The sequence below is a fragment of the Aequorivita aurantiaca genome (assembly GCF_030410135.1).
Taxonomy (GTDB): Bacteria; Bacteroidota; Bacteroidia; order Flavobacteriales; family Flavobacteriaceae; genus Aequorivita; species Aequorivita aurantiaca.
This window is the reverse complement of sequence record NZ_JAUGQQ010000007.1, coordinates 57,672-110,088: the sequence shown is the minus strand read 5'-3', so window position 1 is coordinate 110,088 and position 52,417 is coordinate 57,672. Positions and strand designations below refer to the sequence as shown.

Annotated in this window: 45 protein-coding genes and 2 pseudogenes; 21 read left to right on the top strand and 26 right to left on the bottom strand. The window is 39.3% G+C overall.

Translation table 11 applies throughout. The features are described from left to right. Window positions 1-226 precede the first annotated feature (226 nt). Together uvrB and QRD02_RS11410 are read left to right on the top strand one after the other, a co-directional pair. Complete coding sequence (uvrB, locus tag QRD02_RS11415; RefSeq protein ID WP_290255085.1) at window positions 227-2,224, top strand: excinuclease ABC subunit UvrB; 1,998 nt, start codon at window positions 227-229, stop codon at window positions 2,222-2,224. 163 nt (window positions 2,225-2,387) lie between these two features. Continuing rightward, the gene (locus QRD02_RS11410) at window positions 2,388-2,990 is read left to right on the top strand and encodes a hypothetical protein (protein WP_290255084.1); all 603 of its coding nucleotides are present in this window, start codon (window positions 2,388-2,390) and stop codon (window positions 2,988-2,990) included. A 128-nt stretch (window positions 2,991-3,118) separates the two neighbouring features. On the opposite strand, the gene QRD02_RS11405 is transcribed toward QRD02_RS11410, so the two are convergent. Next, entirely contained in the window at window positions 3,119-4,648 is a 1,530-nt protein-coding gene (locus QRD02_RS11405) for a GH3 family acyl-acid amido synthetase (RefSeq protein WP_290255083.1), read from the bottom strand. Window positions 4,649-4,764: 116 nt separating this feature from the next. Between QRD02_RS11405 and rluF the strand changes: the two genes are divergently transcribed. Then, window positions 4,765-5,619 (top strand): 23S rRNA pseudouridine(2604) synthase RluF, encoded by an 855-nt coding sequence (gene rluF / locus QRD02_RS11400; RefSeq protein WP_290255082.1) that lies wholly within the window; start codon window positions 4,765-4,767, stop codon window positions 5,617-5,619. A 73-nt stretch (window positions 5,620-5,692) separates the two neighbouring features. On the opposite strand, the gene QRD02_RS11395 is transcribed toward rluF, so the two are convergent. Beyond that, on the bottom strand, window positions 5,693-6,124 hold the full coding sequence (locus tag QRD02_RS11395) for an Hsp20/alpha crystallin family protein (RefSeq protein ID WP_290255081.1): 432 nt from the start codon (window positions 6,122-6,124) through the stop codon (window positions 5,693-5,695). 174 nt (window positions 6,125-6,298) lie between these two features. On the opposite strand from QRD02_RS11395, the gene QRD02_RS11390 reads away from it, so the two are divergent. Continuing rightward, window positions 6,299-7,588: a DUF2254 domain-containing protein gene (locus QRD02_RS11390; RefSeq protein WP_290255080.1), complete on the top strand. Its 1,290-nt coding sequence runs from the start codon at window positions 6,299-6,301 to the stop codon at window positions 7,586-7,588. Here QRD02_RS11390 and QRD02_RS11385 read toward each other — a convergent pair. Continuing rightward, entirely contained in the window at window positions 7,585-7,980 is a 396-nt protein-coding gene (locus tag QRD02_RS11385) for a hypothetical protein (protein WP_290255079.1), read from the bottom strand. The two genes, QRD02_RS11390 and QRD02_RS11385, sit on opposite strands and share 4 nt — an antisense overlap. A gap of 65 nt (window positions 7,981-8,045) precedes the next feature. Next, complete coding sequence (gene sucC, locus QRD02_RS11380; RefSeq protein ID WP_290255078.1) at window positions 8,046-9,236, bottom strand: ADP-forming succinate--CoA ligase subunit beta; 1,191 nt, start codon at window positions 9,234-9,236, stop codon at window positions 8,046-8,048. Between the two features lie 217 nt (window positions 9,237-9,453). On the opposite strand from sucC, the gene lysA reads away from it, so the two are divergent. The 5 genes and pseudogenes from lysA (at window position 9,454) to QRD02_RS14485 (ending at window position 16,309) form a co-directional block, all read left to right on the top strand. Beyond that, complete coding sequence (gene lysA, locus QRD02_RS11375) at window positions 9,454-10,659, top strand: diaminopimelate decarboxylase (RefSeq protein WP_290255077.1); 1,206 nt, start codon at window positions 9,454-9,456, stop codon at window positions 10,657-10,659. Window positions 10,660-10,818: 159 nt separating this feature from the next. Then, window positions 10,819-11,010: a cold-shock protein gene (locus QRD02_RS11370; RefSeq protein ID WP_014780844.1), complete on the top strand. Its 192-nt coding sequence runs from the start codon at window positions 10,819-10,821 to the stop codon at window positions 11,008-11,010. 154 nt (window positions 11,011-11,164) lie between these two features. Continuing rightward, window positions 11,165-11,461, top strand: a pseudogene (locus QRD02_RS14495) (hypothetical protein); the annotation flags it as partial. Between the two features lie 528 nt (window positions 11,462-11,989). After that, window positions 11,990-13,090: pseudogene (locus QRD02_RS14490) on the top strand (M36 family metallopeptidase); the annotation flags it as partial. Between the two features lie 270 nt (window positions 13,091-13,360). Further along, entirely contained in the window at window positions 13,361-16,309 is a 2,949-nt protein-coding gene (locus QRD02_RS14485; RefSeq protein WP_435373038.1) for an HYR domain-containing protein, read from the top strand. A 76-nt stretch (window positions 16,310-16,385) separates the two neighbouring features. Here QRD02_RS14485 and QRD02_RS11360 read toward each other — a convergent pair whose 3' ends face one another. From QRD02_RS11360 to bshC, 13 genes are all read right to left on the bottom strand, one after another. Next, on the bottom strand, window positions 16,386-17,327 hold the full coding sequence (locus tag QRD02_RS11360) for an NAD(P)H-dependent flavin oxidoreductase (RefSeq protein WP_290255075.1): 942 nt from the start codon (window positions 17,325-17,327) through the stop codon (window positions 16,386-16,388). Continuing rightward, window positions 17,327-18,949, bottom strand: coding sequence for a S8 family peptidase (locus QRD02_RS11355; RefSeq protein ID WP_290255074.1), 1,623 nt, complete (start codon window positions 18,947-18,949; stop codon window positions 17,327-17,329). The genes QRD02_RS11360 and QRD02_RS11355 overlap by 1 nt, the downstream gene beginning before the upstream one ends. 98 nt (window positions 18,950-19,047) lie before the next feature. Further along, window positions 19,048-20,238, bottom strand: coding sequence for a tRNA 2-thiouridine(34) synthase MnmA (gene mnmA / locus QRD02_RS11350; protein ID WP_290255073.1), 1,191 nt, complete (start codon window positions 20,236-20,238; stop codon window positions 19,048-19,050). A 124-nt stretch (window positions 20,239-20,362) separates the two neighbouring features. Further along, window positions 20,363-21,055 (bottom strand): toxin-antitoxin system YwqK family antitoxin, encoded by a 693-nt coding sequence (locus QRD02_RS11345; RefSeq protein WP_290255072.1) that lies wholly within the window; start codon window positions 21,053-21,055, stop codon window positions 20,363-20,365. 76 nt (window positions 21,056-21,131) lie between these two features. Beyond that, a complete protein-coding gene (yidC, locus tag QRD02_RS11340; RefSeq protein WP_290255071.1) occupies window positions 21,132-23,018 on the bottom strand; it encodes a membrane protein insertase YidC in 1,887 nt (628 codons plus the stop codon). 125 nt (window positions 23,019-23,143) lie between these two features. Continuing rightward, window positions 23,144-24,760, bottom strand: a complete 1,617-nt coding sequence (pyrG, locus tag QRD02_RS11335; RefSeq protein ID WP_290255070.1) for a CTP synthase — start codon at window positions 24,758-24,760, stop codon at window positions 23,144-23,146. Window positions 24,761-24,870: 110 nt separating this feature from the next. Beyond that, window positions 24,871-25,518 (bottom strand): spermidine synthase, encoded by a 648-nt coding sequence (locus QRD02_RS11330; protein ID WP_290255069.1) that lies wholly within the window; start codon window positions 25,516-25,518, stop codon window positions 24,871-24,873. Window positions 25,519-25,575: 57 nt separating this feature from the next. Continuing rightward, on the bottom strand, window positions 25,576-25,806 hold the full coding sequence (locus QRD02_RS11325; protein WP_290255068.1) for a DUF3820 family protein: 231 nt from the start codon (window positions 25,804-25,806) through the stop codon (window positions 25,576-25,578). Then, on the bottom strand, window positions 25,790-26,320 hold the full coding sequence (locus QRD02_RS11320) for a DUF922 domain-containing protein (RefSeq protein WP_290255067.1): 531 nt from the start codon (window positions 26,318-26,320) through the stop codon (window positions 25,790-25,792). The genes QRD02_RS11325 and QRD02_RS11320 overlap by 17 nt, the downstream gene beginning before the upstream one ends. A gap of 75 nt (window positions 26,321-26,395) precedes the next feature. Further along, window positions 26,396-26,800 carry an OsmC family protein gene (locus QRD02_RS11315; RefSeq protein WP_290255066.1) on the bottom strand — a complete coding sequence of 135 codons (405 nt, stop codon included), beginning with the start codon at window positions 26,798-26,800 and terminating at the stop codon, window positions 26,396-26,398. Then, the gene (locus QRD02_RS11310; RefSeq protein WP_290255065.1) at window positions 26,797-28,686 is read right to left on the bottom strand and encodes a LysM peptidoglycan-binding domain-containing protein; all 1,890 of its coding nucleotides are present in this window, start codon (window positions 28,684-28,686) and stop codon (window positions 26,797-26,799) included. Before QRD02_RS11310 ends, QRD02_RS11315 begins: the two co-directional genes overlap by 4 nt. A gap of 45 nt (window positions 28,687-28,731) precedes the next feature. Next, window positions 28,732-30,261 carry a glutamine-hydrolyzing GMP synthase gene (gene guaA / locus QRD02_RS11305; RefSeq protein WP_290255064.1) on the bottom strand — a complete coding sequence of 510 codons (1,530 nt, stop codon included), beginning with the start codon at window positions 30,259-30,261 and terminating at the stop codon, window positions 28,732-28,734. A 75-nt stretch (window positions 30,262-30,336) separates the two neighbouring features. Continuing rightward, entirely contained in the window at window positions 30,337-31,932 is a 1,596-nt protein-coding gene (gene bshC, locus QRD02_RS11300; protein WP_290255086.1) for a bacillithiol biosynthesis cysteine-adding enzyme BshC, read from the bottom strand. Window positions 31,933-32,113: 181 nt separating this feature from the next. Between bshC and QRD02_RS11295 the strand changes: the two genes are divergently transcribed. Then, complete coding sequence (locus QRD02_RS11295; protein WP_290255063.1) at window positions 32,114-34,588, top strand: M14 family metallopeptidase; 2,475 nt, start codon at window positions 32,114-32,116, stop codon at window positions 34,586-34,588. A 15-nt stretch (window positions 34,589-34,603) separates the two neighbouring features. On the opposite strand, the gene QRD02_RS11290 is transcribed toward QRD02_RS11295, so the two are convergent. Next, window positions 34,604-35,353, bottom strand: a complete 750-nt coding sequence (locus QRD02_RS11290) for a DUF6503 family protein (protein WP_290255062.1) — start codon at window positions 35,351-35,353, stop codon at window positions 34,604-34,606. A 344-nt stretch (window positions 35,354-35,697) separates the two neighbouring features. Then, entirely contained in the window at window positions 35,698-36,216 is a 519-nt protein-coding gene (locus tag QRD02_RS11285; protein ID WP_290255061.1) for a sigma-70 family RNA polymerase sigma factor, read from the bottom strand. 510 nt (window positions 36,217-36,726) lie between these two features. Here QRD02_RS11285 and QRD02_RS11280 point away from each other — a divergent pair. The 10 genes from QRD02_RS11280 to QRD02_RS11240 all read left to right on the top strand — a co-directional run bounded on the left by QRD02_RS11280 (window position 36,727) and on the right by QRD02_RS11240 (window position 45,199). Beyond that, window positions 36,727-38,565 carry an ABC transporter ATP-binding protein gene (locus QRD02_RS11280; RefSeq protein ID WP_290255060.1) on the top strand — a complete coding sequence of 613 codons (1,839 nt, stop codon included), beginning with the start codon at window positions 36,727-36,729 and terminating at the stop codon, window positions 38,563-38,565. A gap of 247 nt (window positions 38,566-38,812) precedes the next feature. After that, window positions 38,813-40,195, top strand: a complete 1,383-nt coding sequence (locus QRD02_RS11275) for a hypothetical protein (RefSeq protein ID WP_290255059.1) — start codon at window positions 38,813-38,815, stop codon at window positions 40,193-40,195. Continuing rightward, the gene (locus QRD02_RS11270; protein WP_290255058.1) at window positions 40,192-40,521 is read left to right on the top strand and encodes an STAS-like domain-containing protein; all 330 of its coding nucleotides are present in this window, start codon (window positions 40,192-40,194) and stop codon (window positions 40,519-40,521) included. Before QRD02_RS11275 ends, QRD02_RS11270 begins: the two co-directional genes overlap by 4 nt. 4 nt (window positions 40,522-40,525) lie before the next feature. After that, window positions 40,526-41,053 (top strand): hypothetical protein, encoded by a 528-nt coding sequence (locus tag QRD02_RS11265; protein WP_290255057.1) that lies wholly within the window; start codon window positions 40,526-40,528, stop codon window positions 41,051-41,053. Between the two features lie 463 nt (window positions 41,054-41,516). Then, entirely contained in the window at window positions 41,517-41,867 is a 351-nt protein-coding gene (locus QRD02_RS11260) for a hypothetical protein (RefSeq protein WP_290255056.1), read from the top strand. A 272-nt stretch (window positions 41,868-42,139) separates the two neighbouring features. Beyond that, a complete protein-coding gene (locus QRD02_RS11255; protein ID WP_290255055.1) occupies window positions 42,140-42,574 on the top strand; it encodes a hypothetical protein in 435 nt (144 codons plus the stop codon). Window positions 42,575-42,613: 39 nt separating this feature from the next. Next, window positions 42,614-42,805: a DUF2200 family protein gene (locus tag QRD02_RS14425; protein ID WP_353959578.1), complete on the top strand. Its 192-nt coding sequence runs from the start codon at window positions 42,614-42,616 to the stop codon at window positions 42,803-42,805. 74 nt (window positions 42,806-42,879) lie between these two features. Next, the gene (locus QRD02_RS11250) at window positions 42,880-43,260 is read left to right on the top strand and encodes a hypothetical protein (protein WP_290255054.1); all 381 of its coding nucleotides are present in this window, start codon (window positions 42,880-42,882) and stop codon (window positions 43,258-43,260) included. A 152-nt stretch (window positions 43,261-43,412) separates the two neighbouring features. Next, window positions 43,413-44,678 (top strand): cation:proton antiporter, encoded by a 1,266-nt coding sequence (locus QRD02_RS11245; protein ID WP_290255053.1) that lies wholly within the window; start codon window positions 43,413-43,415, stop codon window positions 44,676-44,678. Window positions 44,679-44,875: 197 nt separating this feature from the next. Beyond that, complete coding sequence (locus QRD02_RS11240) at window positions 44,876-45,199, top strand: hypothetical protein (protein WP_290255052.1); 324 nt, start codon at window positions 44,876-44,878, stop codon at window positions 45,197-45,199. Between the two features lie 152 nt (window positions 45,200-45,351). Here QRD02_RS11240 and QRD02_RS11235 read toward each other — a convergent pair whose 3' ends face one another. The 3 genes from QRD02_RS11235 to QRD02_RS11225 all read right to left on the bottom strand — a co-directional run bounded on the left by QRD02_RS11235 (window position 45,352) and on the right by QRD02_RS11225 (window position 48,083). Next, the gene (locus tag QRD02_RS11235) at window positions 45,352-46,224 is read right to left on the bottom strand and encodes a DUF6929 family protein (RefSeq protein ID WP_290255051.1); all 873 of its coding nucleotides are present in this window, start codon (window positions 46,222-46,224) and stop codon (window positions 45,352-45,354) included. Between the two features lie 211 nt (window positions 46,225-46,435). Beyond that, complete coding sequence (locus QRD02_RS11230) at window positions 46,436-47,197, bottom strand: DUF72 domain-containing protein (RefSeq protein ID WP_290255050.1); 762 nt, start codon at window positions 47,195-47,197, stop codon at window positions 46,436-46,438. 181 nt (window positions 47,198-47,378) lie between these two features. Next, entirely contained in the window at window positions 47,379-48,083 is a 705-nt protein-coding gene (locus QRD02_RS11225; protein WP_290255049.1) for a hypothetical protein, read from the bottom strand. A 136-nt stretch (window positions 48,084-48,219) separates the two neighbouring features. Between QRD02_RS11225 and QRD02_RS11220 the strand changes: the two genes are divergently transcribed. Continuing rightward, on the top strand, window positions 48,220-48,549 hold the full coding sequence (locus QRD02_RS11220) for a hypothetical protein (RefSeq protein WP_290255048.1): 330 nt from the start codon (window positions 48,220-48,222) through the stop codon (window positions 48,547-48,549). Window positions 48,550-48,678: 129 nt separating this feature from the next. On the opposite strand, the gene QRD02_RS11215 is transcribed toward QRD02_RS11220, so the two are convergent. The 4 genes from QRD02_RS11215 to QRD02_RS11200 all read right to left on the bottom strand — a co-directional run bounded on the left by QRD02_RS11215 (window position 48,679) and on the right by QRD02_RS11200 (window position 52,395). After that, a complete protein-coding gene (locus QRD02_RS11215; protein WP_290255047.1) occupies window positions 48,679-50,409 on the bottom strand; it encodes a hypothetical protein in 1,731 nt (576 codons plus the stop codon). Further along, entirely contained in the window at window positions 50,406-51,494 is a 1,089-nt protein-coding gene (locus QRD02_RS11210; RefSeq protein ID WP_290255046.1) for a hypothetical protein, read from the bottom strand. The genes QRD02_RS11215 and QRD02_RS11210 overlap by 4 nt, the downstream gene beginning before the upstream one ends. 138 nt (window positions 51,495-51,632) lie before the next feature. After that, window positions 51,633-52,058: a type II toxin-antitoxin system VapC family toxin gene (locus QRD02_RS11205; protein WP_290255045.1), complete on the bottom strand. Its 426-nt coding sequence runs from the start codon at window positions 52,056-52,058 to the stop codon at window positions 51,633-51,635. After that, entirely contained in the window at window positions 52,051-52,395 is a 345-nt protein-coding gene (locus tag QRD02_RS11200; RefSeq protein WP_290255044.1) for a hypothetical protein, read from the bottom strand. Before QRD02_RS11200 ends, QRD02_RS11205 begins: the two co-directional genes overlap by 8 nt. Between the last annotated feature and the right edge of the window lie 22 nt (window positions 52,396-52,417).

Here is a 52,417-nt window from a genome sequence, read left to right as displayed (position 1 = left end):
CGAAATTTAAAAAGTTTAACCTGGAACGAAAGAAAAAAACTGTAGGTAACACCGGCTATAGTTCATTGCGGCGGAATTTTCTGCCGAAAATTCTCCCCCCGCTACCGCGAGCGTCCCGCTCGTGCAATCACTAAAATAAAAACCTCTCCCCACTCAATACCAACTACTCATTACCAAATACCCATTTCTATTTTCGTTACCTTTGTAGGGCATTGAAAAAGAACCCATGAATTTTAAATTAGCTACAGAATACACCCCCTCCGGCGACCAGCCCGAGGCGATAAAAGCCTTGGTAAACGGCCTAAACGAGGATGAAAAATACCAGACCCTGTTGGGCGTTACCGGTTCCGGAAAAACCTTTACCGTGGCAAATGTGGTGCAACAAGTGCAAAAGCCCACGCTGGTGCTGGCGCACAACAAAACCCTCGCCGCCCAGCTGTACACGGAGTTTAAAAACCTTTTCCCCGAAAACGCGGTGGAGTATTTCGTTTCCTATTACGATTATTACCAGCCCGAGGCCTTTATACCCAGCAGCGGCACCTATATTGAAAAGGACCTTTCCATAAACGAGGAGATAGAAAAAATGCGGCTTAGCACCACCTCGTCCCTACTTTCGGGCAGGCGGGATGTGCTGGTGGTTTCCTCCGTTTCCTGCCTGTACGGTATCGGGAACCCCGCGGAATTCCAGAAAAACGTAATCACTTTGGAAAAAGGGCAGACCATCTCCCGCACAAAATTGCTGCACCGTTTGGTGCAAAGCCTCTACAGCCGCACCGAGGCGGAATTCAACCACGGTCGGTTCCGCATAAAGGGCGATACGGTGGATGTTTTTCCCGGCTATGCGGATGATGCTTTTAGAATCCATTTTTTCGGCGATGAAATTGAGGAGATTGAAGTCTTCGACCCGCTGAACAACAACATAAAGGCGAAGTACGAACGCCTGAATATCTATCCTGCGAATATGTTTGTAACCTCGCCCGATGTCTTGCAGGGTGCCATTCGGCAAATTCAGGATGATTTGGTGAAGCAGGTGGAATATTTCGGCGAAATAGGAAAACACATAGAAGCAAAGCGTCTGGACGAGCGCACCAATTTTGATTTGGAAATGATTCGCGAACTGGGCTATTGCAGTGGGATAGAAAACTATTCCCGCTATTTGGACCAGCGACTGCCCGGCACCCGGCCGTTCTGTCTGCTCGATTATTTTCCGAAGGATTATTTAATGGTGGTAGATGAAAGCCACGTAACCATTCCCCAAGTGGGCGCCATGTACGGCGGCGACCGCTCCCGAAAGGAAAACTTGGTGGAATACGGGTTTAGACTGCCCGCCGCGATGGACAACCGTCCGCTAAAGTTTGAGGAATTTGAGGCACTTCAAAACCAGGTCATTTACGTAAGCGCCACCCCCGCCGATTATGAATTGGAAAAAAGCGGCGGCGTGTATGTGGAACAGATCATCCGCCCAACAGGATTGCTGGACCCACCGATAGAGGTACGCCCAAGCCTAAACCAGATTGATGATTTGCTGGAGGAAATTCAACTTCGGGTGGAAAAAGACGAACGTGTTTTGGTAACCACCTTAACCAAAAGAATGGCGGAGGAATTGACAAAATATTTAACCCGGGTACAAATCAGGACCCGCTACATACACAGTGATGTGGATACGCTGGAGCGGGTGGAGATTATGCAGGATTTGCGATTGGGCCTGTTTGATGTGTTGGTAGGAGTGAACCTATTGCGAGAGGGGCTGGATTTGCCGGAAGTTTCCTTGGTAGCAATTCTGGATGCCGATAAGGAAGGATTTTTAAGGAGCAACCGTTCGCTAACACAAACCGTAGGCCGCGCGGCACGAAACTTGAACGGAAAAGCAATCATGTATGCGGATAAAATAACCAACAGCATGCAGGCCACCATAGACGGCACCGAATACAGACGCCAAAAACAGATTGCGTATAACGAGGAGCACGGCATAACGCCAACGCAAATCAAAAAATCATTTGAGAATTCCTTGACAAAATCAAAGCAAGCTGCCTACACCTTTGAAAATGCCGAAACCCTAGCCGCAGAAGCCGAAACCGAATATTTGACAAAACCACAAATAGAAAAGAAAATAAGAGACACACGCAAAGCCATGGAAAAAGCCGCAAAGGATTTGGACTTTATGATGGCGGCCAAGTTACGGGATAAGATTAAAACATTTCAGAAACAGCTGGAGGAGGTTTAATTTTAATTGACAATTAGCAATTAACTCCTAACTCCTAACTCCTAACTCCTAACTCCTAACTCATAACTCCTAACTCATAACTCATAACTCATAACTGTCCACCCATAACTTTACAATGCCTTTAACGCACCTTACATTCCCTATTTTGTATTTTGCCTGTTCTATGCTAACAGCGCAAACAATCAATTTAGACAATAAGGTTATCCCCCAAAGCATTAAAAAGGAAGTGATTGAAGCACTTACCTTTTTCCCGGAATTGTATGATACCGCTATTGACTTCAAATTTAAGAACAACATTAAAAAATCCACAATGCAGGCGCAGCCTCGGTTTACCAGCTTTTTTAAGGCGAAGGAAAATCGGGAATATGTTATTTTAATAAGCCGAAAAATTCAGATTGAAGGGGAGGAATTCACGATGGATGATATTCCTTCGGACGTAAAAGTGGGGTGGATTGGCCACGAACTCGGCCACATTATGGACTACCGCAACCGAACCAATATGGGGATGCTTATTTTCGGATTAAAATATTTGTTTTCGCCCCTCCATATTAAGGAAGTGGAACGCGCGGCAGACGCTTATGCCATACAACACGGAATGGGCGATTATATTCTGATGACGAAAAACTTTATTCTGGAAAATGCCAATCTTTCAGAGAAATACAAAGAGCGCATCCGCAGATTATACATTTCCCCGGAAGAAGTTATGGAACTCATCAATGAGAATAAAGTAGAGGAGGAGCCGGAAATTGTTGAACAAGAGGATTGAGGCATCGGCATTAGGCATTAGGTATTTTTTATTATGGAATGAACCCTGCGTTTTCACTCAAGGTGTCCAGTTTTGATAATAATTTGGCCCCTCGACAGTCCCAGAAAGACAGGATTTAAAATTTGATATTACTGGCCAACCTGTTTTTTCACAAAATCCTCCCATTCCGCAAATTTTTCCTCATTCATTACCTTTTCCATTTTAACCTGCCCACCTTTCTTTTTGTTATGGGCACTCCACTCATGAAAAACATTGGGATTTACGGTTGTTACTTTTACGCCCTTTAGCAATTTGGAGCGGGTGCGGTCATAATTTCGGTTTGCACCTTTAAGGGCTTCGTCCAATGCTGTTGCTATTTCCTCGGGATTGATATTGGTTTCCGTTCCCAAATACCAATGGTGAAAATATTCGCCATTAATCTGTATTGCAGCAATAGTAAATTCAGGAATTTTAATATCGAATTTCTCTTCCATTTCCCGCAAAGCGACTTCCATTTTATTTACGGAAAGCTGGGAACCTACTACGTTTAAAAAGAATTTGGTGCGTCCAGTAATTTTTATTTCGGCTTTTTCAATATCGGTGAAGGCAATGGTATCGCCAATTAAATAACGCCACGCGCCCGAAACGGTGCTGATTAATAAAACATAATCTGTGTCTTTTTCCACCTCTGCAAGTGTGACGGCAGGCGCATCCTGCGAGAGTGACCCATCCTCGTTAATATATTCAGGCTTAAAGGGAACGAATTCAAAATAGATTCCATTATCGGTAACTAATTTCATCGATGTGGTATCAGGCCGTTGCTGATAAGCCAGAAAACCTTCCGAAGCCAAATAAGTGTCAATTACTGTAATGGGGCGGGCGAGCAATTGGTTAAAACTTTTCTCATACGGCTGAAAAGCCACGCCACCTGTGGTATACACTTGAAGGTTGGGCCAAATTTCATGTATGTTTTTCGCATGGTGATATTCAATCACTTTTTTCAGCATTAATTCCACCCACGACGGAATTCCGCTTAGTGCGCCGATGTCCCACTCCCTTGCGCGCTTTGCGATGGTTTCCACTTTTTCGTCCCAATCTTCCATCAGCGCAATCTCCTCGCCCGGTTTGTAAAACCCTCGAAACCAAAAAGGAATATTGCTGGCGCTGATACCGCTTATTTCACCTTCCAAAAATTCATCGTGTTTCTCCAGATTTGTGCTGCTGCCAAGCATCATTATTTCCTTGTCATAAAAATCGGAGGGAATGTCAAAATTAGTAAGTGCCCCAATTTGCTTGATGCCGGTGGCGCGGATTGCCTCAATCATTTCATCGGTCACAGGAATTCTTTTTGAAGTTTTTCCCGTGGTGCCGCTGCTTCGGGCAAAATAGGTCGGCTTGCCCGGCCAGCAAATATCATCCAACCCTTCCTGTGTTTTGCCCCACCATTCGGCTTCCATTTCGTGATAGTCGAAATAAGGGATCTTTTCTGAAAAAGCTTTTTCAATATCATCAGCTTCAAGGATTTTCGCAAAGCCGTAATACTTTCCGAAAGCTGTATTTTTTGCCTTTTCCAATAAATTTTTTAATACTTCCTGTTGCGCTTCAACGGGCGATTTTTCTGAAACTAATGCGCCGCGAAGATCGATTGCCGTTTTGATGATTGAACCTAAAAGTGCCATTATTTTTTTGTTTGGTTGAAACTACAATTTTTGGATTTCACCCGAGGAATGTTTAAATCAATTTTAACCTTTTTGAATTCGTAATCGTAACTGTATCTTTACAAAAAAAATCAAAAATGCACCATCCAGATTCCGTACGATTGAACAAAGCCATCAGTGACAGCGGTTACTGTTCGCGCCGCGAGGCGGACACTTTAATTGAAAAAGGTTGTGTAACGATTAATGGCGAAAAAAGCGGGCTGGGCGATAGGGTGATGCCGGGGGATGAGGTGCGCGTGGATGGGAAGCTAATTTCTGAAAATACAAACGAAGTCTTCATAATGCTGAACAAACCCGTGGGCATCACCTGTACTACCGATACCCGTTTTGATGACAACGTAATTGATTTTATAAACCACCCCGAGCGCATTTTTCCCGTGGGAAGATTGGATAAACCGAGTGAGGGTTTGCTATTGTTGACGAACGAGGGCGATATTGTAAATAAAATTCTACGTGCGGGCAATAAGCACGAAAAGGAATACATTGTAAAAGTGGACCGGCACGTTACGGATGAATTTATAAAAAGAATGGGCTCGGGAATCCCTATTTTGGATACGGTAACCAAGCGTTGTAAGGTTGAGAGGATTAGCAGATTTGAATTTAGAATAATTTTAGTGCAGGGATTAAATAGGCAAATTCGGCGAATGTGCGAATATTTGGGTTATGAAGTGGTGGCCTTGCAACGAATACGCTTAATGAATTTGAAATTGGGGGATTTGCCAGTGGGCGAATGGCGCGATCTTACTGCGATTGAATTGAAAACGCTACGGGATTCGGTAAAGGACAGTGACGGGCTGCCTCAGGTTTATCAAAAAGATGGCCGACAAAAAGCTGTGGAACCAATAAAGCCCGAAAAGAAGAGGCAAGAGGAGCGAAATGCAAAGCGGGAGCAAAATAAAACTGCCGGAAGACGAAGGAGAGGGCCGGGTTAACCCCATGAAAAAACCGCGTACCGATTGAGTAGCACGCGGTCATTTTCAACTAACTAACCAAATTAAATTTCAATTATGAAATCTCAACCATTTTCTTCAATGCTTTCTTTTCTTCCATTTTCGGAAGGGTAACCCGTAGGACTCCATTTTCGTAATTGGCCTGAATATCTTCAGCTTTAATGTTTTCCGGAAGTTTAAAAGAGCGTTCGAAAGTTGCGTAATTGAATTCCCTTCTTCTGATTCGGGAATCGTTATTTTCCTCTTTCTTTTCTTCCACCTTTTTTGAAGAGATCTTTAAAGTATCTTCCTCAACTTCAATGGCAAAGTCTTCTTTCTTTAGTCCCGGAACTGCCAACTCGACTACAAAATTCGGCAAATTTTCAAAGATATTTACCGCTGGAATGCTAAATGTTTCATAATTCTTAAGCCCATCCAATCTGCTGTCCAAAAAGAGATTGTCCAATAGTGACGGCAACCAAATGTTGTTTCTATTAACTGTTTTCATATCTAAATATTGTTATATTTTTCTATTATTTTCCTACTTAATGGCAACAACAATTCCAAAGCAAATTTCACGACAGAATGACCTTTTTAATTCCTTTTTCTCGGACATTTTGTCGTAACAACATCAGTTCTCAATGGATTGTGTACTTTTAAATTAAACATTGAACGGTTTCTTATGTCCAAAATATTCAATCGAATTATCGACTTCTTCCATAGCATTGAAAGTAAAATTGCATTCTACCCGACGCTACTCGCTTTGTCGGGATTTCTGTTTTCACTTTTAATGATTTATTTGGAACAACAGGGCATCTCCCGAAATATAATGGACGTATTCCCAATACTGATGGTGGAAGATGGCGACACGGCCCTTACCGTTTTAAGTGCTTGCTTAACCGGTTTAATTTCATTGATGGTTTTTAGTTTTTCCATGGTAATGCTCCTTTTAAGCCAAGCTTCCAGCAACTATTCGCCGCGACTGCTTCCCGGATTGATTAGTGATAAGCGCCACCAGTTTATATTGGGTATTTTTTTGGCTACCATTTTTTATAACATTTTCACGATTTTTTCAATTGAACCCAGTGAAGAAAAATACACGCTACCAGGGCTATCGGTACTATTGGGAACTTTTTTCACTATTCTTTGTTTGGTGGCATTTATATATTTCATCCATAACATTTCCCAAAGTATACAGATTAACAACATTTTGGACGGCATTTTTGACCATGCCCATAAGAGATTGAATCGTTTGATCGAATCTGAACAAAATAAGCAGCTGTCATTTCCAACGACTGATAACTGGTATGAATATAAGGCCGGGCGTAGTGGTTATTTCCAGAATATTTCCATAAATAATATTATTGAAATATGCGAAAAGGTAAATACTAGAATTTATATTACTATTCCGAAAGGGCTATTTGTTTTAAGAAATGCGGTTTTTATCAAATCGGAAAAGGAACTTGATGAAAGAATCCTAAATGCTATTGTGGACAATATTAGTTTTTCGCGCGGCGAATTAGTGGAGGATAATTATATTCTTGCTTTCAAACAAATTACTGAAATAGCCGTAAAGGCAATGTCGCCAGGAATAAATGACCCAGGCACGGCTATAAATGCCATCGATTATTTGACTGATCTGTTTGCAGTGCGGATGCAAAAATTGGACAATGGAATTATTAAGTCAACCAATTCACGCTCTGGTGAAAAGGAAATCTATTTTAAAATTGCCGTTGTAGGTTTCGAGGAGTTGATGTATAACGTGATGGCGTCCTTACGCACCTATTGCAAAAACGACCCGGTGATTGTTCAGAAATTGTTATGGATGCTAAATTATCTTCAAAAACAGCCCGCAGCTGAAGCTTATTACCACGGAATAATCAAGGACGAAATAAGAACACTTTTGGAACAAGCTAAAAATTCATTTGAATCCCAAAAGGATATTGAGGCAATTAAGGGCTTAGCCGGTTAATTGTAATAAATTTTAAAAATATTCAGAAGTTCTTCGGCAGAAACCAATTTTTCTTCGGAAGCATCCATTTTCAGCATAATTTGATCTGCAACTACGGGGCGAATTCCCATTTTCAGACCAAAATTCTTCAACGCCACTATTTCAGAATGATGGGTTTCATTGTCTATTTTCATCATCAAAATCAATTTATAGAAATGCGTGATTCGTTCCACCTCACTAAAGACAGGACGAGAGGTTTGTGGGTTTTCGAACAAATCAACAAGTTCCCTTTCAGAAATGTTGGTCCGGCTGGCCAATTTTTTTATGAAGGCTATCTCGGAATTTTTAATTTTTCCATCGGCCATTACCATACTAATTAAATCACTTAATAACGTTTTAGGATTTTTTCCCATAACATTCTTTTAAATAAAAAAGGCCCTTGACATTCACCAAGGGCCTTGGCATATATTAAAAAATTTTACGAAAGAACTGCCTTTACCTTGTCTGCGGCTTCTTGGAATTCTATGGCACTTTGCACGTCCAAACCACTGTCGTCAATTAATTTTTTGGCAATATCGGCGTTAGTTCCTTGCAATCGAACAATGATAGGCACATGAATAGTACCCATGTTTTTGTAAGCATCAATAACCCCTTGAGCTACACGATCGCACCGAACGATACCTCCAAAAATATTGATCAGGATTGCCTTTACACTTGGATCTTTCAAAATCAATTTAAAAGCTGCCTCTACACGCTCTGCATCTGCTGTTCCACCTACGTCAAGGAAATTTGCAGGCTCCCCGCCAGCTTGTTTAATAAGGTCCATTGTTGCCATTGCCAGCCCGGCCCCGTTTACCATACAGCCAACGTTGCCGTCTAAGTCCACATAATTAAGACCTTTTTCCTTTGCTTCAACCTCTACGGGATTTTCTTCGCGTTTGTCACGCATTTGCTCATAGTTGCTATGGCGGAAAAGGGAATTGTCGTCAATACTTACTTTAGCATCAACAGCTATAATTTTATCGTCGCTGGTTTTTAAAACAGGATTTATCTCGAAAAGGGAAGCATCAGATTCATTGTAAGCCTTATAAAGTGCGGTAATAAATTTGGTCATTTCCTTAAAGGCCTTTCCGCTTAAGCCAAGATTAAACGCAACCCTTCTCGCCTGAAAGCCCAAAAGGCCCACGGCGGGATCAATTTCTTCAGTGAAAATTAAATGTGGGGTTTCCTCGGCAACGGTTTCAATGTCCATCCCTCCTTCGGTGGAATACATAATCATGTTTCTTCCGGTTGAACGGTTTAGGAGTACGCTAATATAATACTCCTCAGGCTCGCTATCGCCAGGATAATATACATCTTCAGCAACCAAAACCTGATGAACTCTCTTGCCCTCGGCAGAAGTCTGTGGCGTAACAAGGTCCATTCCTATAATATTTGAGGAAATGTCCTCAACTTCCTTTATATTTTTTGCAAGCTTTACACCGCCACCTTTTCCGCGGCCTCCTGCGTGAACTTGTGCTTTAATTACGTGCCAGCCGGTACCGGTTTCTTCGGTAAGTTTTTTAGCGGCTTCCACTGCTTCTTTTGGGGTTGTGGCCACGATTCCGCGCTGTATTTCAACGCCAAAACTATTTAAAATCTCTTTTCCCTGATATTCGTGTAAATTCATAGTTGCGGTTTTGTACCCTCCCGATTTGGCGGGTAGGCTTGTTTATGGTAAGCAAAAATAACAAATGTTGCAGGAATGCACTAATGTTTTTTATAGCATTGCTTTGGAAGGTTTTTCGAAATTCCCGAAAATTTAAAATTAAGTAATTATTAGTGAAGTAATTGGCGCTACATGCTTATTTTTGCGCCTTAATTTTTAAAAATTTATTCTTAAGACGATGAAAAATCAAGACCTTTTGGCGATAGCCCAAGAATTCGGAAGCCCTGTTTATGTTTATGATGCCGCTAAAATTGAAAAGCAATATAAACGATTGACTGGTGCTTTTGATAAGGTTGACAGTTTAAGGATAAATTATGCGGTTAAAGCACTTTCAAATATTTCGGTGCTAAAGTTGCTCATTAATATGGGCAGTGGTTTGGACACAGTTTCAATACAGGAAGTAATGCTGGGTCTGGAAGCGGGCGCCAAGCCCCAGGATATTATCTACACACCGAACGGAATTTCCTTAGAGGAAATAGAAAGGGCTGCCAAACTTGGGGTTCAGATCAATATTGACAATCTTTCCATTTTGGAACAGTTTGGAACCAAGCATCCTGAAACGCCCGTTTGCATACGTATTAATCCGCACGTAATGGCTGGCGGAAATACGAATATATCTGTGGGGCATATTGATAGTAAGTTTGGAATTTCAATACACCAAATGCCTTTGCTAAAAAGGATTGTCGAAAATACGGGTATGAACATAAACGGAATCCACATGCATACCGGAAGTGATATTCTGGATATCGACGTTTTTCTGTATGCTTCGGAAATACTTTTCAATGCTGCGGAAAATTTTGATAATCTTGAATTTATTGATTTCGGAAGTGGTTTTAAAGTGCCGTACAAAGAAGGCGATGTTGAAACCAATGTAGAGGAATTGGGCAAAAAATTGAGCAAGCGCTTCAATGATTTCTGTAAAAAATATGGAAAGAAATTAACCCTAGCCTTTGAGCCAGGCAAATTTTTGGTCAGCGAGGCGGGTCAGTTTTTGGTGAAGGTAAATGTAATTAAACAAACAACTTCTACCGTTTTTGCACAGGTGGACAGTGGCTTTAACCACCTAATCCGACCCATGCTTTATGGGTCACAGCACGAAATTAAGAATATTTCGCGCCCGCACGGAAGGGATCGATTCTATACGGTAACTGGCTATATATGCGAAACAGATACGTTTGCCAACAACCGCCGAATTCCCGAAGTACACGAAGAGGATATTCTTTCCTTCCACAATGCTGGAGCCTATTGTTTTACAATGTCCAGCAACTATAATTCAAGATACAGACCTGCAGAAGTGTTATGGTATAAGGGAAAGGCCCATTTAATTCGGAAGCGTGAAACGTTCGAGGATATTCTAAAAAACCAGATTATCCTAGAATTATAATAGTTTGGGCAATCGCTAATCTATAGAACGAAGGAAAAAATGTTAATTTGTTTCAAAAAGCGTAATGTTTTAGGTTTTTAAAATAAATAATCTTAAAAAGTGTATTTGTCAATAATAATTTTATCTTTGCCTCTTATTATAAATTTTTAATTTAATACAATGAACAAAGGAACAGTAAAATTCTTCAACGACACCAAAGGATTTGGTTTTATAACTGAAGAAGGAACCAACAAAGAACATTTTGTACACGTTACAGGCCTAATCGACGAAGTTCGCGAAGGTGACGAAGTAGAATTTGATCTTCAAGAAGGAAAAAAAGGATTGAACGCGGTTAACGTAAAAGTACTTTAATACTCACAATTTTTTTAAGACAAAGCTTCCGGAGACGGGGGCTTTTTTTTTGCGCCATATTTTTTGTGAAGGGTTTTGAAAAAAATGATGACAAATCGCTGATTATTACGATTTTATCATACATTTATCTAAACTAACTAAAACCATTTTCACAATGAAAAAATCAACCCTACTCATGTTCCTGCTGTTTATGGTAACCATCCATTTTATGGCACAAGAAAAAAATCCTGAAAAGGAAAAGGAGAGCCAACAAAAACTCGCCGCCGCACCTTCTTCAATTTCCCTGGCAACTCTCCTAAAACAAAAATCGAATACTTATGTAATTACCCAAAAACATGTAAGCAAACCCAGTGGAATTCGCCACGTATATATGAGGCAGGCCATTGATGGGTTGGAGGTTTTTGGAACTGAATCCAGTGTCCATTTTGATAAAAGTGAAAACGTGTTGGCTTCGCACAACAAATTTCTAAATGATGTTAGAGCAACGATTAAAAATAGTTCCCAAGGTATTTCTGCAAAGGAGGCCATAATATCAGTAGCTGGCCAAATGGGTTACCGAATTAGAAATCTACAGGAAATACAAAATATTGGCGGAAAAAATAAGGCTTCCGTTTTCAATGGAGCGGAAATTTCTTCGGAACATATTCCGGTAAAGCTAATGTATTATTATAGAAAAGGAATTGGAACACAGCTGGTTTGGGAACTTTCCATTGCCGAAAAAAATTCATCAAACTGGTGGAATTTTCGAGTGGACGCGACTTCAGGAAAAATTATTGATAAGGACAATTGGACTGTTTCCTGCAATATATTGGGGGAACACGATAAACATGAGCATGCGCCATTAGCGGCAACTCCATTTGTTGGGCCTATGGAGGCTCCAATTGAAGTAAATTCGGCATTAACGACCGATGTTGCACCACCACCACCTGCCAGCTATCGCGTTTTTGCAATGCCAATTGAAAATCCCAATTATGGTGTGCGTACGTTAGTTTCAAATCCAGAAAACTTAACCGCATCTCCTTTTGGATGGCACGATATTAATGGAATTGATGGAGCTGAATACACGAACACACGTGGGAACAATACGGATGCGTATGATGATGATAATGCAAACAACAATCCGGATGGAAAATATGCGCCAAGCCCCGGAGGAAACTTAATTTTTGATTTTCCATTGAACACGACTTACAGTGTGGGCGATCAATCTGAAAACGCTGCGATTACCAATCTTTTTTACTGGACTAATATAATTCATGATGTTACCTATTTATATGGGTTTGATGAAGCGAGCGGAAACTTTCAACAGAACAATTATGGAAACGGCGGTGCTGGCAATGATCCGGTGAATGCAGAAGCCCAAGACGGATCTGGAACCTGTAATGCGAATTTTGGAACCCCGCCAGATGGATCCCGACCACGAATGCAGATGTACGTGTGCAATACCCGGGACGGCGACTTGGACAATATGGTAATTCTGCACGAATATGGCCACGGCATTTCCAACCGATTAACCGGAGGTCCAGCGGCCGCCTCTTGTTTGCAAAATGCCGAACAAATGGGAGAGGGCTGGAGTGATTTCTACGGACTGATGCTAACTATGGATTCAGGAGATAGTGGTCCAGATTCAAGAGGAGTCGGCACTTGGTTATTAGGTGAAGGTCCCGGAGGTCCAGGTATAAGGGTTTATCCATATAGTACACTTTTTGCAATAAATCCACATACTTATGATGATATCAAAACTGCTGCAGTCCCCCACGGTGTTGGAGAAGTATGGGCTACAATGTTATGGGAAATGACGTGGGAAATTATGAGTATAGTTCCCTTCAACAGCGATATTTATAACGGTACGGGAGGAAATAATATTTCACTGGCCCTTGTAACCGAAGGGATGAAACTTCAGCCCTGCAGTCCCGGATTTGTAGATGGAAGAAACGCAATCCTGGCTGCTGATCAAGCCTTATTTGGAGGTGCTTATCAATGTGCTATTTGGGAAGCCTTTGCCAGACGCGGTCTAGGTTTTAGCGCTATACAGGGAAGCTCCGGAAGCAGATCAGACGGTACTGAAGCATTTGATTTACCTCCCTTATTCTCAAGCTTGGATGTTATTGACGAAGTATGCCTTTCAGATGGAATACAGACCGGCCTTTTCGGTGGAAGTCCTATAGGCGGGGTTTACGGCGGACCAGGAGTAACTGATGATGGCAATGGCACAACTTTTACTTTTGACCCAAGTGTTGGCGGGCCTGGGAATGTTATAATTTCCTATACGGTTAATGATGCCTGTACTGGTTTGCCAACAACTTTAACCGATACCATAAACGTCACCAACGACCCACCAGATATTGTATGTATGGGATCTGGAAATATACCAATGACGGGTTCACAATCAAGTAATCCTGGAACAGCTATCCCTGATAATAATCCTGCAGGAGTAACTGTCACGATGAATGTTACGGATAATTTTTCCATTACCGATTTGGATGTAAATTTAAATATATCCCACACCTTTGTGGGTGATGTAATCGTAACTATAAAATCTCCTGCGGGTACAACGGCGATAATTGTCGACAGACCGGGTCGGACCACAACTGGATTTGGTTGTGGCGGAGACAATATTGTTGCTTCTCTGGATGATGAGGCGGTTTCAGCCGTGGAAAATGAATGTGCCCCTTCCGTACCTACTATAAATGGCTCGTTCACTCCCAACAATCCACTATCAATATTTGATGGCGAAAGTACCTTGGGAATTTGGGAGCTTATTGTTTCTGACAATGTCTCTACCGATACTGGAACAATCAATAGCTGGGGAATTGATTTTGATTATGAGCTTTCTTCCCCAATTCTTAATGTTACTCTTGATGGAACTGGAAACGCAACTGTAAGTGCCGAGGATTTGTTGTATAGTGTCACCGTTCCCTGCGGTAGTTATACAGTACTTGCGGGAAATCCTTTGGCGGCAACAGTTAATTTTACCTGTGCAGATATTGGCATTATCACCGTTCCGGTTGAGGTTACCAATGATAACGGTGCAACTTCCACATGTTTAGCGACGGTCAATGTTATTGGCGGTGGTGGCGGTGGTCCATTTGTTTGTCCGGGAGATATTACCCAAAACAACGATGTGGGAATCTGTGGGGCCATCGTAATTTATACAGTAGATATGCCTTCGGGATGTGGCGGTGGAAGCGGGAGTATCACCCAAACAGCAGGCTTGACGAGCGGAAGTATCTTTCCCGTGGGTACAACCACAAATACTTTTGAATATAGCGATGGTATAAACCCCGTTCAAACATGTTCGTTTGATGTGATCATTAATGATTTAGAAGTTCCGGCGGCTGTGTGCCAAAATATTACCGTACAATTAGATGTCAATGGTATTGCTACAATAGCGGCAGACGATATTGATGGCGGAAGTACGGATAATTGTTCAATTGATACAATAACCATTGACAACAGCAATTTCACTTGCGCTAATGTGGGGACCAATAACGTATTACTTACGGTAACCGATGCTAATGGAAATTTCAGCACATGTACAGCAATAGTAACAGTGGAAGATAACATAGCTCCGACGGCCGTTTGCCAAGACATCACCGTACAATTGGATGCAACTGGAAACGTTTCTATTACTGCTGCTGATATTGATGGAGGTAGTACAGACGCCTGTGGAATTGATACTGTGGTAATTGACATGTCAGATTTCACCTGTGCAGAAATCGGTCCAAACAACATTACCTTGACGGTAACTGATGTGAACGGAAATACAAGCTCTTGCGTGGCTGTGGTTACTGTAGAAGACGACCTTCCGCCAACAATAGCTTGCCCTGCGGACATAATTGTTAATACCGATGCGGGAATATGTAGTGCGGTGGTAACTTTTCCCATGCCATTTGTATTGGATAATTGTAATGCGAATGCCATACAAACAGGAGGTCTGCCAAGTGGAACAGCTTTTCCGGTAGGAGTGAACAACGTAGAATTTACCGCAACTGACGGAAGCGGAAATACAGCGGTATGTAGCTTCACCATAACGGTTGAAGATAATGAGGCGCCAACCATGATTTGCCAAAACATCACCATTCAATTGGATGCTTCAGGAAATGCTTCAATTACCGCTGCGGATGTGGACGGAGGTTCAACTGATAATTGTGGCATTGCCAGCGTTTCAGTAAGTCCGACCACATTTGGCTGTAGCGATGTGGGTGACAATCCTGTAGTGCTTACGGTTACCGATATACACGGAAATTCAAACACCTGTACAGCAATTGTTACTGTGGTGGATATTACGGCTCCAGTAGCAGTGTGCCAAAATATTACAGTTGAATTGGATCCGGTAACTGGTACTGTAACCATTACAGGAGCAGAAGTTGACGGTGGAAGCACCGATGCCTGTGGAATAGATACCTATAGCCTGGATATTAATACTTTTGATTGTTCAAACATAGGTGATAATACCGTAGTGCTAACCATAACAGATGTAAATGGAAATGTTAGTACTTGTACCGCAATAGTAACGGTGGAAGATAACACCTCTCCCATGCTTGTTTGCCAAGATTTCACAATTGAAATTGGTACAGACGGAACCGCAACCCTTGATCCGAGTGATGTAATAATTTCTAATGAAGATGCCTGCGGAATATTTACAATTGCCGTAGATATTACTGAATTCACTTGCGCTGACATTGGAACACCCGTAACGGTTCAAGTTTTCAGTCAAGATAATAATGGCAATCTCTCTACTTGTAATGCTGTAGTAACCACTGTAGATCTTTTAGCACCAGAACTTACTTGTCCTGCCGACCAAACTGTTGATCCCGGAGCTGGCAACTTGTTCTACATTGTGCCGGATTATTTTGCAAACGGTGAAGCAACAGCCATTGATAATTGTACCGATCCTGTTACACTTACTGCACAAACTCCAGCCGCTGGAACCGCCCTGCCTGATGGTGTTCATACGATTACCCTAAATGCAGAAGATGAATATGGGAATGTTTCTACCTGTACTTTTGAACTTACGGTTATGTCAATTTTGGGTGCGGGAAATCACAATGCCAATATCGGAAGCATTCAATTGTATCCCAACCCTGCCAAACACAGCATTATAATCGGGAATCCCGCAAACATTTCTCTTGAAAATCTTACTATTTTCGATATTCGAGGTAGAATGGTGAAATCGGTAGATTTAAGAAATATGGGAATGGAAAAAGCGATAAATATTTTTGAAATGGCTGCGGCAACCTATTTGGTTATTATCCAAAGTGAAAATGGAGAAATAACCAAAAGACTGATTAAAGAGTAGTTTCTTTTTTTGTTAAAACAGAAAACCCTTCCGTAAATGGAAGGGTTTTTTTATGGCCAATAATCCTTGGCTTAATTTAAAATTTTACTGCTTCTTTTTTGGCATTTTCAAATTCTTCCACCAAATCCTTTACTATTTCAGCGGCGGGTTTAATATCGTTTATCAACCCTGCAATTTGACCAATTTCCAACTCTCCTTCTTCCAAATCACCTTCAAACATGCCACGTTTTGCACGGGCGCGACCCAAATGTTTTATTAAATCGTCCTTTGATGGATTGGTGGAATATAGCTGCACAACGCTTTCAAAAAATTTATTTTTGAGCATTCTTACCGGAGCAAGTTCCTTCAAAGTTAGATGTGTGTCACCTTCCTTCGCTTCCACTACCATTTGCTTAAAAGCGTGGTGTGAGGAGGATTCATTTGAAGCAACAAAACGACTGCCAACCTGCACGCCGTCTGCGCCCAAAACCATAGCGGCCAACATCCCGCGACCGGTAGCAATTCCGCCAGCGGCAATTAAAGGAATGTCGAGTTGCTCTTTTACCATGGGAATCAGCGTGAAAGTAGTGGTTTCTTCCCGACCGTTATGGCCACCGGCTTCAAAACCTTCCGCAACTACGGCATCAACCCCAGCCTCTTGCGCCTTGAGGGCAAATTTCACACTGCTAACCACATGAACAACAGTTATTCCGTTTTCCTTAAGCAGGGAAGTATAGGTTTTTGGATTTCCGGCCGAGGTGAAAACAATTTTAACCCCTTCTTCAATAGTGATATTTATTAATTTGTCAATTTCGGGATAAAGCATCGGCACATTTACACCGAAAGGTTTATCTGTTGCGTTTTTACACTTTAAAATATGCTCGCGAAGAATTTCAGGATACATAGAGCCTGCCCCCAAAAGTCCCAAACCCCCAGAATTGGAAACAGCGGAGGCAAGTCGCCATCCGCTGTTCCATATCATTCCAGCCTGAATTATTGGGTATTGAATATTAAAAAGTTCGGTAATCCGGTTTTTCACTATTCTTTAATAATTTTATAACTGGTGGTTTTATTGTTTGAAGTAATTGAAGCAATGTACATTCCAGAGGCAAGTCCTGACACATCAATACGATTTTTCATTGCAGAAATGTTTTTTTGTAGAAGTCTTTCACCTAAAATGTTGAAGAGCATAAATTCTGCGTTTTCAGCATTTTTAGGAAAAGAAATATTTATCTCGGTGGTAACAGGATTCGGATATAGCGCAAAATGGGAATCAAGCAATTGTTCTTCAACACCTATGGTTAAAAGCGAATTTAATGCGGTTCCGAAGTCGGGAATTCCATATCCATATTGATCTGTTGGGCTGTTATATCTATCCGCAGATTCGCGAATGGCTTGCATAACAACATCATTTTTCAATGTGGGAACCGCGCTCCAAAGGGAAGCTACGGCACCAGCTGTTATTGGTGAACTGAAAGAGGTGCCACTTGCGGTAGTAACGTTCCCGTTCTGGCTCACAATGGCTGCATCCAAACCTTTGGCCATCACGTCCGGTTTAATTACTCCGGAAGCATTTGGACCGCGAGAGCTAAAATTTACATAATTTTCATTAGCATCTACAGCTCCAATGGTAAAAGAACCCGGAGCATCAGCCGGGGTCGCCACTTTTCCAAAATCATTTCCTTGGTTTCCGGCAGAGGTAACGTTGATCATACCTTTATCAAAACCTGCGTTTGCCCCTCGGGCGGCAATGGTTGTTAGTCCGTCCAAATCAGCATAACTATGGTCAAAGCCTGGATTGTCAAAAGCTTGGTAGCCTAATGAGGTGTTGGTAACGTATACTCCCAAACTATCGGCGCGTTCCAAAGCTTCCACCCAATACGCTTCCTCGGCTGGGGATTCGCTGTTCCCATCTTCCGTGATATATAGATAATAGGATGCGCCCGGTGCCGTCCCAACAAATTGTCCGTTCAAAAACCCTGCGGCATCACTGAAGGTTGCTGAACCGTGATTTCCGGTGCCATTGGGATTTTCAGACCTATCCACAAAATCATAATATCCTAAAAGTCTGCCCTCATTTCTTAGAGTTGCATAAGCAGGATTAGTCAACACTCCGGGATAACCATTATCCATAAAGGCAACAACAATATCTTGGCCTATGTAATCATTTTCGTGAAGGTAGTCCACATTGATCATTTGCGTCTGGTTTGTGGCACTCCCATAATTATAAACGGGGCGGGGTTGATTTTCAATTTCAAATTTATCTTTGGTAAATTGTCTTCCTGCTGTGGGTCTGTTAAGGCTTTTGTCAGCAAACTCAATGTCTGTTACGAAAGGTAGGTTCAACAAGTTGTTTATGTTATTTTCAGTTCCGCGAACGTAAACAGCGTTCAACCATTTTGATTTGGCCAGCACCGTAATTCCAGTGGCGGCTTCAATGGCAGCTTTTTGGATTTCATTCAATGGTACGTCGCGGTCATCAATTGCAATTCCCTGGGTATTTTTTCTGTCGATTGCAGCTTGGGTCAAAATGGTAATGGGAGCTGCCAAGGCCGCCGAAACAACTGCGGGGTCTTTTGCTTCCAAAAACACGAGTGCATCTTCGGTTTGCGCGTAGCTAAAGGTTGATACAAAAACAAGAAGTAATAGTAATTTTTTCATCTGTAGTTAAATATTTAGTTTTTAATGGAAACTTGAAAGCCATTTTCAATCTCATTGGTCTAAAAAAAGTGATGGACATTTCATCAATTATTCTAATTTTAAGAGATTACCCCACTTCCAAATAATTCAGCACCCTTATACCAAGCAACGAACTGGCCTTCGGTAATGGCGGATTGTGGGTTGTCAAATATAACATAAAGTCCGGAAAATGTGCGGTGCAATGTTGCTTTTTCTAATGGCTGCCTATATCTAATTCGTGCATTTACCTCCATTTTTCCGTCTTCGTCCAGCGTTAAATCTTCACGAATCCAATGTATCTCTTCTTTTTTTACGAAAAGACCGCGGCGGTAAAGACCGGGATGGTCCTTGCCTTGGCCGGTGTAAATTATGTTTTCATCCACATTAGTGTCAATCACAAAAAGTGGTTCCTTTGTTCCGCCCACAGCCAGGCCTTTGCGTTGGCCTTTTGTGTAATAATGCGCGCCGTGGTGAGTGCCCACTTGTTTACCATCGGTTTGTGAATATTCATATTTTGTAGAAAGATATCTGAGTTCATCTTCTTCGGAAATGAAATTTGGGGCCTGCAATTTATATTGCGGGAAACTTGTCGGAACTTCAACAATTGCACCGGTTTTGGGTGCCAATTTCTGTTGAAGAAACTCCGGCAGCCGCACTTTTCCGATAAAGCATAAACCCTGGGAATCGCGTTTTTCGGCCGTGATTAGATTCTGTTCTGAAGCTATTTGCCTAACTTCAGATTTCAACATTTCGCCTATAGGAAAAAGGGTTTTCGAAAGCTGTTCCTGCGAAAGTTGGCACAGAAAATAAGATTGGTCCTTGTTTGGATCCTTGCCCGCGAGCAATTGATAAATTTGCTTGCCATTCCTCTCAATTGTTCCTTTTCTGCAATAGTGCCCCGTTGCCACAAAATCGGCACCCAAGTTTAGGGCAATTTTCATAAAAACATCAAATTTTATTTCTCTGTTGCAGAGAACATCGGGGTTTGGTGTGCGGCCCATTTGATATTCGCGGAACATATAATCCACAATTCGCGCCTTATATTCTTCGCTTAAATCTACTGTTTGAAAGGGAATGCCGAGTTTTTCGGCTACAAGCATTGCATCATTGCTATCTTCCAACCACGGACATTCATCAGAAATAGTTACGGAATCATCATGCCAGTTTTTCATAAATAGTCCAACCACATCATAGCCCTGTTTTTGTAAAAGATAGGCTGCAACGCTGGAATCCACTCCTCCGCTAAGTCCGACAACTACTCGTTTTTTCATAATATTGTAAGAAAGTGCAAAGATAGGGGTTAGAAAGGGCAAAAACCAAATGCCAAATTTCAGGAATCAATCTACAAGTTTGGCGATCTGATTTATTTATTGCCAAATTTTTCACGAGAAATTTCTATTCCGCAGACTTTTTCGGATATGTTTCTTCTAGAACCACATTCCCGTTTTTGAAATATTTCCACAAGCCATGTTTTTTGCCGTCTTTATAAAAACCTTCTATAACCACATTGCCATAGGCATCATAATAAAATGCAGGACCCTGTAATTGGTCTTCTTTATAAATAAGTTTTTTCAGCAAAACCCCTTCCGGAGAGTAATAATTGTCCACTCCTTCCCGAATTCCATTTTTATAAGTTGTTTCTTCAGTAATTTTCCCGTTGGGATAGTAGGTTATTTTTTTTCCGTCCAATTTGCCGTTCGAATAATTTTCGCGCGTCATTATGTTTTTAGACTTTTCGTGATAATAGAGCCATTCACCAATACGGTCTTTATCCTTCATTTTTCCTTCACTTACAAGTTTTCCCTTAATGGTGAAATATTTTACCTCGGCAATCTTGTCATTACCTATAAAATTTTTGACCACCATCGGTTGGTTCTTGCAATCTTCACAATAAAATTTGAATTCGCCCACTTCCGCTCCATGGTCAAATGTTCCCTCGTAGCGCAGTTGGTCAGTACCTTCAAAGGTTTTTTTCCAAATGCCGTGCCGCTTGCCCTGAGCGTCAAATTGGTTTATTTCACTTTGGGAAAAAACTGAAAAGGTGCTGCAAAAAATTCCGCAGAGAAAAAGAAAAGCAATTTTTTTCATTTTTTCATTTAATATCTTAAACAGCAAACGCAGAAAGTGATATTCTATTTTCGGGTTTTTTTTGTTACTGAAAATACTAGCGCTTTCCGGCTCTTTTTTGCTGCTCTGCCTGCTCCATCATTTCTGCCATTTTGCGCTGGAACTTATTCTGTTTCTTTGGTTGCGCTTTTTTCACCTGAATTTTGGCGTGAATTTTTTCTTCGTCAATAATGAAATTCTTTATTACGAGCATAATTCCGATTGTAATCAAATTTGAAACAAAATAATAAAGTGAGAGTCCACTCGCATAGTTGTTGAAGAAAACCAACATAAACAATGGCGAAAGATACATTAGGAATTTCATGTTTGGCATTCCCGGCTGTTGCTGTTGTTGCATATTTGCGCCCATAGTCATCATCATATAAACAAAAATTGCGATGGATGCAAGAATGGGGAATAAACTCACGTGGTCTCCATAAAATGGAATGTGGAACGGCAATTCTGCAATGGTATCGTAACTTGAAAGATCGTCTGCCCAAAGAAAACTTTTCTGCCGCAAATCGAACGCGGAAGGGAAGAAAGTAAAGAGGGCGTAAAAAACAGGAATTTGCAGCAAAGCTGGCAAACACCCTTTCAGCGGACTTGCGCCGGCGGAGGTTTGCAATTTCATTGTTTCCTGTTGTATTTTCAGTTTGTTGTCCTTGTACTTTTCGCGTATTTCATCCATCTCCGGTTTCAACACCTTCATTTTTGCCTGCGCTAAATACTGTTTGTACTGTACCGGGGAAAGCAAAAGTTTGATAAGAATGGTTAAAACAATGATGGCGATACCCGCCGGTAAAAAATCCGTTAAGAAACTGAAAACTGGAATTATGATGTATTTATTTATAACCCCGAATATTCCCCATCCAAGTGGCATGGCTTCGTCTAGATTACGGTCGTACTTTTTAAAAATCTGATAATCGGATGGCCCGTAATACATATTCATATTATATGCCAGCGCACCATTTTTTGGTTCCAATAGTATTTTGGCACTGTATTGTTTTGTAAAAGTGGTATCCACTTCTTCATCAATCACTAAATCTATCGAGGAAAGTTTCACTTCTTTAAAAGGCGTGTCCGTGAGCAACATGGAACTGAAGAAATGCTGGCGAAAGTTCATCCACGTTACGTCCTTTTCCAATTCGTCATCCTCACCCGTGGGGGAGAGTTTTGAATGTTTTTCGTCATCATATTCATATGTTAAGCGTGAATATCTATTTTCATATGAAATACTTTTTGCGTGGCGATAACCCTTTAGTTGCCAATCCAGATACATGGGTTGCGAGGTATTGATAATCCCGTCCAACCCTTGGCTGTTGATGCTAAAATCCATCATATATTCGCCTGGGTGCAACGTGTATCTGTATTCAATAAACCCATTTTCAGAAGTTTTCAGCTTCATGGAAAGCACTTTGTCTTCTCCATTTTTGCTCAATGTGGGTTCGAAATAAAGTTCTTGGGTATTTAAAGTTCTGTTTTCAGAATTGAATTGCAGGTTCAATGAAGCCGTTCCATCCTTGATTAAGTATACGGGAACGGAATCATATTTGGTGAAATTTTTAAGGAGCGCTTCTGTAATGTATCCGCCTTTGTTGCTTATTTCCAAATACAGCACATCATTTTCCAGTACCGTCGTGGCGCTCGTTGCTGAAGGCAGTGTTCCTGAATATGCGAAGGAACCTAGTTTGTTTTTTAACTGTTCAAAAGCCAGGGAATCTCTCAATTTTTCACCATTTAAGGTGTCGGTCGTGGCTTGGGCTAAAGTAACGTCGGTTTGGTTTTTGTTGGCGTTTGCTTCCTGATTGGCGGCTGCTTCTGTTTTTGCTTTTTCAGCTTGAAGTTCTTCCTCGGTGGGTTTGTTGAGGTACAGCATCCAAATAAGGATTCCCCCAATTAATAAAAAGCCAATTAGTGAGTTAAAATCGAATTTTTTTTGTTCCATATTTTGTCGTGGACCTGCTCCGCGATCGTTTTAAAATATTCCGAAATTATTTCGGAATGATAGTTAATTTTTAGGTGGCAGGGCAATAATCCCGCCTTTTTTGGTATTGCGTCAAATTGTCCTATTTAATTTATAGTGGAATGTTCATGCACAGCTTTTACAAACGCCACGAAAAGGGGATGCGGATTTGCGACCGTGCTTTTGTATTCCGGATGGTATTGAACCCCCACAAACCACGGGTGATCGGGAATTTCAATTATTTCCACTAAGCCAGTATTAGGGTTTACGCCGGTGGATTGTAGACCGGCTTCTTCAAACTGCTCCCGATATTTGTTATTGTATTCATAACGGTGACGGTGGCGTTCCTCAATAGTTTCGGTTTTGTATATTTTGCTTGCTTTGCTTCCTTTTTTCAAATCACATTTCCAGGAACCTAAACGCATTGTGCCGCCCATATCGGTTATGTTTTTTTGGTCCTCCATAATACTTATAACAGGATTTTTTGTCTGGGAATCCATTTCGGTGCTATTGGCATCTTTCAGTTTTAGCACATTTCGGGCGAATTCAATAACCGCCATCTGCATTCCCAAACAGATTCCAAGGAAGGGCAGTTTGTTAACGCGCGCGTATTTTACGGCTGCAACTTTTCCTTCAATGCCTCTTTCTCCAAAACCTGGAGCCACTAAAATACCGTCAAGTTTTGATAATTTTTTACCTATGGTTTTTGCATTTATGTGTTCCGAATGAATAAACTCTAATTTTACCTTCACTTCATTTTCCGCACCGGCGTGAATGAAGGACTCAAGAATGGATTTGTAGCTATCCTGTAGTTCAACATATTTTCCAATAAGCCCGATTTTAACCTCGCCCTTCGGATTTTTATGCCTTTGCAGAAACTTATTCCACTGTTTTAAATCTGGTTTTTTGGAATTTTTTAAGTTTAATTTTTCCAATGTTACGGTATCCAAACCTTCATCCAACATCATATTGGGAACGTCATAAATAGTGGAGGCATCAATGGATTGGATTACCGCATCCTCCTTAACATTGCAAAAAAGTGCCAGCTTTCTTCGTAAATCATTGGAAAGTTCATGCTCTGTTCTGCAGACTAAAATATCTGCCCGAATTCCGCTTTCCATTAATGTTTTTACCGAGTGCTGTGTGGGTTTTGTTTTCAATTCGCCGGCGGCGGAAAGATAGGGGACTAGCGTTAAATGGATAACGAGGGCACTGTCATCGCCCATTTCCCATTTCATTTGGCGTACCGCTTCAATATAAGGAAGCGATTCAATATCGCCCACGGTACCACCAATTTCTGTGATTATAATATCGTATTCGCCAGTATTGCCGAGCAATTGAACCCTCTCTTTTATTTCGTTGGTAATGTGGGGAATTACCTGTACAGTCTTTCCCAGAAATTCGCCGCGGCGTTCCTTTTCAATTACACTTTGGTAAATGCGGCCAGTGGTAACATTATTTGCTTGAGAAGTATTTACGTTTAAAAAACGTTCGTAATGGCCCAAATCGAGATCGGTTTCGGCGCCATCATCGGTTACATAACATTCCCCGTGTTCATAAGGATTGAGTGTTCCGGGATCAACATTTATATAAGGGTCCAGTTTTTGGATGGTAACACGATATCCTCTGGCCTGTAATAACTTAGCCAATGATGCCGCTATAATTCCCTTTCCTAAAGATGATGAAACCCCGCCCGTAACGAAGATGTATTTTGTAGTGCCCATGTGTGCCTTTGCTGAAATAACTATACGGGATGCAAAGGTACATTTTTATTGTGGAAAGGAAGAAAGGATAAACGTTATTTGTTAACAGTTGAATTCTATTAAAACGAAAATCAGTGGGAGTACTTTTTTCCAATTAACAATGTATTGGTGCCATTTACTTTTGAATATGCCTGCAATTTAAAATTTATTCCAAAATGACTAAGAAGCATTTCCAAAACTTGGGAATTAGGATCAAGATTTACACCGACATTAAAAATCAAAACCCCTACGTTATCTAAAATTTTTGAAACATTTTGACAAAATTCTTTTTCATAAAATTTTGTGGGTACAGTTAGATCGATGAAAATATCGATGATGATGAGCTGGAACGTGTCACTACAACCTTCAACATATTTTGAAGCGTCTTGCTGAACTATTTTTAAGTTACTCGCTTCTTCAATATTGAATTCACTTTTTGCGAGTTTGATTATTTCAGGATCAATTTCTACTGCAAGAATGTGTTTAGAGAATCCCATCTTTCTTAAGGAATGAATCACGCTTCCGCCGCCCATACCGAGAATTAGGACATTTTCTAATTGTTGCATATCTACTTTTGATATTCCGAATTCCAAAATTTTTTGAAGGGATCCATAGGAATAATTCGCATTTGTGGAATCCAACACTTTCTTTCCATTGTTATAGGTTACTTCCAAAATGCCATTGATTTCCGAGGAAAAACGTTTTGTAATGGGCCAAAAGTAGCTTAGGAGTTTCCGCATTTAATGATTGTTAAATCAATAATTCCATAAATTTAGGTAGACAAAGGCCTCTGCGAGTTACTTTTTTATAAGTTTTTGAACCAAACCTTCCAATCCGTTCAATTTCAGTTCATACATTTCCTGCATCATCCGGCCCAATTTTCCTTCGGGAAATCCTTTTTGTTTGAACCATACAAAATAATATTCGGGAATATTTGCCAAATAATACCCTTCATATTTTCCGAAAGGCATTTTATAATTTGCCAATTCCACCAAATGATTGGGGTCTGGGTTATTTCCAAGATTCATAATAGGCCAGTTGCTGTGCTATAAATTTTTGCCATGAAGCTTCTTTCTCTATATTCCTGGAATGATCGGATTCTGTATCGAATTTATTCTGCATTGCGCGACGTTTCTGTTCCACTTGCTGATAGATACTTTCTATTTCGGATTTTACTCTTTTGGAAAATTTTTTTCCATCCAAATTTTTCCGAAGCATTCGTGCGTGCAACTCTGTTATATCAAAATGGGCTTGTTCGTGTTTTAGAATATGCGGTGTTACTCGCTCCGGGACGTACCACGAATTTTCAGGAGTGAAAAAACTTTCAACGGAATATTTTACGTCTATCTTTTCATTTTTAATGGAATAGGAATATCTAAAGCTAATGCCAGAACTGGTTACCGCAGCAAAATTGCCGCTACGTATGGGTTTTCCGCGGAAATCTTCCCAACTAAGTTGTATGTTTTCGTTCCAGACAATTTTTTCTGAATTGATTTGCGGGCTGCCGATAAGTATAAAAAGAAGGGCCAATAATATTTTCATATTTATTGCGAATCAAAAACAATACCTTTTTTTTCGGCTTAAAATGAATGGCTGAAAACGTTGTGAAAAAAAACACTATCCCCAATAAAACACAATTTTCTTTTCAATATCCGGATGGAGACTGTAAAGAACAGGGCAGGTGCGGCCGGTATTTTCCAGAATTTTTCTGGCCTTGTTATCAATTCCTTCGGGAAAATTTAGAGTTATTTCAATCTTAGATATACGTCGGGGGTCCGCTGCCATTGTTTTGGTTACGTTTGCAGTAGTGCCGTCCATGGTTACTTTCATTTCGCGGGCCTTTATTCCCATCACGGTGAGCATGCAATTGGCAAGACCGGTGGCCACAGTGTCGGTTGGTGAGAAAGCTTCACCTTTGCCGTTATTGTCCAAGGGGGCGTCAGTTATAAACTTATTGCCGGACTGAAGGTGCTCATTTTCGGTTCGAAGGTTGCCTAGGTAGGTTACTTTTGCGGTGCTCATTCTACTTCTTCAAATTTAAGTTCTTTATTATATTTTAAAATGTAGGCCGCTTCATTACAGTAACCAGTAGTGTTCGACTTTTCATATCGGAATTTGTTCTCAATATAAACAGTTTCGCTTTCTGGCAATATCGCATCGTAAATATTCTTTTCCGAAGCTAAACGCAACAACACATCATAGGTAACATCAAATCCGCGAATTGCATATCTGTTGGGTAAAATTCCGTATTTGTTTTTATAGCTTATTAAAAATGGCGCACGCTCATCTTCAGCAATATTTCTGTTTACGGATGGAAAGGTAAAGTTCAATTTTGCCAGTCTGGTGCTGGACACCTCGTGCCATTCGTATGCCTCATTTTTGTTTAAGGTAAACAGTCGAACTCTGAAACTGTTGGACATGTTTGATAGCACATTTATTGCACTGCTTATTAAAACAGGGTTTTGCGATTCCAATACTATCCAGTTTTCCATGCCTTCCGTAGCCACAGATGTTACGTCGCTGGCCTGCACATATCCGCTGCCTCTTGGCGAAACGGTTTTCGCGGAAGGAATGGCAGTTTGGATCATTTCGCGTTGTTTGGCTCTTTTTGAATCTGCAATTATTATAATATTTTTTCCCGCACTGTTTTCTTTTAAATAGCGTATCATCGTTTTTTGAAGTACGGCATCGGTGGGAATGGATTGAAAAAGATTTTCGTTCATTGCCATTTCCCGATTGCTCAACGGGGAAAAAACCGGGATCTTTTCATTCTTTAACAGCTCGGAAGCTTTTTCTACATTTTTTTGAAGAAGAGGACCAATTACAGCATCAACATTTTTGAAATCACTTTTAGACACTATTGATGCCACTTTGCTTTCACTATTTTCGGTATCGAAAACATTCAAGGTTACGGAAATTCCCTTATCCTTTGCAAATTCGGCTGCCATTAATGCGCCACTGTAAAAATCCAGTGCCACGCGAAGGGTGGGGTCCCTTTTCAGCATATCCTCGTCATTGCTAGTACTGTCGTTCGCGCTGCGCATCAAGCGGAACGGGAGCAGTAGCGCCACGTTTTTCATTCTTTTGTTTTCAATGCTATTTTCAAGGTTGACTGTTGAAATGTCCTCTCGAGAAATTGAAGTTTCCTCTTTCGGTAATTTTAAAATCATTCCTTCTTTCAAACCATCTTTCGCATACGGATTCAAAGCAATAATTTCTTCCTCGGAAAGACCGAATTTTGCCTTCAGCCGAAAAAAACCTTCTTTTGGTTTCACTTCATAATACTGATAATTCTCGTTGTCGATTTCGGCGTTTTCAATTACTGTTTTATCGGGAACAATAAGCGTTGCGCCAACTTTCAGTTCATCCAAATCTGGATTTAAATCATCCAATTCTGCAATAGAAATTCCAAATTTTCTTGCAATCCCAAACTTGGTTTCCTTTGCCTTTACCGTATATTTTTGGGTGCCGGGAATTGTGTTGCCGTTATTGTTTGAAGTAGTATTGGTACTGGCGGGAATAAGCAGTCGCTCGCCTTTTCTCAAACCGCGGGAATATAATTCCTTATTAAGCTTTTTTATGTCTTCAACGCTCACATTGTATTGTTGCGCAATACCGTAGAGGGTTTCTTTCTTTTTTACTTTATGGTCGCGGTAATTATTGGTGTTTGTTCCCGATGTTATTACGCTATTTGAGGGAACAATGAGCACGCTGTTTACCTTCAACCCATTCTTTGCATCGGGATTTAGGTTGTAAATAGTTTCTTCGGAAATACCGTATTGATTGGCAATGCTATATACCGTTTCGCCCTGTTGCACTGAATGGCTTTTGTATTGTTGCTGGGCGGCCGAGCCACAACTAATCATAAAAAGGAAGGTAACTGAAACGTATATTAAACACTTCAACATAGGGATAATTAATTTTTTAAGTTTGTTGAACATAATCTCAAGTTTTTATTCCCATTCGATTGTTGCGGGAGGTTTAGAGCTAATGTCATAGACTACTCTATTAACGCCTTTCACGCGGTTTATTATATGGTTGCTCACTTCCTGCAGAAATTCATAGGGAAGGTTTACCCAATCCGCTGTCATTCCATCGGTAGATTCAACCGCGCGCAAGGCCACTACCTTTTCATAGGTTCTTTCATCGCCCATAACGCCAACGCTGTTTACTGGAAGAAGGATTGCTCCTGCTTGCCACACTTTATCGTAAAGGTCCCACTTTTTCAATCCATTGATGAAGATAGCGTCCACCTCTTGTAATATACGAACTTTCTCAGAAGTAATATCGCCAAGAATCCTGATTGCTAAACCCGGTCCGGGGAAGGGGTGTCTGCCCAGCAATTCAGGGTCTATGCCCATTTCTTTCCCAACGCGGCGCACTTCATCCTTAAAAAGCATACGCAATGGCTCCACGATTTTAAGTTTCATAAAGTCAGGAAGCCCGCCCACATTGTGGTGACTTTTTATGGTAACGGAAGGTCCGTTTACCGAAACGCTTTCAATCACGTCGGGATAGATTGTTCCTTGTGCCAGCCAATCTACGCCCGTTAGCTGATGAGCCTCATCATCAAAAACCTCAATAAATGCATTGCCGATAGCTTTGCGCTTTCGTTCGGGATCGATTTCATTTCTCAAGGCTTCCAAAAAGCGCTCGGAAGCATCAACCCCTTTTACGTTGAGACCCATGTCTTTATATTGATGCAGGACACTTTCAAATTCATTTTTACGGAGCAAACCGTTGTTCACGAAAATGCAGTATAGGTTTTTGCCAATGGCTTTATTGAGAAGAACGGCCGCCACGGTGGAATCTACCCCGCCGCTTAAACCGAGAACTACTTTGCCATCACCAATTTGTTCTTTTAAAATTTCAACAGTAGTTTCCACAAATGCTGCCGGGGTCCACGTTTGGGGTACTTGGGCAATGTTTACGAGAAAATTCTCAAGCAATTGCTTTCCGTGGGTAGTGTGGTACACTTCTGGGTGAAACTGGATTGCGTAAGTTTCTTCGCCCTCAATTCTATAGGCCGCGTTCACAACATCTGCCGTGCTTGCAAGCCTAATTCCCTTTTCGGGTAGTTGGGCAATGGTGTCGCTATGGCTCATCCATACGTGGGTGTTTTCTGGAATATCCTTGAAAAAATCCTCCTCAGCTTTTATCATGGAAAGTTTTGCGCGACCGTATTCGCGGATGTTGGACGGCTCCACACTGCCACCGTTAAAATGCGCCAAATATTGTGCGCCGTAACAAACCGCCAAAAGTGGCTTGTGGCCGCGTATTTTGGAAAGATCGGGGTGTGGCGCATCTTCCGCCCGAACGGAGAATGGGCTGCCCGAAAGTATTACGGCCTTAAAGGGATCAAGGCTTTCCGGAATGTGATGGTAAGGGTGGATTTCGCAGTAAATGTTCAGTTCCCGCACGCGTCTCGCGATAAGTTGGGTGTACTGCGAACCAAAATCTAAAATGAGGACGTTGTTTTGCATAGGCAAAAATACTTTAAATATATAAGGTGGTTAAATGGTTGTATGGAATTTTTTAGTGGGTTTTCAACACAAGAATTATAATTCCAAAACAGTGAAATTATAATCGAGTGGGTTAAGTTTTTCTTTCAGCAAATCCAGCATTCCGTCGCCATACTCCAAATAGAATTCTGAGAAATTAAGATGGCGTTCCTGCAAACTTTGGTTGGGGAACAATTGGTTTTGAAGAGTTTTTATACGATCCAATTCTTCGGCATACTTTCTTTTTTGGGCCTTCAGCAAACGTTTTTCAAGATTGTCCAAGCCGTTCAACTGTTTTTTTTCCTGCGCGCCCACGGCTCCCAAAAATGAGGCGTCGGTCTGTTTTGCTAATTCATATAAATCCTTGAATTGCTTTTTCAGAAATTCTTTTTGTTTGGAAAAATCTATTTCAATTTTTGAAATATTCTGGGTGTGTTTTGTTATCAGTTCGTGCTGCGGAAGAAATAAATCTTCTATGGAAATTTTTAGTTTTTCCATTTTTTCGGAAAGCATTTTCGGAACCAATAGCGCTGAATTCCGAAGCAACAGAATAGGGAAGGGCACTTCAAGTTTATTGAAATAATCCTTCAATTGAAACCAATAGGCCAACTCGCCACCCCCGCCAATGTAGCAGAGATTTGGCAAAATCACTTCCTGGTACAGCGGGCGCAATAGGGCATTGGGCGAAAACCGTTGCGGATTTTCGTGCAGTTCCTTTAGTATTTCTTCTTTTGAAAAAGAGAGGTCGGTGTCATTTATATAAAATTTGCCGTCTTGCTCAATAATGCGCTCGCGAAGATTTTCATTTAAATAGAAAAGATTTATTTCGCGCGGGTGCACTTGTTCCGAAAAACCCAAATCGGTCAATTTTTGTGTAGTTTCCGAAACCTTTTTATAGCTGAGGTTTTCGGTCAATTCCTTTTCCGCATAAGGAATAAAACAGCGTTTTAATTCGGCATCGTTGCCGTCAATAATTACTAAGCCGCGACGGTAAAACAGCGTGTTTGCCAAAAATCTCGTGGCATCGGCAAGATTGTTATGTTTCGTATATGCATCGGCAAAAAGGGAAACCAACTTTTTGGCGTTTTCACTTTCGCCGAATTGCTTTTTTAATTGCTCCTTAACTTCCTTTAAACCTTCCGTGGAAAGCTCGCCCACTGCGCCTGCGGCATTTCTGTTCCACTCCACTTTTTTTCCGAAGAGATTGAAATAATTTATTTCATCAAAATCGTGGTCTTCCGTGGCCATCCAATACACGGGTACAAAATGGCTTGTGGGGTAGGCTTTGTTCAATTGCTCGGCAAGGTTTAGAGCCGAAAATATTTTATAAAGAAAATAAAGCGGACCGGTAAAAAGATTGAGCTGATGGCCCGTTGTAACCGTAAAGGTATTGGGCTCGCGCAGTAAATCTATATTGCTTAAAGTGGATTGTGAAATGGAATTGTCGCCATATTGAAACATAATTCGTTTAGACAACAAATGTCTTTTTTCATCCGAAAAACTTCTTTGCTTTTCCTGAATTTGGTGCTTAAAATTTTCCAGGTTAGGAAAGCGATTGTAAAAAGGCTTTAGGCTTTCATCTTCAGCGAGATAATCACAGATAAGCTTGGAAAAGTACCCTGTATTTTGGTACGGAATGGAATGGGTTGGCATAGGTTCTTCGGAAAAAAATTCAAACAAAAATAACCGTTTTAAATGGGTCGCCGCTTTAAAGATACGTTAATATGGTTTTGTAATTAAAAAAATCCCAAAGCGTGATAGTTTCAAAATTTTGGTATTTAAAATTATCAATTTGGAATTTAGCTATCTTTGGCGCTTATTCAAATTGTTCAAAATGAATCGGACTTTCGCCTTCCTTCTGTCTATTTTTCCATTTTTTATTTTTGCCCAGCTTAAGTCGCCATCCGAGTTTTTGGGATATGAGATTGGCACCCAATTTTCCCGCCATGCCGATGTGGTTTCCTATTTCGAGCATGTGGCCGCGAATAGTGGAATGGTTACATATTCCGATTACGGAAAAACCAACGAGCGTCGACGATTGACTTATGCTGTAATTTCTTCCGAAGAAAACCTTGCAAACATAGAGCAGATACGGACCGACAATTTAAGGAATATTGGTATTTTAAACGGTGCATCCTCTCCGGAAAAGGCTATTGTCTGGCTGAGTTATAACGTGCACGGCAATGAAGCCAGCAGTAGTGAGGCCGCGATGAATACAGTTTATAAATTGATAACCGAACACCCGGATTATCTTAACAATGTGGTGATAATTATGGATCCGGGCGTTAATCCCGATGGGCGCGACCGATACGTAAATTGGTACAACCAAGTAAAAGCTACGCCGTATAATCCGTCACAGGATGCAACAGAACACCACGAGCCATGGCCCGGCGGCCGCCCCAATCATTATCTTTTCGATTTAAATCGTGATTGGATGTGGGCAAGCCAAGTAGAAACCCAGCAACGCTTAAAAATATATAACCAATGGATGCCGCAGATCCATGTGGATTTTCACGAACAGGGAATAAACGACCCGTATTATTTCGCACCCGGCGCGGAACCTTATCACGAAATTATTACACCTTGGCAGCGTGAATTCCAAAATAAAATTGGGAAGAACAACGCCAAATATTTTGATGAAAACGGCTGGCTTTTCTTTACCCGCGAGAGTTTTGATTTGCTCTACCCGAGTTATGGCGATACGTACCCATTATTTATGGGCGCCATCGGGATGACTTATGAACAGGCGGGGCACGGCCGTGCCGGTTTAGGGATTTATAATGATGAAGAAATTGAACTTACATTAATTGACCGTGTGGCGCACCACACCGCTACCGGACTTTCAACTATTGAAGTCGCCTCGGCACAGGCCGCATCACTTAATTCGGAATTTAAAACGTTTTTCCAAAATGATAATTTGAAGTATAAAAGCTTTGTTTTAAAAGGCAATGCTGATAATTTGAAGGCGCTCACGGAAATGCTGGATCGCCACGAAATAAAATATGGATATGCAACGGGCGGAAGTGTAAGTGGCTTCAATTATTACGAAAATAAAAAGGGCAAAATGGAAACCGACGGGGCGTTGGTTGTAAGCACCAATCAGCCCAAGGGCAAAATGGTGCACGTTCTTTTTGAACCCAATGCGGCGCTGTCAACACCGCTAACTTATGATATTACCGCGTGGAGCTTGCCGTATGCATTTGGTCTTGAAACGGTTGCTAGCACTACTTTGGTAGCGGCAACTTCAACTTCCCCAAATACTATTGTTACAAATATTTCCTCTCCAAATACGGCGGGCTACATTGCCAAATGGAACAGCTTAAAGGATGCCGAATTTCTTTCCGAATTATTGAAGCATGATATAAAGGTTCGCTTTTCAGAAAAGGAACTTGGATTTGGCGGGCAAAACTTTGGGCGTGGGAGTTTAATTATTACGAAGAGCGACAATAGAAACAATCCAGATTTCCATAAAACCGTCACCGAGATAGCGAACAAAATAGGGCGTCAATTGTATGCATCGCCCACGAGCTATGGTGATAATTTAACCGATTTTGGGTCGCTTTACGTTCATTTAATTACAAGCCGGCGTGTAGCAATGTTGCAAGGCCCGGGCACTTCGTCATTAAGCTATGGTGCACTTTGGCATTTTTTTGAAACCCAATTGAAATACCCCATCACTTCCATAAATACGGATGATGTGGCGGGTGTTGAATGGAGTGATTATGATGTGCTGGTGTTGCCTGACGGCAATTATAAATCGATACTAAGTGACGATATTTTTAAAACGCTGGAACAATGGGTAGAGAAGGGCGGAAAAATTATAGCAATTGCAAACGCTATGCGCATTTTTGAAGGAAAGGAAGGTTTCGATTTAAAACATAATGAAATGGAAGCGCTAGAAAAGGCGCAGGATACCTTGGGAAATATGATTCCCTATGCACAACGAGAAATGGAGAGCACGAAGGATTTTATCACGGGAAGTATTTATAAAATAACTTTGGACAAAACGCATCCGTTGGCTTTCGGTTATGACGATGCGTATTATAGTTTAAAACTTGGCAATGATTCGTATAAATTTTTGAATGATGGATATAATGTTGGGTATATCACCGAGCCCGAAAGTGTTTCGGGGTTTTCGGGAGAAACGGCAAAGGCATCTTTAAGAAACTCAATTGTTTTTGCGGAAGCGAAAAAAGGTAGTGGCAGTGTGATTTATATGGTTGATGATGTTTCCTTCCGATCGTTTTGGCAGAATGGAAAATTATTTTTGGCGAATGCCGTATTTTTTGTGAATGCTGGGGTGAATTAAAAAATGATACCGTTCTTATTCCTTCGAATTAATGACGGAAACATCTTCAGTTTCAATTTTTGAAAGCAACTCCAGTTTTCCGGCTTCATAAAGTTCATCGAGAGTTTTTAAATCCACATTTTCCCACGGCTCGAGTTTATAATTTTCATAATCTACAATACGGATTCCATTGACCATACGGGGGTTATATGCTTTCCGAAAACGGATGCCGCCTTGGTCCGTAAAGAATTTATACGCGAAATAATCCACGGTAAAGTTTTCTTGGTTTATCCAATACATATAGACATCTTCGTGGTCTGCACCGCCGCCTTGCTCGGTAAAGGTTACCTGAATTTCGTAATAATTTTCGCCATCAATTTCTGCTTCGCCCACCACTTTCTTTTTCACGGATGGGGCGTTCAATCCGAATGGCAATTGCACAAAATAGATTACTGAGTTTACGGAATTGGAATATTTCGTTGCCGTGGAATCGGGCAAATTGATTTTCTGGGCGTTTACGAAACGCGTAAATCCGTCGTTGTTCAATACATCGTTCACTTCCCCGATAGAATCAGTGAAAGTGCGGCTGTATTCAAAAATCCCTTTGTTGTGCTTACTGCGATATTTTGTTTTGCGAAAGGTAAAATTTATGGTCGCCAGGTTATAATTGTCGCCGCCGGCATTTTCAATGGTTTTGTCAATAATCTGTTGTGCGGAAAGGGATTTGCTTTCCTCTTTACAGGAAACGAATAACAGGATGAAGCAGATTGCAGTAAGGAAACGCATCGGGTTTAAAGTTTTTATAAAGATACGAATAGCATTTCGGGAGTTGGTGTGTGGAATGGGTATTTATTTGCCAGGGAAACTATGGGAAATTGTACCCTTCTAACTATATATTCCCTATTGAGAAAATAGGAAGTTATTCCCCGTTATGGTTCCCACCAATTTTATAATGGATTTGATTATGGGCATTTGGTTCTATAATAGATTGGGCAGGATACAAGAAAGGAAATTTGTTGTTTTGTTGATTTGCAAATTTGTGGTATTGATTAAATGTTTAATCTTTTTGAGGGGATATAAAAGACAGGTACAGCAGAATCTGAATTACGAAATTATTTTAATGATTCGCACTAACATTCCGGACAGTTGGGCTCTCCGATCAAGCTGCCATTTTTATCGAATTCATATTTGCAGCATTGGGCAAATTTTTCCTTTAAAATATCTTTTGAACGCCTTATTCGTGCCTTAACATTAGCAAGGCTGATGGCCAAAATTTTTGCCGCTTCCTCTTGTTTTTTTCCTTGTATATAAACCAATTCAATGGTTTCTCTGTACTTGGGCGGGAGGTCGTTTATAAATTTATCGAAGCAGCAGTAATCATTCTTTTTTTCGGAAATGTTTTCCTCAATTTCCTCAAGGGGAGCTATATATTTTGATTCCTTATTAAAATGATTGGCTATTTCGTTCCGGGTAATTTGGAAAACCCAAGCTTTTACTTTCTCTTCATCTTTAAGTTGGTGCAGGCTTTTGTGGATTTTCAGAAAGGTATTCTGAAAAATATCGTGGGTGGCGGTTTCGTTTTTTACCTTTTTAAGGATGAAGAAATACACCTCTTCATTAAACCGGTTCCAAATTTTTTGTGTTTCCATATTCAAAAATAAAAAAGGTTGGCTTTGCAACCAACCTTTATTTATTTAACAGCAACTGCATTTGTTGCATTCGCATTTGCCGCAAGGGCAGTTATTTTGTGAGCAGTCATTGCAGTTGCATTTGGTGCAATTACAATTGGTACATATACAAGTATTCATAGTTATGGGTTTTTTATTGTTTGTATAGTAGACAGAAATCGGCTAAAAAGGATACATATATTTTGATTTTTTTTTTGAAGTCGTGATTAATAGTTTTGAAATTGCGAAAAATATTCGAAATAAATGATCGGCGAATTTGAAGTTAGATGTGCCGCAGAAAAGTGTTATTGTTTGAAGGCCTATATTTAAAAAAACTGTTACATTCATAAATTGAAAAATTGGAGGGTGATAAACCACGGGCAATTGGTAGACTAGTGAATAGCGAAAAGGGAATAACCAAGAGCTAAGAATCCAGAACTATGGACGAATTAACATATAGATCCATCAACTTTTAGACACATCCACTAAATAATGGCGCGCGTAGTACCAAAATCCATAACAGATAAAAAAGAGAAAACCAGTGTCCGTGATTCGTTTAAGGCGCTAAAAACCATTCCCCGATTTTTTAGGGAAATCTGGCGTGCCAGTCCGAAACTGTTTTTTGTAAATGCCTTCAGTCGGTTGTTGAATGCCTTTACACCCGTGGTAATTCTTTGGGTGGGGAAAATGATTATTGATGAAATAATCCTGCAAGTTTCCCTCATCGACAAAGATTTCACCCAACTTTGGAATCTCGTGCTTGTCGAATTCTGTGTGGCGGTACTTTCCGATCTTTTGGGAAGATTGATAAACTTGACCGACGGACTTTTGGGGGATTTATACAGCAACGCTTCCTCCGAAAAAATAATTCGAAAGACCAGCGAACTCACTATTGCCCAACTGGAAGACCCCGAGTTTTACGATAAATTGGAACGCGCCCGAACCCAAACAAACAGCCGGGTAGATTTAATGAGCAACGCTTTGGGACAAGCGGAGAGCCTCATTTCCATGATTTCGTTAATTGTGGGATTGATTTATTTTGAACCTATTTTGATTTTGATTCTGGTTCTCAGTATTATTCCTTCGTTTATAAATGAGGCGAAATTCAGCAGTACGCGTTATTCGCTGGCGCGCAGTTGGACCGCCGAACGCCGGGAATTGGATTACCTCCGTTTCATAGGCGCCAACAACCAAACCGCCAAGGAAATCAAACTTTTCGGGCTTACCGATTTTATCGCGGAACGTTTCAAAGGGCTCTCAAATGATTATTACCTCATCAACAAAAAACTGTCGCTCCGGCAGAGTCTGTACGGGTCGCTGTTCAACATTTTGGGCGTGCTCAGTTATTACGGCGCCTATGTGTACATCATTCTGCGGGTGCTTGCGGGCGCTATCACAATTGGTGAGCTTACCTTTCTTTCCGGGTCGTTCAACCGCTTGCGGAATAATTTACAAGGTTTCTTTTCGCGCTTTACCCGGATTTCCGAAAGTGCGCTTTACCTTCAGGATTACTTCGATTTTATAGATTTAACTGTCGAACAAACTGCCGAAGCAAAAACCCCACTCCCCGAAACCATCACCCAAGGTTTTCAGGTAAACGATCTACATTTCGCGTATGCAGGCAGCGAAACCGAAGTTTTGAAAGGCGTAACCTTTCATTTAAAAGCTGGCGAGAAAATGGCGTTCGTAGGCCAAAACGGCGCTGGCAAAACCACGCTCATAAAACTGTTTTTGCGCTTTTACGAACCCACGCAGGGCGAAATCCTTTTGGACGGCATCAACATAAACAAGTTTGATGTCGACGAATACCGAAAACGTTTTGGCGTCATTTTTCAAGACTTTTTTAAGTATGAGTTTACCCTGCGCGAAAACATAGCTGTGGGCAATATAGACCAAGTGCAGAACGATGAAGTGATAAGCTACGCCGCCAGCAAAAGCCTTGCGGAACAGGTAATAAACGAAATGGCGCACGGTCTGGAACAACGCCTGGGCAGAAGGTTTTACAAGGGCACAGAACTAAGCGGCGGGCAGTGGCAAAAGGTGGCGCTGGCCCGCGCCTATATGAAGGACGCCGACGTGATGGTGCTGGACGAACCCACCAGCGCGCTGGATGCCCAGGCAGAGTTTGATGTTTTTGAACGCTTTATAGCCCTCACCAAAGGCAAGACCAGCATTATTATTAGCCACCGTTTTAGCACCGTGCGTATGGCAGACCGTATTTTGGTATTGCAGGACGGCCACGTGCTGGAGCTGGGCACGCACCAAGAGTTAATGGCAAATCCAAAACTGTATGCGGACCTGTTTAAGTTGCAGGCGGCGGGGTATCAATGATTATGAATTTTGAAGGCAGAATTATTAATTTTGAATTATAAAGGCAGGAGCGGGACGCTCGCGCCAGCCGCGGAATCAGTAACTCTGAATTAATTGCAAAATCGTATTTTAAAAAGAAAAATCAGACTTGCTAACAAGGTCATTGTAATTGGAATAAAAGTATTTTCTAAAAAATAAATTCTTTCCTTACTTTTGGAAATATGACCTCACAAGATTTATACAATATTTTATAACAAACTTTTAAAAAGTGAAAAACAGAGAGCAAATAAAATATCGTATTGGACTAAAAAGATTTCTTAATGATCTTAAAAGAAAAAATAAAAAGAAGGAAGAAAGAAAACAAGAACAAGACAATTATCTTAGAGCTAAGGAAGAACTAAATGGTGATTTGTCTTATCAAAATCAAATAGAGAAATGGCTACCGTCAAACCTATCATATATTTTATCTAACGAAAAAGCCAAATTTGATAAATCTATAAGTCGAAAAAAAGTTTATGAAAATACTTTCAAAATAAAAGTACCTGAAATTTTCAGTTTAATTGAGAATGGAAATAATTCTTATAAGTTCATTAGGAAGTTAACAATAAATATATTATTAGATCAACATAAAACTATTGAAATAGACTATTCAGAGTGCAAAAGAATAGAGCTTTCGGCTCAAATTTATCTGGATATGATTTTACAAGATCTTCTTAAATTTATCAGCCGACGAAATAATAATAAAAATACTCAATCAAAAATTAGAAGCTTATCCGGTATTAATATACATAACCATGATATTCGAAAATTGTTATTTTCTATTGGATCACCAGCAATAATTTCAAAAGGGTATATAAAATTTCCAGATATAATAACATACAAACTTTGCGTACATAATAAAGAATTTAATAAGATTGAGAATGCCAAACGAAAGGAGGTAGATTCTACGGAAATGGTCGATTATGTTATTGATTCTTTAGCAAGTTTGAATAAAGAATTAACTGGAGATAGTATTGAAGACCTAAGTATTGTGATTGGAGAAATATTAATTAATGCGGAAGAACATTCAACTACAAAGTATAGATATTCTACCGGATTTTTTCAAAAACACGAAAATGGGGGTGAGGATTTTGGTGTTTTTCATTTAGCAATAATGAATTTTGGAGAAACTATTTATGAGAAATTTAAATCACCCACTTGTACTAATGAAGACATGAAGAAAAGAATGGCTGATATTTCAAGTCGATATACAAAGAAAAGTTTGTGGTCAAAATCATTAGATGAAGAAACATTATGGACACTTTATGCGTTACAACAAGGAATAACATCGGTGTCGATTGAAAGTTCCAAGAGAGGTAATGGTTCGATTCAATTTATAGAGAGTTTTTTTAATTTAAAAGGCACAAATGAAAATGCTGATGAAGTTTCAAGAATGGCTATCATTTCAGGAAATACTAATATCATATTTGATGGAAGTTATAACATTCAGACCAAGACGATGGGTACTGACACTTTTAAAGTTATGACATTTAATAAAACCAATAATATTGAAGAAAAACCCGATTCAAGATATGTAAAATCGGTCAATGATTACTTTCCAGGAACTGTAATAAGTGCAAGAATATTAATTAGTAAAGACGATATTATATGAGAAACCAGATTAGATTAGAAGATTATAGAACTCCAAAAGCCAAGATATTCACAGGCAGAGATCGAGGGATACAAGTTAGGGAAGATTCAAAAATTGATAAACTTGAAGAAGAATTTAGTATTATTGAATTTATAATACCAACAAACTTATATTCGATTAATCCATCATTTTTCGAAGAATTATTTGTAAATGTGGTTACCAAACTCGGTGAAAGAGGTTTTTATGATAAATTCAAATTTATTAATGAAGGAAATTACAATTATCAAAAACCATTGGATGAGGCAGTAACTAGGATATTAAGGAAGAAAACCGCTTTAGATATATAATATTATGGATTGCATAAATTTCAACAACTTAGATCTTGATGTTATTGATAAAATATCTAATATAATTATTGCCTTTTTAACTTTAATTTTCACAATATATATATTTGTTTTTACTACAAGAAAGGGAAATGCCCAATTAGCAAAGGATAGAAAAACAGATTCTCTAAAAACAATAATTCTTGAACATAACCTAAAAAATTTGTTTTCATTTTATGAAAATATTTTAATAACCATGGCTCCTCTTGCCTCACGAAAGCATTCTGATTTTGATAAACAAGAATTAAATAATCAGTTACAAAATGATTTAAAAGATTTGAGATTAAGATTTACCGATTTATTGTTAGCAGTAGATGGTAATCTTTATGAGAATGTAAAAAAATGTTCGGATGTTTTAATTGATATTTTGACCGAAAAAATGTTCGAGGAAAATATTAATCTACAAAATAAGTCCGATTATGATAATAATATTATTGGAAGCATAAGTCAATCAAAAACAGAAATTATTAAAATTTTGTATGAATACAACAGTTGATCCCTGCTAGCCTCCGCAACCGCGAGCATCCCGCTCGTGTTTCCTATCTAATGCAAGTAAATCGCAACTCACACAAAGTCAATTGCAACTCACACAAAGCCAATTGCAACTCATACAACGCTAATTGCAACTCACACAATGCCGATTGCAACTCACACAATGCCATATGCATATTCTCCTGTCATCCCCCCGCTAGCGCGAGCGTCCCGCTCGTGCCCACAGCCTCCAATCTGCGTTACAATATTCCGAAGAAAGACCATTATATTTTAGTATTCCCCTAATAATTTTCCCAATTATTTAGCTATCTTTAACGCAATCCTCACTAGGGCTTCTGAAAGGTTGCCAACAGTGGGGATTTTTTTGTATTCAAAAGTTTCTTTTTTAATCTCTCTAAATTAAAATGAAAAACACCGCGGAGGGCGAAAAGCGCATAGAGTAGCCACAATCTTCTAATTTTATACCAATGAAAAAATTAAAAACAGTATTTGCAATTATGTTTTTTGCCGTTGCCTTAAGTACCACCGCAACCGCACAACAGTATTTTACTTATGACGGGGACGATTTTAATGTGTATTTAAAAACCAATTCCGATAATTCCCAGGTCTTGGAAGTTTCCTTTACAGATGCGGCAAAATCTTCCTGGAACCAATTTAGCATTTCGGACTATTATGATGTATCCGACGGCTTTGGCTATGTTGTGAACGATGGGGCAGGACAGCAATTTAGCATAGATTATTTTGGGTACGGAGACTATATTGTAGTAAGAAATGAGGCCACAGGGGAGGAGTGGACCCTGAATAGAAGACCGGAATAAGTAAGTAAAAAATAATCGTCTTTATAAACCGGTATGCCACAAAAAGGCGTACCGATTTGTTTTAAGCAAATGGAATAAAATCTGTTTTTCCCAACAGGTAATCGTGCAGTTCAAACCTACAGACGTTTCTATTTGAAATAGCAAACCAGTGTCAAAACTTTAAATTTACGTATGTCGTTTGGGTAGAAAACATAAGTGAAAGTAGGTTGAGAATTGTTGGATGAAAGTTTCTTTTTTGTTATTTTTCGCAAAAACGAAATAGAAAACAAACTTTGGAAAAATCCTTTAAATCCCTTAAGTACTTACCCAAAGCCATCACTTCACTTTCCTTTCTAATTTTTTTGTTAGCGATCTTTTTCTTATTTCAAGGTAGGAAACATGAGTATTTTAGAATAGCGAATATTGATGCCTATCTGCCAGATTTTTATACACATATTTCCAATTTTTCAATTAGTTGTTTATTGTATGCGGGAATAGGATATTTTTGGTTGATGGCGGGATTACGGTTTAAATATATCATTGGTTTGGGAATAGCGGTGTTGGCAAGTAATTTCATTTATGAAATGTTTATTGGTATACTGAACACCCCAGATATTATCGATGCTTATTACGGCGCAGTGGGAACGGCGTTTGCTTTTCTCTTCTTATTAATTACTTGGAAATATGGGTTGAAACCAAACCCAAATGTTAATAATGCTGATATATAGGCTTGGAAAAAAGTATAAATTATCTCTGATTCCCGCGAAATGAAAAATGATAGAATCTACAAAATAACCTTTGCTAGCGTATATCCACTTTATGTAGCCAAAGTCAAGAAATTAGATCGCAGCACGGCACAAACCAATGATATAATACTATTATCTTTTGAAAAACCATCCACCTTTTCGTCACGGAGAATGGTTTTTCATACACCAAGAAATTGCTACACTTGTTATTGAAAACCCTAATTAAACAATTAAGTATATTCCCTATATTTACCACACTTTATAAACAAACACCCTGTGTTTTCTAAATGATACCATTCAAAGCGCTTCCAGCAATATTTCTGCTTCTTGCCATAACTTCTTTCCTATCCTGCAACAATGATGAAAAAGAAAAAAATACCGTTCCAACCAACAATCTATTGGGGATCTGGCAGCGGAGCGATGTGAGCGAAATGTATGACTTCAAATTATATTTCAATACTGAAAATGAAGGCTACATTACGGAATATATTGCCAATCCGGACAGCACCGCTATTTCCAACCTTCGTCCCTTTACCTGGCACACGAGTGAGAATACTTTAACCTTAGACTATGATGATGGTGAGAATGACACCACCCCATTTTCAATTAATGCTGATGGCCAATTGTTTGTGCCCGGTTTAAGCGGACTTCAATTCAATAAACTATAAAAAACACTATTCCGCCGTCATTATCACGACATATTCTGGAATTGTTCCCAAACAAAAACACACTCATTTTTTCCCAAATAAGCGCATGAATCTTGCCTTTTGAGGAAATAAATCTCATGTAAAATTATTACATTCGGGAAGCCCAACACTTTATGGCACTAACGCTACGAACTAACAAACAATGGGCACAAATTGAAAATAGTATGGAAACATCTGTATGGCTTTACATAATCATAGGTTTTCTCGGTTTGCTCTTGCCTTGGCTTAAGAGTTTGGAAAATTTTCAACTGATAAACGTGCCTATCGTGGCAATACTTTTGGGTATGGTTATCTACCTCCTGCCATTGGACCTACCAACTCCAGACCCTATTGAGCACAATGGAATTATATTGAGACTTTCCGAAATTGCAGTAATCATAAGCTTAATGGGAGCAGGATTAAAGCTGAGCCGAACTTTTTCATTAAAGGCATATAGGGTTCCCATTCTTCTTGTGGTCATAACCATGTTGGGTTGTATAGCGGTTACCGCTGCCATCGGGTGGTGGTTCGGTTTGGGGGCAGCCTCCGCACTTTTGCTGGGAGCCGTCTTTGCCCCAACTGATCCTGTACTCGCCAGTGAAATGCAGGTAAAACTGGAAGAAGATGAAGAGGAGGAGCATCCAGTACAGTTCAACATTACTGCCGAAGCGGGCATAAATGATGGTATGGCCTTCCCCTTTACTTGGTTGGCAATATGGGTGGCCATTTATGGATGGGACCACACGGAATGGTTGCAGACCTGGTTGTTACAGGATTTATTGTATCGTATTGTGGGTGGTCTAATCATTGGATATCTATTCGGCAAGGCAATTGCTTGGATTTTCTTTGAATTCCCAAAGGGGGTTCGTATTGCTCCTAAACTCTTGGGTTTCTTGGCTGTGTTCATTACCTTCTTTGTCTATGGAATTGCCGAGGCAGTGCATGCCTATGGGTTTATTGCCGTTTTTGTTGCAGCAATTACCATTCGCCATTTTGAGAAAACCCACAGCTTCCATAAAGAAATGCACAATGTGATAAAACAAGTAGAACAGCTGTTCATCACCATACTTTTGTTGTGTCTTGGGGGATATATCGTCACGCATTGGTTTAATGCGCTCACGCTCCCTATGTTAGGGATGGGCCTGATTTTTATATTTATAATACGTCCGCTTTTCGGAATCGTGCCTACCCTTGGAACGACAATGCCGTGGAAACAACGTTGGGCAGTAGCTTTTTTGGGAATTAAGGGCGTAGGTTCGTTCTTTTATTTGGCATTTGCGCTACACGAGGTAAATTTTCCACAAAAGGAATTACTGTGGGGTACAGTCGCATTCTTGGTGGTAATTTCTGCAGTTGTGCATCGTGTGGCAGGATTCTATGTAAAGAAAAAAATATTGTAAAATGTTTCGTACTGCGCCAAAGAACACAAAATAGAGTAGCGAATTTGATCAAAAAATCTTGTTGGTACGGCCTTTCCGCTTATTGAAATTCCCTGCTCTTTTAATATTTTGTTATAACTGTACTTATGTCGCGTTAAACCTTTTTTGCAAACACTTCTGTTGCCTTACTTTTAAGGGAATCAAAAAAAATAAATGCTATGAAAAACAAGGATAACAATTCAAAGGAAAACACTTCAAAGGAAAACAATTCAAAAGAGAAATTGCCCTATGATCCCAATATCACGGAGCACGATAAAGATATTTTGCGCCAGGAAAATATTCACGGTGATGGGGGTGATGACCAGTTTTTAAAGGATAGAAAGGAAGAAGTAGATTTTTCCGGCGAAGATCTGGATGTGCCCGGAAGCAATAACTATAGAAAAGGACAAGGCACCCACGGGTTGCCGGATGAGGAAAACCAGTTATATAGCCAGGGCGGGGATAGTAAGGAGAATTTGGAAAGGGACGATAGTTCTTTATAATTTGAATGGGGTGTTTTTTTATTGAAGAGACATCCCTTTTTTTTGGATTAGGCTTTAGGCTTTAGGCTGTAGGCTGTAGGCTTTAGGCTGTAAGCTTTAGGCTTTAAGCTTTGTGCTAGTAGTTCTGATTGGGATGTTTTATTGAATATTTTTCACCAATGGAGCGTGCTTTCCAGGATTATGGAATTTCCTTTATCATCATCGGTGATAAGGACCACTTTGGTGTTTCCGGTTGTGATTTCCTCTTTTACCGTGACTGACTCTACCTTTAATCGGGCTTCGGTATATGGAATTTCACAGTATTTATATTCTTCAGAAATGGTGTTGTTTGCAATATCAACCATTCCGATAAAACTTCCTAATATTTCGCCGTCATCGTAGGCATTGTCGGTATTTTCCACAGAGGCAGTGAAAATAATTTTTGGTTCGCGCTGTAAAGCTGTGGCGCCAGAGAAACCTGCTTCTATTCCGTTTATTTTCGGCAAGGAAAATTGCTTGATCTCCGGTTCCGGAAATTCTATTTCGCCTTTTATATATTTTATTAATGAGGGGTATTCGAACTTTATAATCAAGTTTTTCTTGCGGTTAAAAAGATAGATGTGGTTGTTGAAAAATGCAGTGGCTTCAATATTTAATTCGGAATTCTTAAATATTGGCGTGTTTTTTAAATTTTGATAAAGTCTGGAAACATCATACTTTTCCACAGTTATGGAATCTTTTAAAAGAATACGAACAAACACATTTCTTTCGGGCGCTTTTGAGCCAGAGCCGAAAATAACAAGCTCGTTTTCACCTACGCGTTCCATTGCTTCAAAGTCCGGTTTATTGGCCTTTACTATTCTTTTTTCTGAAAAATTGACCGAATCCAAAAGCGGGGTTTTTGATACAAGCTTGAAATTTTTATCCAGCGAAAACAGAAATGGGGAATCATCGCCAATCACGAGATAGTTTTCTCCGTATTTTACGATGCCCGAACCACTGGGGATATTGTCAATTTTTATAATTTTTGAAACGGTGATTTTCATATTGGCTCCTTGTCAGGGCTGGGTGGGTTTTTTCAAATATAGATTAAAATTTGTGGCTTTAGGCTTTAGGCTATAGGCTTTAGGCTTTAGGCTGTACGTTTTAGAGGTTAGTGAGAGCGTTTTAATCTTGTCGTTTTAGTTTAAAAAATAATGTTTTGGAGACCTGGTTGTGGGGCGGGACGTTTGCGCTAGGGGGGTGCTTTATACCGCTTTAGTTGTGAAGAAAATTGTTTAAGGTTTTTAAATTATTGAAGGCGTCGCCCATTGTGTTATTAAAATATACATAGACCATTTTTCCCTCCTCAAGCCATTCCCTTACGATATTTGCGTACTCCTGTAAAAAATCTGTGGAATAGCTTTCTCGATAATTCCCTGCTGGTCCGTGAAAACGGAGATATACAAAATCGGATTTATGATTTAGCAATGGGGTTGCGGATTTTGGGTTATCCTGAATGACCAGGGCAGCTTTGTAATAATTCAATAAGTCATAAACATCTTCTTGGTACCACGATTTATTTCGAAACTCTACTGCTACTTTCCAACCTTGGTCGGGATCCGTTTCTTTTATACAGCTTAAAATTCTTTCTAATTGAATGGTGTATGCGCTGCTTATACTGGGGGGAAATTGGATGAGCAAACATCCTTTCCTTTCGCTGACTGAATTGATGGAATGTAGAAAGGAAACTACATCATCCTCATTAAAATCTAGGCCTTTGCTATGGGTGATGCCTTTCCACAATTTAAATGTGAAGCGAAAATGCTCAGGTACTGATGCAGCCCATTTGGTTACGGTTACCGGTCTGGGGATTTTGTAAAACGAACTGTTGATTTCAATGCTATTAAAGAAGGTGGCATAATAGGTCAATCTACTCACATTTTCATAGGGAGGTGGGAATAAATATTTGGGAATGGGCAACTGCAGGCCACTAAGCCCTGAATAATATTGCTTGTTGTTGGGAACGGTATTTTCCATATTCCGTAAAGATAATAACCGCTAAATAGTTTCGGAAATGTGGTTGTCTATTAATTTGTAGCTGTTGGTTGATAGTTGATGGTTGTTGGCTATTGGTTGATAGTTGTTGGTTGTTGGTTGATGGTTGTTGGGTGATGGTCCAATTATATAATGAAAACGCCCGCTTTTGCGGGCGTTTGGTTTAGATATTATATCCTTTTATTAGTTTGTATTCTGAGGATTGGAGGCCGTATTGCGATTTTACGCTTTCCTTTATTGTTTGAGAACGTTGGGATAGGACATCATAATTGGTGATACGAGCATCGGTTAGGGGTTTTTTGACACTGTATGTGGTTGTGACTTGTGTGTTTGCTTGAGTTAATTCTTCTAACTTTAGTTTAAGGTTTGCCACGGTTATTGAGGTATTGGTTGGGGTATATTCCAAACCAAAGGCTTCTAGGGTTGCAATCAAGTCTGCTAAATATTGTGTTTGGCTGCCGTAGGAACGGTGGGAGTTTGAAACGAATTCGCCATCGTCACTTCTTTTTAATTTTTTGGTGCTTTCCCCGCGTATTTGGTTTACGAGTGCTGCGATATCTTCAGCTTCTTGGGAGTTTTTGCCAAACTTTGCCTTTACATAACTTGAGATGGGCGATAAGAGTTTGGATAGCGAGGTTGGACTTTTTGAAAATTGGTCCTGACGTTCATCTACCGCCAATGAGAAATCGGACTCTGCACTGGCGATGAGGGTGTTGTTCGCTTTTAGTTCATCAATATAAGTGTTGTATTCCACAAGCGCTGTTTCTGGCGTTATGGGTACATAGCCGGTGAAGGTTGCTACGTTTGTGGACATTTGTTCTGCGTTGTACACGCGTGAGCCGTACGTTTTTTCTGATGTTGATCCCATGGTGTTTTGGTTTTTAGTTGTTAGTATTAAAATGTTAGTTGTGGAAATTAATTCTAGGGAGTTTTTAAATGTAAAACGCTTTTGTGGATTTTCAAAATTTTTTTTGCGCTAAAGTTCTAACAATGAATAATTAACAATGGGCAATGAGCAAATAATAATGAATAATGAGCAATTATCAATTGACAATATGGTTGTTGTAATGCTTCGTGCGGGAGATGAAATGGCTCGTGCGGGAGATGAAATGCCTCGTGCGAGAGTTGTAATGATTCGTGCGGGAGATGAAATGGCTCGTGCGGGAGATGAAATGCTTCGTGCGGGAGGTGAAATGTGTTGTGCGGGAGATGAAATGGTTCGTGCGGGAGATGAAATGCTTCGTGCGGGAGGTGAAATGGCTCGTGCGGGAGATGAAATGCTTCGTGCGGGAGGTGGAATGCTTCGTGCGGAAGTTGAAATGGCTTGTGTGTGATTGTTAGAGTTTCCAGTTGTTGCTTCTAGGCATCCTGCGGATTTGATTGATGGGTTTTTGGGGGAGGTTGTTGGGGTTTAGGGTGAATGACACGCATTGCAAACACGCGCCAGCTATTAGTATTATTACTTATATACTTTCTATTATTTCAAAAGTTTCTTCAATCATACTTTTTTGTGAGTTATCATTCTCTTTTAACAATGCTTTTTCTTCCTCTCCATTTCCTATACAAATTAGATGAGCTTTTTCTTTGAATATATCTCTTTTGTATTCTTTTATTCTGGAATCTTGATTTTTATCGTCCGCAATTGATAATATAGTTTGAGTATCTGTTGGATAATTGTTAGTAATAAATTTCAAGATTTTAATTCTATTACCTCCATCTATATCTTCTTTGAACACGCTATCTAAAATGAAAGGAAGCCTATGAATGTCAGTTGTTTGTGTAAGAAGATAATTGAAAGCAAAGTGATAACTTAAAACTGCTTTGTGAAGTTCAACACCTTGAAATGGAAATGAAGAAATTTCATATAGTTTATAAAACCTCTCATCTTTTAGTGCTGGTAAACCTAACTCACTGTTAAAAGTAAAATATTTACTTTTGAAAATATTACTCTTTTTGGTTCTATCGAAATTTATATCATCATCAGTTTTATATTTTTTTAACTCCTCTTTCTTGTGATTTAAATCAATCGTTAGTTGTCCAATTTGTTTAATTAGATTTTCTAAAAGTTGAGTATTTGCTTTGCTTTCTATATAGCTTTCAAGAGTAATATCATTTTCTGAATATTTATTAAATGTCTTAAAAGTAGAACCAATCTTGGCTCTATCCTCCTCGATTTTTTTATTTAATGAATTTAAAGAAGACTGCATTTTCTTTATTTTTTCATTCAAATCTTTTTTCAGGGATAACGTGTCATTTTCTTCTTGAAAAAATGAGTACACATCATCTATATTCGATGGTAAAATTTGAGTACAAGTAGGACAACTATCTTTACCTGGTTCTTGATTTTTATGATTTCGATTAACTTTAGAAACTACTGATAATCTTTGATTATAAAATGTTAATTTATTTGAATTATCTACATATAATTTTTCTAATTCTAATAATCTATTTTTTCTTTCAGAAATATCTGCAATTAGTGTATTCGCCCTACCTTTTAAGGTTTCGTCTATAACATTTGCTAATTTTAAGTCTTGATTGTCCTTTTCAACATCCTTATAAAATCGAATCTGCTGTTGTACTTTACTTACTTCTTTTTCAATTCGTCTTTTTTCTTCTCTATCAAAGACATTTTCTATGCCTAAATAGTAATCTAAAAAATCTTCTTTGAAGTTTTTATAGTAATTCAAATTACTAAATGACTTTCTAAGATATACCCAACCAACTTCTTGTGATACATAATATGGAAGAAAAATTGTTTCAATTGGTGCCTCATCAATTCCTGAATTTGATTCTAATTGAAGATTAAAATCAAATAATTCATTGAAATATTTCTTTAATTTGACGTGTTCTGCTGATTGGTCTGCACTAATTCCATTAAACCTGATAACTTTATTGTTTTTATCTTTAATTAAAAGTGTTTCATCTTGTCTAACAAAAACATATTTTTCCATTTCTTGATCACTTTTTATGGAACAGTCAATACGAACAAAGATGTTTTCTGATAAAATTTCCGACAATTTTATTTTATTGTCATTTATACCGAATGCAAATAAAATTAACTGAATTAATGTACTTTTCCCCGAAGTGTTTTTGCCATAAATCACATTTAATTTATCCTTAAATTCCGTAAAAAAGAATTTGTTGTTCTCTTCGCTGTGTATTAAAACACTATCTATATGTAGTTTTAAATTCATAGTGTATTTTTAATTTCAATATATGCTGCCACAATTGTGGCTTGGAGCTGTAGACTCGATAATGTGGAAGACTTTTCTTTATTAAAGGTGTTAATAAAATCAGTCATACAACCTTTATCGGTAGAATGGTTTTTGAAAATTTGTTTATTTTTTTCTACAAAATGAAAAATCTTTTGATGTTCACTCTCGTTTATATCCTTGAATTTATCAAAGCTGTTGTGATAATGTAATTCAAAAGTGGTTGCCTCAAAAAGATTGATATTTAATTCTTGGCGAATTTCGTCTCCTTTATCCCTCCAAAAGTCAAATGCTAATTTCTTAGTTGTAAGAATATTTAAAATATTTTCAATTTCATATGACTCAATTCTTTTTTTGTTGTCGCTTAATTTTGCAATATTACCTTGATTAAGTCTGCTTTCGATTGTTTTTAATTCATAATAAAATGAATATAGAGCGGCCTTATGGTCAGCAATACTATCTCCAAAAACTGAAATGAACATTCCGTTTAAAAGGTCTAATTGGGATTGTGATGTTCTATTTAAGTCAATGAATCGAAATTTTAAGGTTTCAAAATTTTCTTCATTTTCTTTGTCAAAAGTTACATTTTTATTCCCTTTAAGAATTTTGTCTTTTATATTCTGATCAAGGTCTTTGTAATTGTAGACTTGTGTTGCTTCATTAACAGTACAAGTAAAATCTTGTTTTTTAACTGTAGATTTTAATTCTATCGTATTGTTTGTAGCAAAATAGTTTTCTTGATTAAATGTTGAGGTTTTAGGATGTGGGTCATTAAGAATTGACTGACTAGTTTCAGCAATTTTTTTTATTATTTCAAGAATATTTCCACTTGTCCATTTTTTAGATGACTTTTTTGCTTGATACGTTTCAATTTTTGAAAGCTCGGTTTCATTTTCTAAAAATCCAAATACAATATCTTCGAGGTGTTCTAAAACAATAAAATATCTTTGATTTTTTAAAAGATTATATTTTTCAAGAAATAAGTAAATAGTGCAATTCTTTTGAAAATCCATTCCAATATTGGCATGAACTCCCGCATTAATTTCTGAACTATTTTTAATCGTCATTTATTATTTTTCTTATTAACCTCAGCTTTTATGTATAAGGATATTTTAAACTTTCTATTAAAATTATTAAGTCCGCGGGAATTTTTATTACTTGGTATGGATTAGCAAAAAATTATATTTGGTGTTATTAAAAGTATTTTAGTTGTTAAGAACTTGAATTCTCCTTCTTTGACAGACATCAAAAAAATCATTTAAGTTGAAACTTAGAAGGTAATCGATTTTTAAATTTTTATCGTCTAACATTATTCTAATTATTGTATCCACTAAACTAATTGGTCTATTTTGTAATAATATTGTTTCAAATGTCAAATTGAGAGCAATGTCTTTGTAGTCAGAATCATCAACTAAAGTAACGTTCCCTCTTTGGATTATTTTTTCAAATTCCTCCATCCACTGTCTTCTTTTTGAAAAACGTGTATTTAAAGATTCATAGAGTGTTGGATAGGGGATTAATACATTTCCAAGTTCTAAAAACTCAGAAAGATTATTAGCATCAATATGGTATTTATCTCTTGAGTCAAATAAAGCGTACCAATATCCAGTATCAATAATTATATTATTCATCTCCGTCTATTATATCCTCACCTTTTTGACCATAACCTTCCCAAGGAGTAGCTTTCCTATTTCCAATAATAAATTTTCCACTGACTTTTTTTATGCCTTTGTCAGTTCTCATTCTAATTACATAAACTCTATCACCAGGTTTAAAATTTACGGATTTTGTTAAATCTGCTTTTAAAATATCGAGAAGGTCTTCTTCTCCTCCATTGTATTGATAATTTAGGAACGCAATACTGTTTCCCGCCTCTTTCGCATTATTATTATCAAGCCAAGCATATAGATTTGGATAATCTCCTTTAATTCCTAAATCGTATGAAATCCATATAGATTTTATTATCATTTCTATTTTTTAATGTTATTGC

Excerpts from the sequence above, each read along its gene's own strand:
- QRD02_RS11260 (WP_290255056.1), top strand. The coding sequence starts at position 41,517 with ATGAAAAAATTAAAAACAGTATTTGCAATTATGTTTTTTGCCGTTGCC.
- QRD02_RS11205 (WP_290255045.1), bottom strand. The coding sequence starts at position 52,058 with ATGAATAATATAATTATTGATACTGGATATTGGTACGCTTTATTTGAC.
- QRD02_RS11225 (WP_290255049.1), bottom strand. The coding sequence starts at position 48,083 with ATGGGATCAACATCAGAAAAAACGTACGGCTCACGCGTGTACAACGCA.
- bshC (WP_290255086.1), bottom strand. The coding sequence starts at position 31,932 with ATGCCAACCCATTCCATTCCGTACCAAAATACAGGGTACTTTTCCAAG.
- QRD02_RS11385 (WP_290255079.1), bottom strand. The coding sequence starts at position 7,980 with ATGGGAAAAAATCCTAAAACGTTATTAAGTGATTTAATTAGTATGGTA.
- QRD02_RS11390 (WP_290255080.1), top strand. The coding sequence starts at position 6,299 with ATGTCCAAAATATTCAATCGAATTATCGACTTCTTCCATAGCATTGAA.
- QRD02_RS11250 (WP_290255054.1), top strand. The coding sequence starts at position 42,880 with ATGATACCATTCAAAGCGCTTCCAGCAATATTTCTGCTTCTTGCCATA.
- QRD02_RS11310 (WP_290255065.1), bottom strand. The coding sequence starts at position 28,686 with ATGTTGAAGTGTTTAATATACGTTTCAGTTACCTTCCTTTTTATGATT.
- QRD02_RS11210 (WP_290255046.1), bottom strand. The coding sequence starts at position 51,494 with ATGACGATTAAAAATAGTTCAGAAATTAATGCGGGAGTTCATGCCAAT.
- QRD02_RS11355 (WP_290255074.1), bottom strand. The coding sequence starts at position 18,949 with ATGAAAAAATTACTATTACTTCTTGTTTTTGTATCAACCTTTAGCTAC.
- QRD02_RS11345 (WP_290255072.1), bottom strand. The coding sequence starts at position 21,055 with ATGAAAAAAATTGCTTTTCTTTTTCTCTGCGGAATTTTTTGCAGCACC.
- QRD02_RS11245 (WP_290255053.1), top strand. The coding sequence starts at position 43,413 with ATGGCACTAACGCTACGAACTAACAAACAATGGGCACAAATTGAAAAT.
- QRD02_RS11235 (WP_290255051.1), bottom strand. The coding sequence starts at position 46,224 with ATGAAAATCACCGTTTCAAAAATTATAAAAATTGACAATATCCCCAGT.
- rluF (WP_290255082.1), top strand. The coding sequence starts at position 4,765 with ATGCACCATCCAGATTCCGTACGATTGAACAAAGCCATCAGTGACAGC.
- QRD02_RS11285 (WP_290255061.1), bottom strand. The coding sequence starts at position 36,216 with ATGGAAACACAAAAAATTTGGAACCGGTTTAATGAAGAGGTGTATTTC.
- QRD02_RS11265 (WP_290255057.1), top strand. The coding sequence starts at position 40,526 with ATGGATTGCATAAATTTCAACAACTTAGATCTTGATGTTATTGATAAA.
- QRD02_RS11270 (WP_290255058.1), top strand. The coding sequence starts at position 40,192 with ATGAGAAACCAGATTAGATTAGAAGATTATAGAACTCCAAAAGCCAAG.
- QRD02_RS11295 (WP_290255063.1), top strand. The coding sequence starts at position 32,114 with ATGAATCGGACTTTCGCCTTCCTTCTGTCTATTTTTCCATTTTTTATT.
- QRD02_RS11410 (WP_290255084.1), top strand. The coding sequence starts at position 2,388 with ATGCTAACAGCGCAAACAATCAATTTAGACAATAAGGTTATCCCCCAA.
- QRD02_RS14485 (WP_435373038.1), top strand. The coding sequence starts at position 13,361 with ATGGGATCTGGAAATATACCAATGACGGGTTCACAATCAAGTAATCCT.
- QRD02_RS11395 (WP_290255081.1), bottom strand. The coding sequence starts at position 6,124 with ATGAAAACAGTTAATAGAAACAACATTTGGTTGCCGTCACTATTGGAC.
- QRD02_RS11240 (WP_290255052.1), top strand. The coding sequence starts at position 44,876 with ATGAAAAACAAGGATAACAATTCAAAGGAAAACACTTCAAAGGAAAAC.
- QRD02_RS11200 (WP_290255044.1), bottom strand. The coding sequence starts at position 52,395 with ATGATAATAAAATCTATATGGATTTCATACGATTTAGGAATTAAAGGA.
- pyrG (WP_290255070.1), bottom strand. The coding sequence starts at position 24,760 with ATGGGCACTACAAAATACATCTTCGTTACGGGCGGGGTTTCATCATCT.
- QRD02_RS11220 (WP_290255048.1), top strand. The coding sequence starts at position 48,220 with ATGGGCAATGAGCAAATAATAATGAATAATGAGCAATTATCAATTGAC.
- QRD02_RS11280 (WP_290255060.1), top strand. The coding sequence starts at position 36,727 with ATGGCGCGCGTAGTACCAAAATCCATAACAGATAAAAAAGAGAAAACC.
- QRD02_RS11320 (WP_290255067.1), bottom strand. The coding sequence starts at position 26,320 with ATGAAAATATTATTGGCCCTTCTTTTTATACTTATCGGCAGCCCGCAA.
- sucC (WP_290255078.1), bottom strand. The coding sequence starts at position 9,236 with ATGAATTTACACGAATATCAGGGAAAAGAGATTTTAAATAGTTTTGGC.
- QRD02_RS11405 (WP_290255083.1), bottom strand. The coding sequence starts at position 4,648 with ATGGCACTTTTAGGTTCAATCATCAAAACGGCAATCGATCTTCGCGGC.
- QRD02_RS11215 (WP_290255047.1), bottom strand. The coding sequence starts at position 50,409 with ATGAATTTAAAACTACATATAGATAGTGTTTTAATACACAGCGAAGAG.
- guaA (WP_290255064.1), bottom strand. The coding sequence starts at position 30,261 with ATGCAAAACAACGTCCTCATTTTAGATTTTGGTTCGCAGTACACCCAA.
- yidC (WP_290255071.1), bottom strand. The coding sequence starts at position 23,018 with ATGGAACAAAAAAAATTCGATTTTAACTCACTAATTGGCTTTTTATTA.
- QRD02_RS11325 (WP_290255068.1), bottom strand. The coding sequence starts at position 25,806 with ATGAATCTTGGAAATAACCCAGACCCCAATCATTTGGTGGAATTGGCA.
- lysA (WP_290255077.1), top strand. The coding sequence starts at position 9,454 with ATGAAAAATCAAGACCTTTTGGCGATAGCCCAAGAATTCGGAAGCCCT.
- QRD02_RS14425 (WP_353959578.1), top strand. The coding sequence starts at position 42,614 with ATGAAAAATGATAGAATCTACAAAATAACCTTTGCTAGCGTATATCCA.
- QRD02_RS11290 (WP_290255062.1), bottom strand. The coding sequence starts at position 35,353 with ATGCGTTTCCTTACTGCAATCTGCTTCATCCTGTTATTCGTTTCCTGT.
- QRD02_RS11315 (WP_290255066.1), bottom strand. The coding sequence starts at position 26,800 with ATGAGCACCGCAAAAGTAACCTACCTAGGCAACCTTCGAACCGAAAAT.
- mnmA (WP_290255073.1), bottom strand. The coding sequence starts at position 20,238 with ATGAAAAAACGAGTAGTTGTCGGACTTAGCGGAGGAGTGGATTCCAGC.
- QRD02_RS11370 (WP_014780844.1), top strand. The coding sequence starts at position 10,819 with ATGAACAAAGGAACAGTAAAATTCTTCAACGACACCAAAGGATTTGGT.
- QRD02_RS11230 (WP_290255050.1), bottom strand. The coding sequence starts at position 47,197 with ATGGAAAATACCGTTCCCAACAACAAGCAATATTATTCAGGGCTTAGT.
- QRD02_RS11330 (WP_290255069.1), bottom strand. The coding sequence starts at position 25,518 with ATGCGGAAACTCCTAAGCTACTTTTGGCCCATTACAAAACGTTTTTCC.
- uvrB (WP_290255085.1), top strand. The coding sequence starts at position 227 with ATGAATTTTAAATTAGCTACAGAATACACCCCCTCCGGCGACCAGCCC.